The following is a 55,019-nucleotide window of genomic DNA, read 5'->3' on the forward strand; positions in this document are numbered from 1 at the left end:
AGCAACAGCAGCAACAGCAGCAACAGCAGCAACAGCAGTCCGGCTCCGCCGGGGGAGGGCAGTGACATGAGCGCACTCGTGATTGGCGCCTGGTTCGGCGGCGTCCTGGTGGGCGCAGCGTTTGGGGCCCTGGTGATGGGGCTGTGTGTGGCCGCGGGCAGGGCCGATGAGGCGCTGGACCTCGACGACAACCCGGGCGCTCGCCTGCGCAGCCATGAAGTCTGAGATCCCACAACCGGATCGTCTTTGCCTCTTTAGCTATTTCTCGACAGAAGAATGAAAACGACAGCCAGCGTCATTGCCCTCGCGCCATTGAGCAGGAATGAGCCAAGCAGCTCAACGGTGTATGACAAGCTCGTCGCCTCGTTGCGCTGGCTACTGCCGTTGTGGGTAGCAGTGTTGTGCGTCTCCACGCCTGCCTCTGTATGGGCTGCATCCGCGTGCGCGCCCAACGGCGGATACAACGCTTGCGTGATCCTCGACTACACCGGCGCGGACCAGAGCTTCACGGTTCCGTCGGGAGTCACATCGATCAACGTCAAGGCGTGGGGCGCTGGTGGTGGGGGGCCCAACCTCAGTTATTTCGCAAACGGATATGGGGGCGGCGGTGGCGGCTATGTGACCGGCAACGTGGCGGTAACACCGGGCTCAACAATCACGGTCACTGTTGGGCAGGGTGGTGCGGCAACGCAGACCGCCCGTTCCATTAACGCCAATGGGACTAACCCAACCTTTGGCGGGGGCGGTCCTGGTGGAACAGTCTCGGGCGGCCCTCCAGGCCCAACCGGTGCCAGCGGTGGTGGTTTCTCTGCGGTATGGACCGGAACGGGTCGAGGTACGCTTCAGTTGCTGGCTGGAGGTGGAGGTGGTTCGTCAGCGGGAGCTGACTGGGCGTCTGGCGGCGGTGGAGGAAGTTCCGGCGGCGGTGGTGATACAGCCAACACGGGTCAGGGCGGGACACAAACCGCGGGCGGCGCAGCCGCTACGAAGGGAACCGCAGCGGTCTGCGGGGTGGCCGCAACCGCAGGGAGCTACCTTGCAGGCGGAACAGGCGCAGGTAACGCTTCACTCATCAACTCCAGTTCCAGCTACGGAGAGGGGGGCGGTGGCGGTGGCGGCGGATACTACGGCGGCGGTGGTGGGAGTTGTCAGAGCAACAGTTCCTCGCAAACCAACGGTGGCGGCGGCGGTGGTTCCAGTTATATCTCTGGGCCATCTGTCTCCAGTGCAGGTACTACTGCTGGCGCGACCTCGACAGCTGCAGGCGGCGGCGGCGCGGCAGGTAACAGCAGCGATACCCTCAATGGCGGTGCCGGCAAGGGCGGAAATTCTGGCGATGGCGCCAACGGCCGCGTGGTCATCCAATTCAACACGACACCTGCCAGCGCCTATACCTATTGGGACAACTCCACCACCATCGACGGCACCGTGGGCGGGGGATCAGGTACATGGGATTCAAACACGCTCAACTGGACTATCAACAGCGGCTTGCTTAATGGTGCATGGTCGGGTGGCACCAATACCGCTAATTTCGGCGGTTCCAATGGCGGCACTGTGACAGTGAGTGGAACTCAGAGCATTGGAGGGTTAAATTTCAACACTACAGGCACGAGCTACACGCTCAGCGGCGGTACGCTGAACTTGGCCGCCTCGACCAATACGATTACAACAACCGGTTCTTCGACCATCACCTCCGATCTGACGGGCAGCAATGATCTGGTTATTGGCGGAACCGGAACTACGCTGTTCGACTCCTTTAAATCTTATACGGGCAAGACAACGGTCAATTCTGGTTCTACGCTGGCCATCAAGCGTACCGATCCCGGCGGGGGATCAATGATTGGCTCTGGACCATTGGAGGTGAATGGAACATTCCGGGTCATCGCAAATTTGGATAATCCAATTGCGGCAAATATGGCTACTAAACGGATCAACAGCAACGGCGTTTTTCTGCAAGATGCCAACATGTCGCAACAGATTTACGGGTTGGTTCTCAACGGCGGAACGTTGGCCACGACAGGCGCGGTTTCTGGAAACGCAATTACTTACGGCACAATCAATCCAGGGCCAGTCTCGGTGACTGCGAACAGCTTCATTACCGCTAAAAACGTGGTGCCCTCGGTATCAAACGGCACTGTTTTTACGATCAGCCCTGGCACTGCATTGACTGTAGACGGATATTTTGGAACAGGCACTTTGAACGGTGACCAAGGAATTCAGTTATCCGGCGGCGGAACGATGGTGTTGAATGGTGCAAATACCTATGTCGGCGCCACCAAAATCAATGCAGGAACGCTGCAGATTGGAGGATCTGGCACTCTGGGATGGAATGGCACAAATGGCGCGTACGCGGCCAGCATCACCAACGGCGGCACGCTGCAGTATTCGAGCAGCGCCGACCAGACGCTGTCTGGAGTAATCAGCGGTACCGGCTCGCTGGTCAAAGACACGAGCAGCAGTTCGACGCTCACGGTGTCTTCGTTCAATACCTTTTCCGGCGGTACAACCGTCAACGCCGGTACGTTGAGTTTGGCGTACGGAAACGGATGCGCTGGTATACCCGTGCAATCTGACCTGGGGACTGGGCCATTGACCGTGGCGGCGAATGCCACGCTGGCCATCAATGCCGCTTCGCCACTGGGTTGTCCCATGAACGACCCCACGCTTGCGAACTCGGTGCCGCAAATCAATCTTTCCGGGACTATCACGCTCGACGCCAGTAGCCCCGCCGTGAGCCATTTGCCGCTGGTCATCATGAACACAGGCAGCAACATCACGTCCACGGGGGCACCGGGGAGCACGGCGCTGCTGTACGGTGCTTACAACTTCGACGCGGGAGTCCAGGTCACAGGTGACAGTACGCTGAGCGCCTCCTACGTCGCAAACCGTGCGAGCAATGGCGTGCCATTCACCATTTCGGCGGGAAAGACGCTGACTGTCTCGGGCTACTTTGGCAAAGCAACCTCAGCCGGTGTTACGAACACGGGCTTCTCTGTCGCAGGCGGGGGAACGATGCTCTTCTCTGGCAGCGCCAGCTCGGCTCCTGGTCCTATCACCGTGAGCAACGGCAAGATCCAGATTGGCGACGGCGGTGCCAATGGCGACATCTCGTCGTTCGACAGCGTGAACCTTTCGACGACCAGCGGTAACCTGAGCTTCAAGCGCAATGACACGTACACGTTCGGCAAGGCCATCAGCGGCTCTGGCAACGTGAGCCAGGACGGCAGCGGCACCACCACGCTGACGGCTGTCAACACCTACAGCGGCACGACCAGCGTGAATGCGGGTGTCCTCACCATCGGGGTGACCAACGCGCTGAACAAGAACAGTGCGGTGACGGTCGGCTCCGGCGCCAAGCTCAGCCTGGGCACTAGCTTCAGCCAGGAACTGTCCAACGGTCTGACTGCCGATGCCGGCACCCTGGATCTCAACGGTGGCACCCTCACGCTCTCGGGCGGCACCAGCAACATCGGCACGGTCACTGGATCCGGCACCATCGTCGTGGGGGCGGGCGCCACGCTCAACCTGAAGAAGGCACTCAGCAACACCAACATCAGTATCCAGATGGCGGGCGGCGTGCTGAGCCTGACCGGCCTGACCCACAGCCTGGGCACACTGACGCAGACCGTCAGCAGCAGCATCGACTTCGCGGGCGGCGGCAAGCTCACTGTGGCCAACATCGGCGCGACCTTCACCGGCACCCTCACCGCGACCAACTGGACGAGCACGACGGGCAACTTCTACGCCTCGGCCGTCAACGGCGGCCCGGCACGCAACACCGCGGCCTTGGCGCCGTTGAACCAGATCCAGCTGGGCACCAGTGGCAACGCCGCGCTGACGTACTGGGCGACCGGCACGCCCGGCGAGTTGCGCGCATCCAGCGGCAGCTTCACCTATTGGGACAAGATCGCCGGCAACAACCAGATCGACGGCGGTGCCGGCACCTGGGACGGCACCCTCCCCAATTGGGCCAACAGCGCCGGCTCGTTCAACGGCACCTGGGCCGGGGGAACCAGCGTGGCGACCTTCGGCGGCACCGCAGGCGACATCGTGACCCTTGGGGACAACTACAGCCCCAGCATCGGAGGCCTGACGTTCAGCACGGGGGGCTACACCATCGCCCGCAACGTCAGCACCACAGGAACCCTGTCCCTGGCGAGCAACGCCACCGTGACGCTGCCCGGCAGCGGCACGACGACGATCAACGTGCCGATCAGTGGTGCTTTCGGTATCACCATGGCAGGTGCGGGAACGCTGTCTCTGGGGGCCTCCAATACCTTCTCAGGCGGGCTCACCATTCCCAATGGCGTTTCCGTCATCAGCACCGCTGTCCTTATGGACCCTGCGAGCCCCTTGACGCTGAGCGCTGGCGGGAAGCTGTCGTTCAACAACAGCGGATACAACGTGTACAGCGCGCCGTGGAACGTTGCTGGGACGCTGGAGTACAACGGTGCGTCGACTTCGACCATTGCCACGTACATCTCGAACATCACCTTCAACCAGGCGACGGTCAACGTGACCGGCAGTTCGATGATGCCGAGCGGCGCGCTGCCAGGCAGTGGCAACTACAACGACCGTCTGGTTCTGAAGGGGACGGTTGCAGGCACGGGGAAGGCCAATGTGCGCGACTACGGAACGCTGTGGATCGAGAACGGTACGACCAACAACAAGCTGGCCGTTGCCGTTGACGGCACCAGCCGCCTGTCCTTCTACGGCAACGGCAACATGTACATGGGCAGCCTGTCCGGCTCTGGCACGATGGGCGTGGGGGACACCGGCGCAGGGACGCCGAATATCTCGGTCGGCAACGACAACGACAGCACCACCTTCTCGGGCGTGTTGACCAATGCCGCATGGCTCAGCAACAACACCAGCAACTGGGGCCTGACAAAGGCTGGGACCGGAACGTTCACGCTGACGGGCAGCAACACCTACACAGGCTCCAGCACGATCAGTGGCGGGACGTTGCAGATCGGCGGCGCTGGCTCGCTGGGTTGGAATGGCGCCAGCGGCGCCTATGCCGGTGCGATCACCAACAACGCCACCCTGCAGTACTCCAGCACCGCCAACCAGACCCTGTCCGGCGCCATCACTGGCACTGGTTCGCTGGTCAAGGACACGGGCGGCAGCGCGACCCTGACGTTGAGCAGCACGGGCAACACCTACAGCGGCGGCACCACCGTCAACGCCGGCACCCTGGCCCTGGGCGCGGACAACGCCCTGCCCGGCGCGGGTGCCGTCACGGTCGGCAACAACGCCACGCTGGCAATGGCTGGTTTCAATCAGACCCTCACCGGCAACCTGACCGTCAACGGCACGCTGGACATGGGCAGCACGGGCACCAACACCCTCACGCTCAACGGCGGCACCCATAGCATCGCCGCCATCGCCGGCAAAGGCACCATCAAGCTCACCGGCGGCGCCACCCTGACGCTGGGCGGCACGCCCGGCATCAGCAACAGCAATGTCAACATCCAGCTCGACGGCGGCACCCTGGCGCTGGGCGGCAAGACCCACAGCCTGGGCACCCTGACGCAGACGGCCACCAGCACGGTGGACTTCGCAGGTGGCAACAGCAGCCTGACGGTGGCCACGCTCGGCAGCCTGGGCACGGGCCTGACGCTCACGGCCAGCAACTGGACGCAGGGCACCACCCACTTCTACGCCACGGCCGTCACCGGCAGTCCGGCCAAGAACCAGATCGGCCTGGCACCGCTGAACCAGGTCAAGCTGGGCAACAACGCCGCGACCGCCACCTACTGGTCGGGCACCGGCAACGAACTGCTGCCCATGGCCACGGGTACCTACACGTACTGGGACACCAACGCGACCAACACCACCGTCGACGGCGGCAGCGGCAACTGGGATGGCAGCACCCTCAACTGGACCACCAGCAGCGGTACGCCCCGCGGCACCTGGGCCGGCGGCACCGAGACGGCCTACTTCAATGGCTCGGCGGGCTCCGTCACGCTTGCCAACAGCTACGCGGCCAACATCGGCGGCCTGAACTTCGGCACCTACGGCTACACCATCAATGCGAATGCCGGGGGTCTGTTGATGCTGACCAAGGACGCCACGATCACCGTCAACTCGTCAAGAGGCCAGGCCGTGGCGATCAATGCGCCCATCCAAGGCAACTTCGGCGTCACGGTGACCGGCGGTGGGACCTTGCAGTTGTCCTCGCCGAACAACAGCTACACCGGAGGAACCACGCTCAGCAATGCAGGCATCGACCTCGTGGGTCCGGCGATCGCCTGTTCGAGCAGTAGCACGAGCACGCCCCTGGGCAAGGGCACGCTCTCAATCGGCTCGAATTCCGGCATCTGGCTCGGCACCGACAACCAGCTCGGCTGCCCTGCCTCCGCGGGCACGGGGGTCACGGGTGTTGTCATCCAATCCGGTGGGGGCGTCAACACGACGGCTGCGGCTTCGACCGAAATGCCTGCCTTGACGTTGAACGGCGGATCGCTCATGTCGCTGAATTCCGTTTCCGGCACGGGCGTCACGAACGGCGTCTACCGGATGTCGGGCGACGTGCAGGTGACAGCTGACAGCGCGATCAGCGCCGCCAACGTCAACAACGTCAAGGTCGGCGGCACGACCTACAACGTGCTCTCGGGCACCAAGCTGACCATCGGCAGCACGGGCTACTTCGGATACGGCACCGGCCCTGGCCAGGGCGACACCGGCTTCATCCTGACTGGCGGCGGCACGATGGTGTTCTCCGGCGCGAGCAACACGGCCACGGGCCCCATCCAGGTGACCAACGGCACGCTGCAGGTCGGCGACAGCGGCAGCACCGGCGACATCGCCTCGCATGCCAGCGTGAGCTTGGGCAACAGCGGCACCCTAAGCTTCAAGCGCAGCAACGCCTACACCTTTGCTACGGCGATCGGCGGTAGCGGCAAGGTGAGCCAGGACGGGGGCGGCACCACCACCCTGAGCGGTGCCAACACCTACACCGGCACCACCAGCGTCAACAGCGGCACGCTGCTGGTGACGGGCAGCACGGCCAGCGCCAGCGCCCTCACCGTGGCGGCCGGCGCTACCCTGGGCGGAAGCGCCAGCGCCGCGGCGGGCTCCGGCACCGTGGCCGGTACCGTGAATGTGCTGGGCTTCCTCAGCCCCGGCATTGGCGCGGGCACTGTGGGCACCCTGAACACGGGTGCCCTCACGCTGGGCAATACGGGCACGCTGACCCTGGATCTGGGCACGCCGGGCACCACCGGCGGCACAGCCAACGACTACGTGAACGTGGCCGGCAACGTCACCCTGGGCGGCAACCTCGTCATCAACAAGCTCAGCGGCTTCAGTACCACTGGCAGCTACACCCTGCTCAGCTACAGCGGCACGCGCACCGGCACCTTCTCGGCCAACAACCTGGCGGCCATCGGCTACCAGGGCGTGATCCAGTACGACGATGTCAACAAGAAGGTGGTGCTGGTGGCGATTCCGCGCGTGAAGATCACCGAGGTCAGCAACGGCGCCACCGGCACCTTCAGCTTCGTCATGACGGGCCTGGACACCGCCAGCGCCAGCCTCACGACCACCGCTGCCGGCACGGGCGTGAGCAGCAGCACCTTCAACGGCAGCGTCGGCACCCAGGTGGTCATCAACCAGACCATCCCCAGCGGCTGGCCCGCCACGCCCAGCAGCATCAGCTGCGTGGACGCCAACGGCGCCAGCACCGGCAACGGCACGGGCGCCCTGGGCACCGTCTCGGGCGTGCAGGTCACCCTCGGGGCGGCGCAGATGGTCGCCGGTGCGGACATCACCTGTACCTTCACCAACACCCGCAACGGCATCGCCGGGGTGGTATTCAACGACGGCGGTGCCCCAAGCAGCGGCACCAACACCGGCACGCCCAACGACGGGCTGCAGAACGGCGCGGAATCGGGCGTCGGTGGCCTCACAGTGAACCTGACCAACTGCAGCGGCACCACCTATGCGAGCACGACGACCGACGGTAACGGCGCCTTCGGCCTGAGCATCCCGACGGCGCAGATCGGCCAGACGGTGTGCGTGCAGCCGGTGCTGGCGGCCAACACCCTGGCCACCGGCGCCAACGCGGCCGGCACGGTGCTGCCCGACGGCAGCGCCACCAGCGTGGGCGGGGTGGGCTACACCTACACCCGGGCCAGCCAGCAGGCGAGCTTCACCGCCCCTGCCTCGGGCACGGTGACGCTGAGCTTCGGGCAGGTGCCGGCCAGCACGCTGAGCCCGACGACCAGCGCGCGGCAGACGCTGCCCGGCGTGAAGGCGGTGCACACGCACAGCTTCACCGCTGGCACGGGCGGCAGCCTGCAGGTGCAACTGGGCACCGCCACGGCCAACCCGGCCACCGTCACGGGCTGGAGCGAGATCGCCTACCTGGACACGGGCTGCACCGGCACCGTTCAGGCCAACGCCACGCGGCTGTACCCCTCGGGCACGCCGCTGACGGTGACGCAGGGCCAGGTGGTGTGCTTCGTGGTGCAGGAGCAGGTGCCGGTGCAGGCGGGCACGGGCAACAGCAACGCCGTGCCGGTGACGGCGGCGCTGACCTTCACCAACGCCGCGCCGACCCTGAGCGCGAGCTACACGGCGACGGACTCGACGACGGTGAGCAACTCGGCGCTGCAGCTGACCAAGGAAGTGCGCAACGTGACGCAGGGCGTGACGACCTTCGGCACGAACAACCAGGCGAAGTCGGGTGAAGTGCTGGAGTACCGGATCACGTACACCAACACGGCCCCGTCGCCGCTCAGCAGCCTGGTGATCAACGATTCGACGCCGACGTACACGAGCTTCGTGAGCGCGAAGACGGACACGACCCCGGCTAGCCTGACGGCGTGCACGAAGGTGACGCCGGCGAACGTGGCGCCGGCCCCGGTGGTGGGCTGCGACGTGGCCCAGACCGCGGGCGGCACGGGGGCACTGAGCTGGACCTTCACGGGCACGCTCAATGGCGGCGGCACGGGGGCTGTGCTGTTCCAGGTGAAGGTGGACTGAGGGCGCGGCGTCCGCCGCCGACTGGCTTGGAGCCGGTCGGCGGCTTCTTGCCGGCTCGCCAGCGCCTTGGCGGCATGTCCGGCAGAACTTTGATGGATCCGCATGGGAGCCTCCAAGGATGCGTCAGGGACCTCGGCCAACGAATGCGCCGCCCCGGATCGCCTGCATGGCGGGCGAAATCACAACCTTGATCCATGCAGTCACGAACTTGATCCGGGAAGTGAGGAACTTCACACGAAACGCCGGTTTAGGCAGCCACAGCTCCCCGAGTCGGGCGAAGGGCTCGGATACCGTACCGCGATCACGAGTGCGGGGGCTCACAGGCGAGCAACGTGGCGATCAAGGACGCCACCTTGTCCCTTTCCGCGTCGCATCGGGCCGGCGCGACGCCACGCGGGCCGCCCGGGCGAGCCGCAACCTGCGGCCCCCTGCCGATGCCCTGCCACGGCCGCCGGAGTGCGACCTCCCGCAGCCGACTGGCGAGAGGGCAGTCCAGCGAAGCGGATCGATCACGGAACGATGAAGAAGACAAACCACCAGTCGGCATTGCAGGATAAGCCGAAGCCGGTGCTGCACAGGGATGGTCGAGGAGAAGGCGGCAAGGTGCCCTGGCGTGCCGTGCTGGCCCATGTCGTGCTGGTGGCGGTGCTGCTGCTTCTGGCGCTGGTGCAGCCGGCCGGTGCGACCACCATTCCGGTCATCAGCTGCAACTCGACCGGGTACCTCTTCAACACGGCCTACAGCGGCAACCCTGCCGGTCCGCCCAAGGCCTCGGGCACGCGCGACACCTACTGGCAGGTGAATGCATCCGCCCGCGATGCGGCGTCGCCCTACACCGTCGACAGTTCCCAATGGGTGGATGCCTATGTGGTGAGCCAGCGGGCCGGTTGGGCGACCTCGCCGTTCAACAACGCGGACTGGATCGCGCACAACACCGATGGCTCCAGCCCCGCGACCTACCGGCGCTACACCTATTGGTACCGGTATCTCTTCGACCTGGACTCCCAGCTGGACCCGTCGGCGTTCTACATGAAGCTCAGCTTCTTCGCGGACGATTCGCTGGGCTCGGTGTATGTCAACGGTGTGGCGCAGGCGAGCCCCAACATCCCGGACAACATCGACGGCAACAACTACTCGCCCGGGCAGGGCGCCACCCTGGTGCTGGACAACAGCTGGAAGGTGGGCCGCAACGAGATCCTGGTGCGCATCGCCGATCGCGGCGGCTGGTCGGGCTTCCTGGTGCAGTACGACAGCCAGTCGTCGACCATCTGTTCGACGCGCACCACGGTCAATGCCGTCAGCAATGGCGGCACGAGCACCTTTGGCTACACGGGCACCAACGGCATCGCGAGCCAGTCCGTGTCCACGACGGCGCCGGGCACGAGTGCCGCCGGCCCGATGCAGACGCTGACCGCCGTCAACGACAAGACCACGCTCACCCAGGCCACGACGCCACCGGGCTTCCGGCTCAGCGCCATCGCTTGCACCGGCCAGGCGGCGGGCGCGACGATGGCCTACAACACAGGCGCGACCACCGACGCCGCGGGCACGCCGGCCCGATCGGCGCAGTTCTCGTTCGCGGGCAATGGCCGGGCCGTTTCCTGCACCTTCACCAACCAGGCCGTGGGCGACGGCGGCGCGTACTGGGACGGCAATGGGGCGGCCAACAACAGCAACGTGGCCGGCGGCGCCGGAACCTGGAACGCGACCAACACCAACTGGACGGACGCCAACGGCGCCCAGAACGGCGCATGGGCCGCCAACGGGCTGGCCGTCTTCACGGGCACGGGCGGGGCGGTCAATGTCACGGCGGCGCAGACCATCGGCGGGCTGGCGTTCCGCGGCAGCAGCTACAGCCTGGGCGGCTCGGCGCTGACGGGTGGGCTCGCCACCAACACGCTGACCGCCGATGCCGGCGTGAGTGCCACGGTGGGCAACGAACTGGCCGGTGGCAACGCTTTCGACAAGACCGGCACGGGCACGATCCGCCTTACGGGCCGCAGCAGCTTCACGGGCCCGCTCACGGTGAAGGCGGGCACGCTGGTGCTGGCAAATGGCAGCCAGGCCGTGACGCCCGCCAGCGGTTCCATCGCGGTGAACAGCGGCGGCACGCTGGCCTTCGGGACCAGTGACAACTGGGGTGTGCACACCACGACCTCCTCCGCTGCGATCAAGGTCAACGCGGGCGGCACGCTCGACTCCGGCGGCTACTACAACACCCTGTGGAACCTGGCGCTGAACGGCGGCACCGTGGCCGCCAATGGCGGCATCAGCGCGTCCTATGGCGCCTTCGGCCTGGCGGGCACGGTCAGCGCGACGGGCGGCGCCTCCAGCATCACGGCGAGCGGCGCCAATGCCAGCATCGCGCTGGGCTCCAGCGCGGGCGCATCCACCACCTTCAGCGTGGTCGACAGCACCGACAGCCTGTCGATCGCAGCGCCGCTGCAGAACTTCGCGGGCACCACGGCGACGGCCATGGTCAAGGCCGGCGCGGGCACGCTGACCCTGAGTGGTGCCAGCACCTACACCGGCAGCACCACGGTCAATGCCGGCAAGCTCTCGCTGGGCGCGAACGGTGCGCTGCCGTCGGCGAGCGCCGTGACGGTGAATGGCGGCACGCTGGACCTGGGCGCCTACAGCCAGACGCTTTCGGCGGGGCTGACCGTGGGCAGTGCCGGCACGCTGTCGATGGCGGGCGGCACGTTGACGCTTTCCGGGGGGAGCAGCAGCATCGGCAGCATCAGCGGCAGCGGTACGCTCAAGGTGGGCGCGGGCGCCACCCTCACCTTGACCAAGGCGCTGGTCAACAGCGGCATCAACATCGTGATGGATGGCGGCAAGCTCACGCTGGGTACGTTCTCGCACAGCCTCGGTGTGCTGTCGCTGACCTCGGCCGACAGCATCATCGACTTCACCGGGGCCAGCCTCAGCGTCGCCACGCTCGGGCCGATCGCAGCGGGAAAGACGCTGACGGCCAGCAACTGGACCGCCGGCACCACGCCCTTCGTGGCTGCAGGCGTGAACGGCAATCCCGCGCGGAACCAGACCGGGCTGGCCACGCTGAGCCAGGTGAAGCTGGGCAGCAATCCGGCCGGCGCGACCTACTGGGCCGGCACGGCCGGCGCTGCCGGCGCTGCCGGCGCACTGATGGCGGCCGGGACCTTGAACAACTGGGACATCACCCCTGGCAACAACCAGATCGACGCCGGCGCCGGAACCTGGGACGGCATCAGCGTCAACTGGGCCAACAGCGATGGCACCGCCAATGGCACCTGGGTTGGGGGAACGGGCACCGCCGTCTTCGGCGGCACGCTGGCGGCGCCGGCCACGGTCGCGGTGTCCGGCACGCAGAGCATCGGCGGGCTCACGTTCAATGCCTCCGGTTATACGCTGGGCGGCGGCATCCTGAATCTGGCCGACACCACCAACACCGTGGGCACTTCAGGCGCGGCGGTCACGGCCACCATCGGCGCCGTCATCGCCGGCGGCACGGGCAACGCCCTGGTGTTTGCCGGCCCGGGCACCACCACGCTCACGGCCAAGAACACCTTCACCGGGCCCACCACGGTGAACGGCGGCACCCTGGTGCTGGCCAACACCGCCAATGCGGTCACGCCGACGGGCAACACGATCACGGTCAACAGCGGCGGTACGCTGGCATTCGGCGCCACGGGCAGCTGGGGCATCGATGCCGCCACCACGGCTTCCGTCGTGCTCAACGGTGGCCGGATGAGCGCCAATGGCTACTACACGACGCTCAAGGACCTCGTGCTCAAGGATGCGACGGTCGACGCCAATGGCGGCGCCAATGCCACCTATGGCGCGTTCGGACTGCCGGGCACGGTCACGGCCACCGGCCAGTCGGTCATCAACGCCAGCGGTCCCTTCGCCACGATCAACCTGGGCTCGGGCCTGGTCCAGACGACGACCTTCAGCCTGCCTGGGGCGGCCGACAGCCTGGTGATCGCGGCGCCTCTGCGCAACTACCAGAACGCCCTGAGCGTCACGCTCAGCAAGACCGGCGCCGGCACGCTCACCCTGACCGGCGCGAACACCTTCACCGGCCCCATCGGGCTGTCCGCGGGGGTCCTCCGGATCGGCGGCGCCGGCACCCTGGGCGCTGGTGCGGTCTACAACGGCAGCATCACCAACGACGGGACGCTGCAGTATTCGAGCAGTGCCAACCAGACCCTCTCGGGCAACCTTCTGGGTGCGGGCGCGCTCGTCAAGGACACGGGCAGCGGCACGCTGATGCTGTCGGGCGTGGGCAAGACCTACACGGGCACCACCACGGTCACGGCGGGCACGCTCGCGGTGGGCGTCGACAACGCATTGCCTGGCGCAACGGCACTGACCATCGGAGGCGGCGGGACCGTCAGCCTGGGGGGCTTCAGCCAAGCCCTGTCGAAGGTCGTGACCGTCGACAGCGGCGGCACGCTCGAGCTGGGCACCGGCACGCTGACGTTGTCGGGCGGACTGACGGTCAACGCGGGAGGCTGGCTCGACCTGGGCAGCAGCGGCAAGCTGGTGCTCGGCGGTGGCACGAGCAACGTGACGGCCATCAGGGGCGCCGGCACCATCACGCTGAACCCGGGCGCGACGCTCAACCTGAGCGCCGCCGTCGCGGCACCCGGTGTCGATGTCGTGATGGCGGGCGGCACGCTCAACGTGGGCGTCAATGCCCACAGCCTGGGCACGCTCACGCAGACAGCCAGCAGCAGCATCGGCTTCGGCAGCGGCGGCAAGCTGACGGTGTCCCTGCTGGGCGACCTGGGACCAGGCCTGACGCTCACGGCGAGCAACTGGGTGGCGGGCAGCACCGGCTTCTACGTCACCAGTGTGAGCGGCTCGCCAGCGCCCGCGCGCAACACGCTGGGCCTGCCGACGCTGAACCAGGTCAAGCTGGGCAGCAACGATGCCTCCCTGACGTACTGGTCGAGTGGCGCCAATGAACTGCTGGCCGGCCTGCCACCCGGCGCCTACACCTACTGGGACACCAACCCCACCCTCGCCAGCATCGATGGTGGCGATGGAAACTGGGACGGCACTTCGGCCAACTGGACCACCAGCAGTGGCTCACCCAACGGCAACTGGACGGGCGGCAACGTGGCCACGTTCGGGGGCACGGCCGGCACGGTCGCCGTCACGGCGGCCCAGAGCATCGGTGGCATGACCTTCGCCACCGGCGGCTACATCCTCGGCGGCAGCCAGGCGCTGACCCTCGCGGGTGCCAGCAACACCCTGACCAGCAGCAACGGCGTGGCCACCATCAATGCCGTGATCGCCGGCACGAGTACCCAGGCGCTGGTCATCGAGGGCCCCGGCATCGTCACGCTGGGCGGCGCCAACACCTATGCGGGCAGCACCAGCGTCAACAGCGGCACCTTGCGGGTGACCGGCAGCACGGCCAGCGCCAGCGCGGTGAGCGTCGCCAGCAGCGCCACACTCGGCGGCACCGGCACGGTGGCTGGCACCGTGAACGTCGCAGGCACCCTCAGCCCCGGCGCCGCATCGGGCGCGGCGGGCACGCTGAACACGGGCGTCCTCACGCTGGGCAGCACCGCCACGCTGATCCTGGATCTGGGCGCGTCGGGCACCATCGGCGGCGGCGTCAGCGACCTGGTGAACGTGACGGGCGATGTCTCCCTGGGCGGCAAGCTCGTCATCAACAAGCTCAGCGGTTTCAGCACCACGGGCACCTACACGCTGCTCAGCTACAGCGGCACGCGCAGCGGCGCCTTCGCGTCCACCAACCTGGGCGCCATCGGCTACCAGGGCATGATCCAGTACGACGACGCCAACAAGAAGGTGCTGCTGGTGGCGATGCCGAGGGTGAAGATCGCCCAGGTCAGCAATGGCGGCACCGACAGCTTCAACTTCGTCATGTCCGGCCTGGACACCGCCAGCGCCGCACTGAGCACGGCCATCGCCGGCACAGCGGTGACGAGCGCCACCTTCAACGGCACCGCTGGCACCGCCGTGAGGATCACCCAGGGCATACCCGGCGGCTGGCCCAGCACACCCACGAGCATCAGCTGCGTGGACGCCAACGGCACCAGCAGCGGCAACGGCACCGGGGCCCTGGGCACCGTCGTCGCCTCGGGCATCGCGATCGACCTGTCGACGACGCAGATGCGCGCGGGTGCGGACATCACCTGTACCTTCACCAACACCCGCAACGGCATCGCCGGTGTGGTGTTCAACGACGGCGGCGCGCCCAGCGGCAGCACCAACACCGGCACGCCCAACGACGGCTTGCGCAACGGCTCGGAAGCCGGTGTCGGCGGCATCACCGTCCACCTGACCGACTGCGCCAGCACCACCTACACCAGCGCCACGACGGACGGCAACGGCAGCTACAGCCTGAGCATCCCGACGGCGCAGATCGGCCAGCCTGTCTGCGTGCAGGCGGTGCTGCCGGCCAGCACGGTGGCCACGGGTGCCAATGCGGCAGGGACGCTGCTGCCCGACGGCAGCATCACCACCGTGGGCGGCGTGGGCTACACGTACATGCGGGCCAGCCAGCAGGCGGCTTTCACGGCGCCGTCCTCGGGCACGGTGACGCTGAACTTCGGCCAGGTGCCGGCCAGCACGCTGACGCCCACGGCGAGCCGCCAGCAGGGGCGTGCCGGCGGCCGCGTCGTCCATCCGCACATCTTTGCGGCCGGCACCGGTGGCGTGCTGAAGGTGCAGTTGGGGACGCCGACGGCCACGCCGGGCAGCGTCACGGGCTGGACGGAGATGGCGTACCTGGACGCGAACTGCACGGGCAAGCTGGATCTGACGGCGCAGCAACTGGCACCGACGCCGACGACGCTGACCCTGGTGCAGGGGCAGCAGGTGTGCTTCCTGGTCCATGAACTCGCGCCGGCCACGGCGCCCGAGGGCAGCAGCAACGCCGTGCCGGTGACGGCGACCTTGGCTTTTTCGAACGCGGCGCCAGGCCTGAGCGCAAGCTACACCGCCACCGACACCACGACGTTGAGCAACGCGGCGCTGCAGCTGACCAAGGAGGTGCGCAACGTGACGCAGGGCGTGACGACCTTTGGCACCAACAACAGGGCGAAGTCGGGCGAGGTGCTGGAGTACCGCATCACCTACACCAACAACTCGCTGTCGCCCATCACGCGCCTGGTGATCAGCGATGCGACACCCACGTACACGAGCTTCGTGCAGGCCAGGACCGAGACGACGCCATCGAGCCTGACCGCCTGCACCAAGGTGACGCCGATGAACGCGGGCACGTCCTCGGCACCGGCCACGCCGGTGGGTTGCGATGAGGTTCAGTCCGTGGGAGGCACGGGGCCGGTCGTCTGGTCCTTCATGGGCGCCCTCAACGGCGGTGGCGAGGGCAGCGTGCTGTATCAGGTGAAGGTGGATTGAAGAGGGGCGGCCCGATGCGGAAATGGCGATGTGCCAAAAGCCGCTGGATTCCAATGCCGGAATTTTCGTCACCGCCCTTTGCGGCCAGTTGCAACGAATTGTCTGAGAGGTGCAGCACGCCAATGGATGGGGCTCTCCGGCCGCCGGTCCGCCTCTTCGCAGAGGACGGACCGCGTGCCATTCAAGCTCTTGCGGTGATCGCGCGCACGAGGTGGCGCTTGAGCGTGCGCGGGTGCACCTTGTATTGGTCTGCCGCCTTTTCGATGTCGATCAAGCCCGATCCGGCCATCTCGATCAGGGACGCGAGCTCGCCCTCGGGAATTGATGGCGGCCTGCCGATGCGTCGCCCTCGCTTTCTGGCGGCGGCAAGACCGGCGCGCGTGCGTTCGCTGATCAAGGAGCGCTCGAATTCCGCAAGTGCCGCCATCAGGTGGAAAAGGAATGTGCCCCCCGGCGTGGCGGTATCGATCGCTTCCGACAGCGACGCGATCTCCACCTGCTTGCTGCGCAGCACCCCGACCACCTGAACCAGTTTTCCCAGGGAGCGTCCCAGCCGGTCCAGTTTCCAGACGACCAGGGTGTCGCCCCTGCGTACCCGGCGCAGGGCCCGCGTGAGCCCTGGCCGCTCGAAGATCGCCCCTGACACACCCTGGTCGCTGAACACCACATCGCATCCAGCGCCCTCCAGCGCTTGAAGCTGCAAGTCGAGATGTTGCTCGTCCGTAGACACGCGCGCATATCCAACCTTCATGTTCTTGCTCTGCTCGCCACTAGATGCTTGCGATCTCGAAAGCCAGCGTCGCGGCGGACGCGCTGTAAATAGGCGGCCGAGCGGCCGTTGAATTTCTCTCGCGATGCAGTCCTGTGCGCCAAAGAAGTTGCAGGCCCGGAACCGCCGGCACGCAAGCTATTGCCGGTATCGGCGCGCGCGGATTCCAGGGACCGTGCGCGCAGCAAGCCGCGTGAGTCGGCTTTGAAGAAAGGGGTGTTTGAACGTCCACGGATACGCTCCTCTTACAGGGTTGCTTTGATGTATGTCATGGATCTTGCGAGGTATCCGGAGCGTTGTTTGCTTCCCTCCGATGGCCGCATCATTTGCAAGGTTCCCGACGTTTATTTGCAGTTCGCATGGTTCCGTTGGACCCCGGCAAAGTCAAATGCATCAGAATCATCGGTCGGATAAATCTGAGAGCATCAATGCTCGTACCCAACCGCTATCTCCGACACGCCCTGGCTCTGGACGAGCACCGTCATTACGCCCGTGCCGCCGATGCGCTGCACATCACGCAGCCCGCACTCAGCCGCAGTATTCAAGGGCTGGAGCAATTGCTGGGCGCCCGCCTGTTCGACCGCGGGCGTGGCGAGGTCGAGGCGACACCCATCGGTCTGATCCTGCTGGATTACGCACGCAAGGCCGTGCTCAATGCCCACGACCTGCAGCGTGCCGTGGCGCTGGCCAAGGGGGCCGAGCTCGGCACGTTGCGCGTGGGTGCCGGCCCGGTGGCCGGCGCGGCGCTGATCGGTCCCGTGCTGGGGCGTCTATGCCATCTGCACCCCCAACTGCGGGTGGAGGTAGTGTTCTCCGCCTGGCAGGAGTTGCCGCAGCGGCTGCGCGCCCGTGAGATCGACCTGATGCTGTCGAACGTGGGCGACACCGAGGGGCTGGACGATCTGGAGATCCTGCCCTTGCGGCCTCATGCGGCCGTGCTCGTCGCGCGCACCGGCCATCCGCTGGACAGGGCAGAGTCACCGGAGACGCCGGAGGAGTGGCTGGCCTATCCCTGGGTGGGCCCGCACTTTCCGCTGCGCTCCGCGCGGCAGTTCCTGGGGCGCGTGCTCGGTGCGGAGGCTTTGCAACAACGTGCGGGACGGCTGCTCAGTGTGGTGTGCGACAGCCAGGGCGTGCTGGAAGATGTGTTGCTGCGCAGCGATGCGATCGCGCCGATGTGCATGTTCATGGTGGCCGACGCCCTGCGTGCCGGCCGGCTCGTGGTGCTGCCGACCCCGCCGCTGGGCGACTATGGCAATTTCAGCGTTGCGCGGCTGGGCTCGCGCAGTCCCAGTGCCCCGGAAGCTGCCTTCATTCAACTGCTCCAGGAATGGGACGAGGAAGCGGTGGCCGAAGAGCGACGTCTGCTCAGCCTGACCCAGCGGCGGCGCAGATCGCGCCGCAAGGCGCCGACGGACGCCCAACCCGCCTGAGCCGCGCAGCGCTGCTGGCATGGCAGCGCTGCGCTTCAGAAGGACTTCTTGAGCTGTCGATCGACCGACCAGATCCCGCCACCGAAGGCCGCGAAGAACAGGCAGCCGAAGGCCCAGATGCTGGACAGCTGCACGGCCTTGCCTTGTAGCAGGTCCGTGAACGCGACACCGGCGTCCATGAGCCGCTTCGTGCCATTGGGCGTCAGGAACTCCGGATGGGCCTCGATCGCTTCAAGGCCGGCGCTGGTCAGCAGCGGCTGGGCGTTGTACGGGAAGTGGAAGTGGAACCACACCGTCACGAACAGCATGACCGCGTTGGCCAGGGCGAAGGGCCGGGTGAGAAAACCCAGCAGGATGGCCGCACCGCCGACGACCTGCATGACGGCCAGCAGTGGCGAGAACAGCCAACCCGGATGGAAGCCGATCATCTCGACGAACTGCACCTGGCCCATCGGATCGAGGATCTTCGGCCAGCCCTCGTGGAGCAGCCAGCCGCCCAGGGCCAGCCGGAGCAACAGCCATCCCAGAGGCTGCGCGAAGTTTTGGTACAGCGGGGCCAGCGCCGGGATGAAAAGACTTTCTCTGGAAACGTTGAAGTCGAAGGAGCGACGCATAGGAGCCTTGCAGAATTTTCGGGGGTGCCGCACTGGTCGGAGCACGTGTGTCCGGGTGCACGACGATCTTCCCAGGCACTCATCCAAGGCTTTTGATGCATGTCATGGTTGGGTCCAGTGGAACGGCCGGACATGCATCGAGACGGCGTCGTCCGCGTCCAGGGTCGCGCCATGGGACTGAACGCAGACCTTGCCAATCATTCGCCCTTGGCCGCGCGCAGGTTGGCCTTGAAGTGTTCCGGCACGCGCTCGTCGAAGCCGAGCGCCACGCGGCGCACTTCGGGGCTGTCGGTGGGCGCATGGCCCACGCCCAGGGCCGCCGCGCGCGGCGCGTCGATGGCCACCACCGTGCCTTCCACGCGGCCGATGCCGGTGATCTCGCAGGCCACGACGTTGCCCGGGTTCACGCTGCGCGAATGGCAGGGCGTGCCCATCAGGATCACGTCGCCGGGCATCAGGGTGATGTGGCGCGCGATGTCGGCGATCACGTAGTGCGGGCCCCAGATGGTCTCTTCGCCGATCTGCGCTTCCTGCACCACCAGGCCGTCCACCGTGGTGCGCAGCGTCTGCGCGAACAGGTCGACGCCGCGCACGATGCCGGGCCCGATGGGCAGCAGCGTGTCCGCACCCTTGACGCGCAGCATGCTGCCCTGGTCGGTGTCGCGGAAGTCCTGCAGGCCCATGTCCAGCGCCGGGCAGAAGCCTTCGATGCAGTCCCAGGCTTCGTCGGGCGTCACGTTGCGGCAGGTGCGGCCGATGACGACGGCGTACTCGCCCTCGTAGTTGAGGTACTTGCAGTCCGCCGGCTTGAGGATCTGGCCCTTGTGGCCGTTGAGCGAGGTCGGCGGCTTGGTGAAGTAGGTGGGCGTCTCGGTGGGCTTGGGCTTGTTGCGCGTCTCCATGCTGCGCGAGCTGTAGGAGATGTGCACCGCGATGATCTTGCTCGGGTTGACCGGCGGCAGGTAGGTCTGCGCGTCGGCGTCCAGCAGGCGGCCGTCGTCCAGGCGCAGGCGGCCGGCGTCGGAGCCTTCTTCCACCATCGTGCCCCAGAAGGCGCTGCCGCCGATGAGGACGCGGCGTCGCTCGACGCGGGGGCCCTGCATCACGGCGGGCAGGCTCTGGAGGGGGAATTCGAAGTTCATGGCGATTCTTGTGTGGGGCTCAGGCAGGGAACCAGATGTGGATGTTTCCGGTGCCGCGCGCGTTCTCGTAGGCGGACAGGGCCTCGCCCTTGGCGCGGCAGTCGGCGCCGCCCATGGCGCCCAGCATCTGCAGGTAGTGCGCGCCGAAGGCCTCCCAGGGCTTGCGTCGGTATTCACCGTCCCAGCGCTCCAGGATCAGGTCGTGCCGGCCTTCGGCCATCAGTGCGATGGCGCCCTTGTCGCTCTCGATGTTCTCGGGCGAGGAGACGTTGCTCTCGTGGAAGATGCGCGGATGGTTCGGCATCCAGTCGATGCCGTTGAACTTGTGGCTAAGCGCGCCCGAGGCCAGCAACACCACGCGCAGGCCGCTGGCGCGGATGCCCTCGCCGATGTCCTCGCCGGACTGGACGAACTGCTCCCAGCGGCAGTTCTGGCACGAGCTCACGGTCACCACCGGCGTGTCGTCCAGCTCCAGCCGCAAGTGCTTGACCAGGTTGACGGTGGCGTAGTGCCGGCCCAGATCGGGGTGGTCGATGACGCGGACGTAGCCCTGGCGTGCGCGCGAGGCGGTCTCCAGCGCCCGGGCCAGCCGCGGATGGCCGCGGTAGGCGAAGGGCACGCCGTGCAGGTACCAGGGCATCTCGTCGGAGATGTAGGTGCCGCTGTAGCGCGCGCCGCCGTCCACCAGGTGGTAGCCGGTGGTGAACCAGTGGCTGTCGAAGATCATGACCACGTCCGGCTTCGCTGCCGCGATGCGCTCGCGCAGCCGGGCATAGCCGGCGATCAGGTCCGAGTCCTCGCCGGCGCCCTGCAGGCGGCGGAATTCCTCGCACTGCATGAGGCCGGGGTGATGCGACACGATGGCCGATCCAACAATCTGTCCCATGGGAATGTCTCCTGATGGCGTTCAGCGGTGGCTGAAGCTCGCCTTGAACGGCTTTTTGGGGACCACGACATCCTTGACGTCGCAGAAGAATTCGAAGCTCCAGTCGCCGCCTTCGCGGCCCACGCCGGAGCGCTTGATGCCGCCGAAAGGCGCGGCCAGGTCACGGATGCCGAAGCTGTTGACCCAGATGAAGCCGGTGCGCACCTGCTTGGCGATCTCGGTGGCGTGCTCGGTCTCGCCGTAGCAGACGCCGCCCAGGCCGTAGTCGGTGCCGTTGGCCAGGGCAATGGCCTCTTCGTCGCTGGCGAAGGTCTGCAGCGTGAGCACGGGGCCGAAGACCTCGTTCTGCACGATCTCGCTGTCCTGCGCCACCTTCGTGAGCATGGTCGGCTTGAAGTACTGGGCGCCGAAGCCGTGGCGCTCGCCGCCCCACAGCAGCTCGGCACCGGCAGCCACCGCGCGCTGCACGAAGCCTTCGACGCGGGCCACCTGGCGCGGATGGATGATGGGGCCGACTTCGGTGGCCTCGTCGCGCGGATCGCCCACGGTGAGCTTCTCGACGTGGCTGCGCATGGTGGCGACGAAGCGCTCGGCCACCTTCTCGTGCACCAGGAAGCGCGTGCCCGCCAGGCAGACCTGGCCGGCGTTGCGGTACATCAGCGCGCCGGTGGCGGCGGCGCCATCCAGGTCGGCATGTTCCAGCACGATGAAGGGGCTCTTGCCGCCCAGCTCCAGGCTGCAGGGCACCAGGTTGGCGCCGGCCGCTTGTGCGATGAGTCTGGCCGTCGGCACGCTGCCGGTGAAGGAGACGCGCGCGATGCGCGCATCGCCCACCAGCCGTGCACCGGTGTTGGCGCCCGTGCCCTGCACCACGTTGAAGACACCCGGCGGCAGGCCCGCCGCGTCTGCACAGTCGGCCAGCAGCGAGCAGGTGAGCGGCGCCCACTCCGGCGGCTTTAGCACGCAGGTGTTGCCTGCGGCCAGGGCCGGGCCCAGCTTCCAGGTGGACAGCATCAGCGGCGCGTTCCACGGCGTGATGATCACCACCACGCCGGCCGGGTCGTGGCGCACGATGTGGTGGGCCTGCTCGGTGTCGATGGGGCGGTTCTGCAGGTCCAGCGCATGCTGGGCGAACCAGCGGATGTTGAGCATGGCGCGCGGCACCACGCCGTGGCGCATGCGCGAGAGCAGCACGCCGGCGTCGGTGCTCTCCAGCCGGCAGAAGTCGTCGGCACGCTTGCCGATCTCCTCGGCGAAACGCTCCAGGTAGGGCAGGCGCTCGGCCGCGCTCAGGGCACTCCAGGCCGGGAAGGCGCGCTGCGCGGCCGCGATGGCGGCCTCGGTGTGGTCCTCCAGGCCTTCGGCGATGCGGCCCAGCGGCTGCTGGTCGATGGGGCTGAAAAGCTCGAAGGTGGTGGCCGAGGGCACGCGGCGGCCGTCGATGTAATGGTCGGGCGAGACCTTGACGCCCGCCACGTCCAGCAGGGAAGTGGTCATTCGGAATGCTCCTGGTTGGGTGGCAGCAACTTGCCGGGATTCATGAGGCCGTGCGGGTCGAGTGCGGCCTTGACGGCCTGCATCAGGCGCAGTTCGACCGCCGACTTGTGGCGCGCGGATTCGTCGCGGCGCAGCACGCCGAGGCCGTGCTCGGCCGAGATCGAGCCGCCATGGGCCGCCACCGCGTCGTGCACGCACTGGTTGATGGGCCTTTCGAGTGCCTCGAAGGCGGCGCGGTGCTCCGGGCCCAGCCGGTCGGCGGCGGGCGAGAGGTTGTAGTGCAGGTTGCCGTCGCCGAGGTGGCCGAAGACGACCAGCCGTTCGCCCGGCCACCGCCGTTCGATCTGCGCGCCCATGGTGGCGATGAAGTCGGCGATGCGGGAAATGGGTAGCGCGATGTCGTGCTTGATGGTGCGGCCCTCGGCACCCTGCGATTCGGAGATGTCCTCGCGCAGCGCCCACAGGGACTGGAACTGCGCCAGCGTGGCCGAGAGGGCGGCATCGGTGGCCAGTTCCTGCTCCAGCGCGGCCTCCAGCAGGCCCTCGATCGCGGCGCTGGCATGGGCCTCGTCCACGTTGTCGCTGACTTCCAGCAGCACGTACCAGGGCGAGCGCTCGGCCAGCGGCAGGCGCGCGCTGTCCACATGCTTTTCCACCAGCGCGATGCAGGTGTCGCTCATCAGCTCGAAGGCGGTGAGACCGGCGCCCAGGCGCGACTGGGCCAGCTGGAGCAGTTGCAATGCGGCGGCCGGGTCGGGCACGGCGACGAAGGCAGCCACCTGCGCCGCGGGCAGCGGGTGCAGCTTGAGCACCGCGGCCGTGATGACGCCCAGCGTGCCTTCGCTGCCGATGAACAGGTCGCGCAGGTCGTAGCCGGTGTTGTCCTTGCGCAGGCCGCGCAGGCCGTCCCACAGCTCGCCCTGTGCCGTCACGGCTTCGAGGCCCAGGCACAGCTCGCGCGCATTGCCGTAGCGCAGCACCTGCACGCCGCCGGCATTGCTGGCCAGGTTGCCGCCGATGGTGCAGGTGCCTTCGGCGGCCAGACTCAGCGGGAACAGCCGGCCGGCTTCGCGTGCGGCGTCCTGCACCTGCTGCAGCGTGACGCCGGCTTCCACCGTCAGCGTGTTGTTGATGGTGTCGATGGCGCGCACCTTGTTCAGGCGCGTGAGCGACAGCACCAGTGTGCGGCCGGATGTGTCGGGCGTGGCGCCGCCCGACAGGCCCGTGTTGCCGCCCTGCGGCACCACGGCGACGCGGTGCCGGGCGCACCAGCGCACGACGGCCGCCACGTCGGCGGCCATGTCGGGCTGGGCCACGGCCAGGGCCTGGCCGGTCCACTTGCGGCGCCAGTCGGTCAGGAAGGGCGCCTTGTCCGCCTCGTCCACCAGCAGGCGGCCGGCGAAGGCTTGGCGCAGTTCGTCCAGTGCGGCCTGCATGCTCAGTAGCCCGAGGCGTTGCCGGCGGCGGGCGCCGGGGCTTCCTTGAAGCGGCGGGCGAGGGCGCGGCTGGCCTGGGCCAGCAGCGTCGCTTCCACGCCCACGGCGATGAAGCGTGCGCCCTTGCCGATCCAGTGGCGTGCGACCGTCTCGTCCGTGGCGAGGATGCCGGGCGCCTTGCCGGCGGCCTGGATGCGTGCGAATGCATGCTCGATGGCTGCGCGCACGTCCGGGTGGCCGGGCTGGCCGAGCAGGCCCATCGAGGCCGACAGGTCCGCAGGGCCGATGAACACGCCATCGACGCCCTCGACGGCCGCGATCTCGTCGATGCGGGACAGGGCGGACGCCGTTTCCACCTGCACCAGCAGGCACATGCGGTCGTTGGCGGTCTGCAGGTAGTGCGCATCGGCGCCCCAGCGCGAGGAGCGCGCCAGGCCGCTTCCCACGCCGCGGATGCCCTGGGGCGGATAGCGCATGGCCCGTACCAGGCCGCGGGCCTGTTCGGCGTCTTCCACCATCGGCACCAGCAGCGTGGTGGCACCGATCTCCAGCACCTGCTTGACCAGGGCCGTGTCGCCGTGCGGAATGCGCACCACGGGGTGGGCGGGGTAGGGCGCCACGGCCTGCAGCGTGCCCAGCATGGAGCGCAGGTCGTTGGGCCCGTGCTCGCCGTCGACCAGCAGCCAGTCGAAGCCGGCGGTGGCGCACAGCTCGGCGGTGTAGGGCTCGGCCAGGCCGAGCCAGAGGCCGATCTGCGCGCCGGGGGCGGCCAATGCGGCCTTGAAGGTGTTCACGGTAGAGGTCATCAGACGAACTTCAGGGAGATGGAACCGAGCGGACCGTAGTCCGCGTGGAAGGTGTCGCCGGCGGCGCAGTGCACCGGTCGCGTGAAGGAGCCGCCCAGCACGATCTGGCCCGCTTCCAGCCCCTCGCCGTGCGGAGCCAGCTTGTTGGCCAGCCAGGCCACGCCGTTGCCCGGGTGGTTGAGCACCGCGGCGCCCAGCCCCGATTCCTCGATCACGCCGTTCTTGAAGAGCAGCGCGCCGGCCCAGCGCCAGTCCACCTGGTCCGGCCGCATGGGCCGGCCGCCCATCACGATGCCGGCGCTGGCGGCGTTGTCGGCGATGGTGTCCAGCACCTTGCGCGGTGCCTTGCTCACGCGGTCGAACTGCTCGATGCGGGCATCGATCAGCTCCAGCGCGGGGATCACGTAGTCGGTGGCGTTGAGCACGTCGAACAGCGTGACGTTGGGCCCACGCAGCGGCTTGGCGAGGATGAAGGCGAATTCGACTTCGAGCCGCGGCACCAGGAAGCGGGCGGCCTCCACCTCGGTGCCGTTGTCGATCACCATGCTCTGCAGCAAGACGCCGTAGTCGGGCTCGGTGATCTGCGAGGCGATCTGCATGGCCCGCGAGGTCAGGCCGATCTTGCGGCCGACGATGGTGTCGCCGCCGGCCAGCTTGAGCGCCGTCCATTCGCGCTGGATGGCGTAGCTGTCGGCGATGGTCATGCCGGACAGGCGCTTGCTGAAGTGCTCGACGGGCTGGCGGCTGCGCTCGGCCTCGATGAGCTCTTGGGCGAGCGCGCGGTTGCGCTCCTGGGGGTCTGTCATGGATGTGTCTCCTGCATCGCCCTGCCATGCGCAGCAAGACGTTTTGATGAAGGCGAAGTCTCGGCAGCCTGGCTGTCCACCACAAGCAATGAATTTGGAACAGTGATCAAGCAGCGCTTGATAATCGACCGATGGCCCTGACGCGCTACACCCTTCGCCAGCTCGAGGCTTTCGTCGCCGTGGCGGAGCAGCGCAGCTTTACTGCCGCGGCGCAGCGCATGGGGCTCACGGCGCAGGCCGTGAGCCAGCTGATCGCCGAGCTGGAGGCCATCGTCGATTTCCGCCTCTTCGAGCGCACCACGCGGCGCGTGGCGCTGTCCAGCGCGGGCCAGCACTTTCTGGGGCCCGCCGAGACGGTCCTGCGTCATGTGCAGGCCGCGGAGATCGCGGCCTCCGACGTGCGCAATCAGGCGGCCGGCATCGTGCGGGTCGGTGCGCCCCAGGTGTTGGCCGGCACCGCCATCCCTGCGGCCATCGGCGCCTTCCAGGCGCTGCGGCCTCGTGTTGTCGTGCGGGTAAAGGATCTGCCGGTCGACCAGCTGGTGGATGCGGTGACGGCCGGCGACGTCGATCTGGCGGTCGGGCCGGATCGGCCCACCGGCGAAGGTGTGCAAGGTACCGCCGTCTTCGACAGCCGGTGGGTGCTGTGGTGCGCCCCGGACCATCCGCTGGCACGCCGCAGGCAGCTGCGGTGGACCGACCTGCACGGCCATGCCCTGGTGGCGGCGGGGCGCGACCATGAGCGCAGCGTTTCGCAGATGCATGTGAATGCGCCAGCGGATGCACGGGTGGAGCCGGTCGACGTGGTGGACAACGTCTCCACCGCCCTGGGCATCGCCGCCCAGGGGCTGGCGGCCACGCTCGCGCCGGCCTACGTGGGCGTGGTGGCGCGGCCCCTCGGCCTTGTGATGCGCCGCGTGGTCGAGCCCGAGACGGTGCGCACGGTCTGCCTCTACCGCTCGACGGTGCGCACCCTGCCGCCCGCGGCCGAGGCTTTCGCCGAGCACCTGCTGCAGTGGTTGCCCGGCTGGCAGAAGCAGGACGACTGAGTCCTCAGCCGCGCGCGGCGGCCAGCAGGCGGATCTCCGCCAGCAGGTCGGCCAGACCCGCCTGGAGCATCTCCAGCGTCGTAGCGTCGCTCAGCCGGCCATCCTGAAAGCGGGAGGCGATCAGCGGAATGGCCACATGGGGCCGCGACAGCGGCCGGGCCAGCGTGGCGGCCAGCGCATCGCGGATCTGCGCCTGGGCCCGCACCCCGCCCAGGGCGCCGGGCGATGCTGTGATCACCAGCGCGGGCTTGCCCTTGAGAGGCGAGGCGAAGGCGGGCCGCGAGGCCCAGTCGATGGCGTTCTTCAGCACGCCGGGCATGCCGTAGTTGTATTCCGGCGAGCAGATCACCAGTCCATCGGCCTGGGCAATGGCATCCTTCAGCTCCGCGACGGCCGCGGGCGGCTGGGGGCCGTCCAGGTCGCCGTCGTAGGGCGGTATCTCCTCCAGCGTGAAGAGCCGCTGCTGGACGTCTGCGGGCAGCAGCGTCGCCATGTTGCGCAGCACCGCGGTGCTGTGCGAGGCGCGGCGCAGACTGCCGGAGATGGCCAGCAGGCGAACCGCCGCTGCAGGCCTGATGTCGGAAGAAACATTCATCGATCAATCCATTGAACTATGCACGGAAGAAAAGTTTATGCATAAAATCTCGTCCATGCAAAAAACGGATGCCGTCTTGCGCGAACCCACGTTGGTGGACCAGGCCTTCGCCCGGCTGCGGCAGGACGTGCTCAGCGGCACCTACGCCGGGGGCGTCAAGCTGAAGGTGGACGAGCTGCAGAACGCCTACGGCTTCTCCAGCAGTCCGCTGCGTGAAGCCCTCAGCCGGCTGGCGCAGGAAGGCCTCATCCGCGCCGACGAGCGCCGGGGCTTTCGCGTCGCGCCGCTGTCGGTCGAAGACATGGCCGACATCACCCGCATGCGCCTGATGCTCGATGTGCCGGCGCTGCGCGACGCCATCCAGCATGGCGACGATCGCTGGGAGAGCGAGGTGGTGGCGGCCTTCCACCGGCTGGAGCTGGTCGAGTCCCGCCTGCCCGACGGCCCGGTGATCCTGGACGACCAATGGTCCGACCTGCACCGCGCCTTCCACCTCTCTTTGCTGGCTGCCTGTCCTTCGGAGCGGCAGCGGCGCTGGGGCGAAAGCCTGTTCGACCAGGCCGAGCGCTACCGGCGCTTCAGCGGGCGCTTCCGCAAGGTGGCCAAGCGCAAGACCAACGAGCACCGCCGGCTCATGGACGCCACCCTGCGGCGCGACGCCGACACCGCTTGCGCCTTGCTGGAGGAACACATGCTCAGCACGCAGCGCAACGTCGAGAACATCCTGAAAGACCTGCCGCCGCCCTGAAGCGGCTTGGCCGGCGATCTATTCGAGACAACAACGGAGACAAGACCCCAAATGCTCAAAGTCCTGCGGCCCACGCCTTCCCACTTCGGCATCTTCGTGACCGACCTGGAGAAGATGGTGGCCTTCTACACCGAGACCTTCGACCTCACGATCACCGATCGCGGCGCGGGCAGCACCTTCAAGAACGAGCTGGTGTTCACCAGTGCCAGCGAGGACCAGCACCACCAGCTGGTGCTGGCTTCGGGGCGGCCCGCCGACGCCACGTTCAGCACGGTGATGCAGATCTCCTTCGTCGTGCCGAGCATCCAGCACCTGCGCGAAGTCACGCAGCGCGCCCGGGAGCGGGGCGCCACCGAGGTGCGCGGCCTCAACCATGGCAACGCGCTGTCGATGTACATGCGCGACCCCGAAGGCAACACCGTCGAGGTGTACGTGGACATGCCCTTCTACGTGGCCCAGCCGCACGGCGATCCGCTCGACCTCGACAAGGACGACGAGACGCTGATGCGCGAGACCGAGGCCATCTGCCGCGCCGATCCCACCTTCATGCCGCTGGACCAGTGGCAGGCCCGGTTCCAGGCCAAGGCCCCCGCTGCTGCGGCATCGGCTGCCCGCGCGTGATCCACGCGGTGCCGGTTCTGGCACCGCACCCTCGACTCACCTCTTTCCCACTCGAATGGAGCACCCATGAAACTGCTGTCCTTCCTCCACCAAGGCCGTGAAACCTGGGGCGCCGTCGTCGGCGACGGCGTCGTCGACCTCGGCCAGGCCCGCCCGCAGCAGCCGACGCTGGCCGACTACATCGCCTCCGGCGACTACCTGCAGGCGGCCCAGCATGTCGAAGGCCTGCCCGTGGTGGCCAAGCTGGCCGACATCACCTACCTGCCGGTGATCACGCGGCCCGAGAAGATCGTCTGCGCCGTGCGCAACTACATGGACCACCACCAGGAAGTGCTGGCCGCCGGCATGCAGCGCGAGCTGTCGGAGATGCCGCCGATCTTCCTGCGCGTGTGGCGCTCGCAGACGGCGCACAACGCGCCCATCGTCAATCCGAAGGTGTCGGATTCGCTGGACTGGGAAGGCGAGCTGGCCGTCATCATCGGCAAGGGCGGCCGTGACATCCCCAAGGACAAGGCCTACGAGCACGTCGCCGGCTACTCTTGCTACAACGACGGCAGCGTGCGCGAGTGGCAGTTCCATGCGAAGCAGATCGCCTCGGGCAAGAACTTCGAATCGACCGGCGGCTTCGGCCCCTGGATGGTCACCGCCGACGAGATCGCGCCCGGTCGCCAGCTCAAGCTGGAGACCCGCCTGAACGGCCAGGTGGTGCAGTCCAGCCACACCGGCCACATGATCTTCGACATCCCGACGCTCATCAATTACGCGTCGACCATCTTCACCCTGAGCCCCGGCGACGTGATCGCCACCGGAACGCCGGCCGGCGTGGGCTGGAGCAAGAAGCCGCCCCAGTTCATGAAGCCGGGCGATGTCTGCGAGGTCGAGATCGAGGGCATCGGCATCCTGCGCAACCCCATCGTCCAGCAGGCCTGAAGCCCTGCATCGGCAGGCGCTGACGGCGCCTGTCGATGCCCCTGAGTGCGGCGCATCCCGGCCGGGATGCGCGACACATCGCCCACCGGCAGCCCGGTGGTGCGAGCCATAAGAAATTCAATGGAGACAACCATCATGCGGCGTAGAGATGCTCTCGCTGCAGGCCTCGGCTTTGCCTGCAGCTTTCCCTTCACAGCCCGGGCGCAGGGCTATCCCGACAAGCCCATCCGCGTGCTGCAGGGCTTTGCGGCCGGCGGCAATGCCGACACCATCGCCCGCGTGGTCGGCGCCGAAATGGGCAAGACCCTGGGCCAGCCCTTCGTGGTCGAGGCGCAGACAGGCGCAGGTGGCACCCTCGCCTCGGCGGCGGTGGCCCGGGCCAAGCCCGACGGCTACACGCTGCTGCTGGCCACCGGCGGCCATGCGGTGGCGGGGGCGCTCTACAACAAGCTCAGCTACCAGACGGTGGCCGACTTCGAGTGCATCTCCACGATCACCTTCTTTCCCTTCCTGATCGTGGTGAAGGCCGATTCGCCCTATGCCTCGCTGGCCGACCTGCTCAAGGCGGCGCGTGCGCCGGGCAGCCAGGTGTCGTACGGCACGGCCGGCATCGGCTCCACGCACCACCTGGCCGGCGAACTGCTGGTGAAGATGTCCGGCGCTCGCATGCTGCACGTGCCCTACCGCGGCGATGCGGCTTCGGTCACGGCGCTGCTGTCGGGCGAGGTGCCCTTCATCATCGCGCCGCCCACGGCCGCGATGGGCAACATCAAGGCGGGCAAGATGCGCGCCATCGCCACCACCGGCGCGCGCCGCTGGGGCCAGATGCCCGAGCTGCCGACGGTGGCGGAGCAGGGCGTGCCAGGCTACGAGGTCACATCCTGGGCTGGCCTGATGGCGCCGGCAGGTACGCCCCGGGCCATCGTCGAGCCACTGAACGTCGCGGTGCAAAAGGCGCTGCAGCAGCCGCAGGTGCGTACGCGCCTCGAAGACATCGGTGGCGAGGCGCGCGGCAGCACGCCCGAAGAGATGACGGCCATGGTCCAGAGCGAACTCAAGAAGTGGACCGTGGTGGTCAACGAGGCCCAGATTCCCAAACAATGAACGAGCGAGGTGCTCCCATGTCCCTGATCCAGATCCGCAAGCGCAGCCTGACCGTCGAGACCATCTACCACGAGGGCGGCCCGCCGGTCGACCGGCCGCTCAAGCTGGCGGCGGCATGCGCGGTCATCCGCAACCCCTATGCCGGCCGCTACGAGCCCGACCTGATGCCGTTCATGGCCGAGCTGCGCTCGCTGGGCACATTGCTCGCGACGGAGCTGGTGGAGACGCTGGGCCGCGACCAGGTGGAGGTCTACAGCAAGGCCGCCATCGTGGGCGTGAACGGCGAGATGGAGCACGGTGCCGTCTGGCATGAGGCCGGCGGCTGGGCCATGCGTGCGGTGCTGGGCGAGCCCAAGGCCATCGTGCCGGCGGCCAAGGCCGTGGCCGCCACCGGCTACCGCCTGATGGTGCCGCTGCACTACATCCACGCCGCCTACGTGCGCAGCCACTTCAACAGCATGGAGGTCGGCATCCAGGACGCACCGCGCCCGGACGAGATCCTGTTCGCCCTGGTCATGGGCACCGGCGGCCGGGTGCATGCCCGGCTCGGCGGCCTGACCAAGGAACAGGTCTCGGTCCACGACGGCCAGCGTTGAGTGCGGTGCCAGCAGCAGGAGCAAGACCCACGATGGCGACGACGATGAAAGCGATCCAGCTGCGGGTGCCTGGCGGCCCCGAGGTGCTGGAGCAGGTGGAACTGCCCGTGCCCGCCTGCGGGCCGGGCCAGGTGCTGGTGCGCGCGCGCGCCATCGGCGCGGGCGGGCCGGACGTGCTCATCCGCAAGGGCATCTACAAGTGGATGCCGCCCATGCCGGCCATTCCCGGCAACGAGATGGCCGGCGTGATCGAGGCGGTGGGCGAGGGCGTGCCGGCCGACCGGGTCGGCCAGCGCGTGTTCGTCAGCGCGCGCGAGCTGCCGCAGCGCGGTGGCTGCTATGCCGAATACATCGCCGTGCCGGCCGATGCGCCCTTCGTGCTGCCCGATGCGATCTCGGACAGCGAGGCCGTGAGCCTGGGCAATGTGCAGCTCGCGCAGGCCATGCTGCTGGGCACGCAGGGCGGTCTGCCCGTGCGTTCGATCCTCGTGCCCGGCGCCGCTGGCGGCGTGGCCACGGCGTTGACGCAACTGGCGGCGCACCATGGCATGACGGTGATCGGCACCGCCTCCACACCCGCCAAGCAGGCCCATGCACTGGCCCACGGCGTGACCACGCTGGTGGACGGCGATCCGGCGGGCCTGCCCGAGCGGGTGATGGCCGCCACCGGCGGGCGCGGTGTGGACCTGGCCTTCGACCACGTCGGCGACCGGCTGCTCATCGCCTGTATCCGCGCGCTGGCGCCCATGGGCACGGCCATCTCGTACAACATCGCGGGCGGCCCGCCGGCCGAGGATGTGTTCCAGACCCTGCGCTCGCTGCTCAGCCGCAGCCTGGCGGTGCGCACCTTCTCCATCCACACCTTCGACGCCGACCGCACGCAGCGACGCGCACTGATGGAGACCGCCATCGGCCTGATGCGCGACGGCGCCGTCAAGGCTTCGCCGACGACGAGCTATCCGCTCGCACAGGCGTGCGAGGTGCACGCGCTGCTCGACGCGGGGTCGGTGCAGGGCAAGCTCGTGCTCGTGCCCTGAGAACCTGCGTGGCCATCTCCGCACGGCTGCGGCTGCGCGAATGAAGGGATCTTGGCGCTCGTGTCCTGGCTGCCATCAAGCGTTCGCCGGCACCCCTGGAGGTGGCGCACCGCTTGTTCTAATCCGTCGCAGGGATCACCCGCAATGCGGCGCACATGGATGGTGGAGACGACGTTTGGAGAGAACGGCCGACCTGTTTCTGTTTCGACTGGCCAAACTGGCCTCGGTGAGCGGGCAGCCCCTGGTGCGGCTGTGCGAAGGCAAGTACGGCATCACCCGGCGCGAGTGGCGGCTGATCGTGGTCCTGAGCCAGGAGGGGCCACTGCTGTCCACGACGCTGGCGCGGCGTGCCAGCGTCGAGCCCGCGCGCACGTCGCGCACCGTCACGCAGTTGGTGGCGCGCGGCCTGGCCGAACGGATTCCGCGTCCGAACGACCGGCGCTGCATCGAGATCCACCTCACGCAGCGGGCGCGGGACATCTATGAGGACCTTTATCCGGTGGTGCAGGAGATCGAAGGCGCGCTGCTGGCAGGCCTTTCGGCGCAGGACCGCGCCGAGCTGGGGCGCCTGATGTCCATGCTGGAGTCCACCGCCGGCGCGCTGGTGCCGCCCGGGCAACTGCCGAAGGCGGATCGCCGCAAGTTCCATCGGAAGTAGGCAAGGGCGCGCAAACCCTAGGAATGGTTCATTTTTGCAATCATCTTGTCGTGACCTAGATTCGCCCGGCGCACACGGTGTGCCTGGGCCAGGGCTGCATCGAGAGCGTTGAAAACTTTGCCTGTCGGTGAGACGGGTGTGGAGACGACGATGAAACGACAGACGACGAGCCGGGCATTGGGTGCCCTGTTGGCAGGGCTGTGCATGGCGGGCGGCGCTGCGATGGCGCAGACATGGCCCACCAGGCCGGTGACGATCATGGTCGGCGTGCCGGCGGGGGGCGCGCTCGACCCCTTCGCCCGGGCCCTGGCCGATCAGCTCAACAAGACCACCGGTGGCACCTTCATCGTCGACAACCGGCCCGGCGCCAACGGCAATCTCAGTGCCGAGATGGCCCTGAAGGCCACCGACGGCAACACGCTGTGGATCGGCACGCAGTCCATGATGACCATCAACCCGGCGGCCTTTGCGCAGCTGCGGTGGAAGCCGTCCGATTTCGTCCCGGTCCTGAAGGCCGTCGAGGCTCCGCTGGTGCTGGTGACGAATCCCTCGGTCAAGGCGAAGAACTTCGCGGAGCTGGCGCAGTGGATCAAGGACCCGGCCAACAAGGCGTCCTATGCCTCGTTCAGCCCCGGCACGCCGTCGCACTTCCTCGGCTACCAACTCAACGAGAAGCTGAAGGCGAAGATGGTCCACATTCCATACAAGGGTTCGGCGCCGCAGATCACCGACATCCTGGGCGGCCAGGTTCCGTTCGGTTTCACCCAACTGGCATCGGCGACACCGCAGATCAAGGAAGGCAAGCTGCGGGCCATTGCGGTGACCGGGCCGAAGCGCTCGCGCTACCTGCCCGACGTGCCGACGCTGCAGGAGGTCGGCCAGGGCGACCTGACGACAACGATCTGGTTCGGCGTGTTCGTGCCGCGCAGCACCGATCCGAAGCTCGTGGAGCAGATCCGCAGCGCCGTGATGAAGGCGCACAAGGATCCGGCCTACCGCGCTCGCCTGGAAATGCTGAACTTCGACGTGCCCGACGTCTCGATCCCCGAATTCGAGAGCGAGATCGCCAGCGACACCGCCCGTTGGGCCGCGCTGGTCAAGGCGACCGGCTTCAAGGCAGCCGACTAGGACGGACGAGGTTCTTCCGTGGTTTGGCGCCCGGCGGGGCGCCATTTTTTTGCAGGGCCTGCGGCACCGCATTTGCCGGAAATCCGATACGTCGGATTTTCTTTGGACGCCGCAGAGATTGAACGAGATGCGTGCCAATGCGCTGCTTGCGCCGGGCATCGGGCGCAAAGGGGCACTCCGGTTCGATGCGTGCAGACTTGATCATGCGCCCCCACTTCTGCGCATCCGCTGCCTGGAAGCGCGCCAGGACTTGCGGGGTCGTTGTCCGCGGTTCGATCCTTCATTTCCATCACCGCACCATGCGTTTGCAGTCCGACCCAGCTCCTGCTTCCCGCGCGCCCGCAACGTTCCCGCGGCCTGACGCCAGGGAGATCCTCGCCACCGGCTCCGGCTCCGGCTCCGGCTCCGCTGGCGCGGACTTCTGCCTCGCTCCGCTGCTGTTCGGGAACTGGCGTGGGCATGGTGGCCGGTCCGGGACTGGCGGGCGCGTTGGTCGGCCACAGTCTCACGTTGCCGCTGCTCGTCATGACGGCGCTGCCGGTGGTGGCGATGGTGGTGCTTTGGCGCTGATCCTCGCTCAACTGCTGGTGCGCCGACTGCGTTGGCCTCCGCCGCGGTGTCGAGCTGCCAAACCAGTTGTGGGTCAGCGACTTCACCTATGTCCCGACCTGGCAAGGCTGGTTGTACGTGGCCTTCGACATCCCGCCGGCCGAGGCCGAAGCAAACCACTACCGGCAACTCGCCTGTCAGGCCACCACCGTGGCGGGGTGACAGAAGCCAAACAGCCGCCACGGAAACCGGGCCGATTCAATTTCTTTGGATGGCCTGCCCAGAGGGACTCGAACCCCCGACCTGCTGCTTAGAAGGCAGCTGCTCTATCCAGTTGAGCTATGGGCAGTGAAGAAGGGCTGCGTACAGGCCGGCACAAGGTCTGGACGAGTGGCCGTAGGCGGCACGGTTTCGCAGGTGAGCGCGAAGCCGCGCATTCTAGTGGCAGGGGCCTCGTTCCACGATGACCGCTCGCGGCGCTGCTCGCGCTCTCCGGAGGACCGCATGGCGTCGCTTATGCCATCCGCAGGGCGATCAGCACCACCAGACAGACGGCAAGCACGGCCAGGATGGTCTTGCCGATGCGGTCTGCCCTACGCCGAGCCGCGTACTGCTTGTGGTCCATGACGCAAATGTCCTCTCGCGATGTGACAGGGGTCTGACGCCGCATGGGGCGCAGCGGGCGGGTTGACCGTCCAAGCCGCAAGGCAGGCGGCTGAAGCGATCTTTGTGCCAGCCGCCGCCGGGCTCGTCCGCCCCCCTGCGGGATTGGCCGCAAAGACAAGCGCCCCAGCAAACCACGCGGATTTTAGTGACACAATTTGTCACGATCTCTAAGTTCTTCGTACTTCGAGGGTTTTGCGCGCATCCAGCCGCTGCGGCCGTGGCGGCCTTGCCACGCGGCGCAGTGCTTCCGCAAAAGCAAGGACGACAGGCGGGCGCTGCAGGTCCTCTTGCCGCATGAACAGCCCGAAGGAGGGCAGCGGTACGCGGGGCGTGACCTCCACGCGGTGCACGCCGCCACGCGCCAGTTCGTCGGTGGCGTGCTCGCGGCGAACAGCGCACAGCAGGGTGGGATCGGCTCGCAGCAGCGCCCCGATGGTCACGGAGGACATGACCTCGATCACGGGTGTCGGCGGCGCCGCGGCCTCATTGAGAAAGGCGGTCATGAAGGCCTGACGCACCAGCGTGTCGCGCGGAGGCACCATCCATGGCGCATCCCGCAGGTCGGTCCAGCGCAGGCGTCCCTTATCGGGGCGAGGCAGGGCCCCCGCCGTCAGCACGTGCAGTTCGTCCTCCAGCATGAGCACGGGCTCCAGCCTCGGCATGATGTCGGCGGCCAACAGCTCGGGCGTGACTGCGCCGAACACACAGTCGAGTTCACCCGCCAGCAGCCGCTGGATCAGCTCGTGCACGCGTCCTTCGCGAATCTGCACGACAGTGCCGGGCACCTGGCGGCGCAGCTCGGCCACCGCGGCGGGCACGGCAGCCGTCACCGACGGCGCGCCGACGCGCAGCAGAGCCACAGCGCCGCTTTTCAGTGCGGCCACCTCCTCGGTCGCGCGTTCCAGTTCATGGAGCACCGCCCGCGCGCGGTAGGCGGCGCTCGCGCCCAGCGCATTGGGCTGCATGCCCTGGTGGCTTCGCTCGAAGAGGCGGGCGTCGAAGCAGGCTTCGATCTCGCCCAGCATCTTGCTCAGCGCCGGCTGGCTCAGGTGCAGGCGGGCGGCCGCCCCGCGCATGGTGGCGGTCTCGCTCAGCGCGACCAGCAGTTCGAGGTGGCGCAGACGCAGCTTGCGCACGAGGTGGTCGGTCCGGCTGTCCATGGGGGTGGTCGGCGATAGCGCCTGGTGATCACGACCTCACGATTATTGAATTTTCAAGAATGGCCGCCGCCGGTAACTTCGCGGTCCATGAGCTTCCAAGAGACCGAGACAGTCCGCGCCGCCACGCCGCTCGATGGCGTGCGTGTGATCGACATGGGCCAGTACATCGCCGGACCCGGTGCCGCCATGGTGCTGGCGGAACTGGGCGCCCAGGTCATCAAGATCGAGCCGCTGGCCGGCGACCAGGCGCGCCACATCGGGCGCTACGGCGAATCGATGCTGCGCGCCTATAGCCGCGGCAAGCAGTCCATCGCGCTGGACCTCAAGCGCGAGGAGGGCCGCGCCGTGGCCTGGCGGCTGATCGGCGCCAGCGACGTGCTGGTGCAGAACCTGCGCCCAGGCGCCGTGGAGGCGCTGGGTTTCGGCCCCGACGCGGTGCGTGCCCGCCATCCGCGTCTGGTCTACCTGTCGATCTCCGGCTTCGGCATGCAGGGGCCGTCGCGCGGACGGCCCGGCTACGACATCGCGGCCCAGGCCGAAAGCGGCCTGATGTCCGTCACCGGCGAGCCCGACCGGCTGCCGCAGAAGGTGGGCGTGCCCATCGTCGATGCGGCGGCGGCGCATCTGGGCGCGCAGGCCGTGCTGGCCGCGCTCTATGGGCGGGAGCGCAGCGGGCAGGGCGCCACGGTGCGCACCTCGCTGCTGGAAGTGGCGCTGCACCTGCAGGCCACCACCTGGAGCGACTACCTGGGCGGCGCGCCCGAGCCCACGCGCATCGGCGACGGCCAGCCCCACAACGCGCCGGCCGCCGAGGTGGTGCCCACGCGCGACGGCCACATCGTGCTCTCGGCCTATGCCGACGAGCACTGGGCGCGCTTCTGCCGCGTGGTGGGTCGCGAGGCGCTCGTCGACGACCCGCGCTTCTGCAGCAATGCGCAGCGGGTGCGCCATCGCGCCGAACTGCGCACCGTGCTGCGCGAGTGCCTGTCCGCCTTCAGCAGCGAGGAATGCGTGGCCCTGCTCAGCCGCAACCAGATCGTGGTGGGCGCCGTGCGCAGCTACGGCCAGGTGCTGCAGAGCGCCGACGTGCAGGCCAGCGGCATGCTGGTCGAGGCGGTGGCCGCCGATGGCAGCCGCTACACCACGCTGGCCTTGCCCTACACGCTGGACGACGCCCCGCGCGCCGCCCCGCCCGCGGCGCCGGCCGTGGGCGCCGACACCGAGGCCGTGCTGGCCGACCTCGGCTTCTCGCCCGAGCAGATCGACGCCCTGCGCCGCGACGGCGTCGTCGGTGGGTGCCGCAAGAACAACGAGACGGAGACGACCCGATGAGCCCTGACACCCACCTTGTCCATCCGGATGCCGCCGAGCAGGCGGTGATCCAGACCCTGCCGCTGTTCGAGATGATGCGCATGCGTGCCGCCACCACCGCCCGGCGTCATCCGCAGAATGGATTCGCGGCGCCCGAGCGCGACTCGCACTGGCGCTGGGTCAACCAGTTCACCCACACCCACCGCCGGCTCGGTCCGCAGGACAAGGAGGTGGTCAGCCCCAACAACGACACCGTCTACAGCAATGCCTGGCTGGACCTGTCCGAGGGGCCGGTGCTGATCGAATCGCCGGACATGGGCGATCGCTACTGGACGCTGGGCCTGCTCGATGCCTGGACCAATCCCTTCGCCTACGTGGGCCGCCGCACCACCGGCAACCGGCCGCAGCGTACGCTGGTGCACGGCCCGGGCTGGCAGGGCACGGTGCCGCCGGAGGTGACGCAGGTCATTGCCGCCCCGGGCCACGACGTCTGGCTCATCGGCCGCATCCTGGTGGAGGACGACGGACCGGATGCGCAGCAGGTGCAGCGCCTGCAGGCCGCGCTGCGCATGCAGCGGCTGGACGGCAGCGACGCCGCGATGCGTGTCGACACGGGCATCGACGGCCGCGACATCCGCGTACCCGACGCCACCACTTACCGGCGCGTGGTGGATGCCGCGCTGGCCGGCAACCCGCCGCCGGAGGGCGAGACATTGGCCTGGCCACCCGCGTGCGAGGCCCTGGCCGCCGCGCTGCCGGCGGTGTACGAGCACCTGCGCACCGCCGGCCAGCCGCACGACCTGGGCGGCGGCTGGGCCATCCCGGTGATGGTGCGCACGCACTGGGGCGACGACTGGCTCACCCGCGCCCGCATCGCGCGCAACTTCATCGGCGCGCTGGGCATGGACGAGGCGATGTACCCCACTGCCGAGGTGGACGCCGACGGCTCCGTGCTCGATGGCGCCCACCGCTACGAGCTGCGCTTCGCCCCTGGCTGCGGGCCGCAGGTCGGCGCGTTCTGGTCGCTCACCATGTACCGCCGCAGCGACTGCCTCTTCGTGGCCAACCCCATCGACCGCTATTCCATCGGCGACCGCACGCCGGGCTTGGTGCATGGCCCCGACGGCAGCCTGGCGATCCGCCTTCAGGCCGAGGACCCCGGCCCGGGGTTCAATTGGCTGCCGGCGCCGGCCGGCGAGCCCTTCTACGTGGTGCTGCGCCTCTACCAGCCGCAGGAGGCGCACCTGGCACTGCGCTTCGACTACCCGCCGATCCGGCGGCTCTGAGCGACCCGACGACAAAGCAAGAACGGAGACAACGACATGAGCCAGAACCTTCCCCGCCGCCTTTTCCTGGCCACCGCCGCTGCCGGCCTGGCGCTGCCGTGGTCGCTTGATGCCGCTGCGGCCGATGCCTGGCCCGCGCGGGCCATCCGGCTCGTCTCGCCCTACGGCGCGGGCGGTTCCAACGACATCCTCACGCGGGTGCTGGCCGACTTTCTCGGCCGCCGCCTCGGACAGAGCGTGGTGGTCGAGAACAAGGCGGGCGCCGGCACGCGCATCGCCAACGACTACGTGGCCAAGGCCGCGCCCGACGGCTACACGCTGCTGCATGCCGCCGCGCCCATCGCCATCGGCGAGGCGCTCTACAAGGACCTGCCCTACGACGTGCACAAAAGCTTCGCCGCCATCGGCAGCACGGCCATCGCGCCGCTCTTCCTGGTGGTGAATGCGCAGGCGCCGTACAAGACGCTGGCGGAGTTTGTGCAGTACGCCAAGTCCAATCCCAAGGGCGCGACCTTCGGCTCACCGGGGGCGGGCTCGGCGCCGCACCTCACGGCCGAACTGCTGCTGCGCGCGGCCGGCGCCAAGGGCATCGTGGTGCAGTACCGCGGCGATGCGCCGGCCTACACCGAGCTGCTGGCCGGGCGCATCGATGCCACGCTCACCGCCATCTCTACCGCGGTGCCGCACATCCAGGCCGGCAAGCTGCGCGTGCTGGGCGTGGCCAACGAGACGCGCACGCCGCTCTACCCCGACGCGCCCACGCTGCGCGAGCAGGGCCTGGCGCAGGTGGTGGGCTATGGCTGGTACGGCCTACTGGCGCCGGCCGGAGCGCCGGCGCCGGTGGTCGAGCGGCTCAATGCCGAGATCAATGCGGCCATCGCCGACGCCGATGTGCGGCGCAAAGCCGAGGCTGCCGGGCTGGAACTGCGCGGCGGCACGGCCGAGGCCTTCAGCGCTTTCATCGGCACCGAGACGCGCAAGTGGGCGCAGATCATCAAGGCCGCCAACATCACGGCCGAATCATGAGCCGCGTCATTCTTGGGGCCGGGCCGCTGGCCCGCGTGCTGCGCCTGGCGAGCGTCGTGGCGACCATCATCGGCGTGGCCGCCTGTGCCGGCCCGGGCGCGGGCTCGGGCGCGAACGCCCTACGGCGCGACACCACCTTCGGCCCAGTCGCCGGGCGCGATGACGCCACGCAGAACGGCACGTGGCGCTGGACGGGCGTGCCCTATGCGCAGCCGCCCATCGGCCCGCTGCGCTGGCGCGCGCCGCAGGCGCCGCAGCCGTGGACCGCGGTGCGCGACGCCACCCACTTCGCCCCGGCCTGCGTCCAGACGCAACGGCTGTACGGTCCCGGTCTGAACAACCGCTACGACGAGACCGTGGGCACCGCCCTCGGCCGCACCGTGGGGTCGGAGGACTGCCTCTACCTCAACATCTGGACGCCTGCCTCCCGTCCGGTAGCGCCGCGGCCGGTGATCGTCTTCGTCTACGGCGGCAGCAACATCAGCGGCTACACCGCCGACCCGGTCTATGACGGGGCGGCGCTGGCGCGCTCGCAGGACGCCGTGGTCGTTAGCGTCAACTACCGGCTCGGCATCTTCGGCTTCCTCGATGCGGCGTCGCTAAAGACCGGCCAGCGCGAGGAGGACTCGGGCAACTTCGCCCTGCTGGACATCACCCGTGCGCTGGAGTTCGTGGCCGGCAACATCGCGGCCTTCGGCGGCGATCCCGACCGCGTGACGCTCATGGGCCAATCCGCGGGCGCGGTCAACGTCGATGCGCTGCTGGTCTCGCCGATGCTGGTGGCGCGCGAGCGGCCGCTGTTCCACCGCGTGGCCGCGCTGAGTGGCGGGCTGTCCACGGCGGCGACGCTGCCGCGCGGTGCCATCGCCGGCGTGCTGCCCCGGACCGTCTGGGCAGCGCGCGCAGAGGCCTTGATGCTCGAAGGTCTGGTGGCGGGCGGCCATGCGGCGAACGAAGCGCAGGCCCGTCAGCTCGCACGCGATGCTGCTCCGGCCCAGCTGGCAGCCTGGCTGCGCGCCATGCCGGCCGACACGCTGCTCGATCTGGTCCGCACGCGACTCGCCGCCCGCGGCATGGCTGCCTCCAATCCCATTCCCGACGGCTGGGTGCTGCCCCCGGACCCGATCGCCGCGGTGCGCGCCGGCCGCTATGTGAAGGTGCCGGTGCTGGCAGGGCATGCGCGCGACGAGACCAAGCTCTTTCCCCAGCTCTTCGCGCTGCGGCCGGACCTGGGCGGCACCAGCGGCCGGCTGCTGGACGATGCGGCCGTCTTTGCGCTGGCCTACCGCTACGACCCCGACGGGCCGCCGCAGACCCGCATCGAGCAATGGATTCCACCCGCGTACCTGCCCACCGATGCACCGCGCACCGGCTTCGATGCGCGCGCGGCCGAGCTCGACCGCCTGTGGTTCGCGGCCATTCGCGACGACATGATGGATGCGCTGCACAGCCGGCAGCGCGAACTCTGGGCCTACGAGTTCGAATGGGACGAGTTGCCCGCGCCCTTCGACCGCATCTTCGGCGCGGCCCATGCCTTCGACCTGCCCTTCGTCTTCGGCAACTTCGGCCCTTCGCTGTTCGCCAACATCTCGTTCAGCCGGGCCAATGCGCCGGGGCGGCTGGCGCTGTCGCAGGCCATGATGGCCAGCCTGGGCGCCTTCGCGCGCAGCGGCGATCCCAACGACCCGTCGTTGGGCAAAGCCTGGCCGCAGTGGCCGCGGCGGCTGGTCTTCGACGCCACGGCAACGGCCAAGGCCATCGACGTGCGTTGAGCGTCCGCCATCCGCGCAACACACCGCGGCGCGTGCGCCTCAGCGCAGCGGCCGGTAGACCTGGAAACCCAGCCCCGTCGAGCGCACCGTGGTCTCGCCCTCGGTCAGCGCCACGGTGCCGATGCAGCCGTTGTCGGCCGCCTCGCGGCTGAATTCGGCGATGGTGCGCAGTCGAGCGGCCGGGGCACCAGCCGTGCTGATCGCGGCTTCGAGTTCGGCGGCACCGCGCGACGCGATGGCACGGGCCAGTGCCGTCTTGAGCGCGGCAGGGTCGAGCGCCCGCACGAAGCTCACGGGGCCGCCCGCATCCAGCGGCTGCGCGAACACGGCGGGATCACTGGCCAGGTGGCCCAGGCCCAGCACCTGCAGCACGGCCTGCAACTGGCGCGGCGTGTTCGCGCCGATGGCGAGCCATCCGTCCTCGGCCTGGAAGAAGTCGGCCGCGGGGCTGCCCGAGTAGCCCTGGTTGCCCACGCGCGGCGGCACGCTGCCGGTGGTGAGCGCGTCACAGGCCAGCGGGTACATGAGCTGCAGCGCCGCGCCGGCCATGGAGACGTCGACCAGCGCGCCGCGGCCGTTGCGCTCGCGCTCCCGCAGCGCACTCAGGATGGCCAGTGCGGCCAGCAGGCCGGTCGCCGAGTCGACGACGGGAAAGCCGGTCTTGACGGGCGGATCGCCCTCGGCGCCGGCCATCCAGGCCATGCCGCTCGCTGCCTGGATGACGTGGTCGTAGGCCGGGCGGGCGCGCCATTCCTCCGCACCCCGGCCATAGCCGGAGATGGTGCAGTACAGCAGGCCCGGATGCTGCGCCTGCAGGGCCGCATAGCCCAGGCCGAAGCCTTCGAGCACGCCGGGCCGCAGGTTGTCGACCACCACGTCGCTGGCCAGCGCCAGCGCCTCGGCCTGGTGCCGGCCTTCCTCGCTGCGCAGGTCCAGCCGAAGGTGGTGCTTGCCGGCGTTGAGGGCCAGGAACTTGTCGCCGCCCTGGCCGGCCCGGCGCATCACGTCGCCGTCCAGGCTCTCGACCTTGGTGACCTGCGCGCCCAACTGCGCCAGAAGGAATGTGGCAAAGGGGCCGGCGATGACATGCGAGAAGTCCAGGATGCGCACCCCGGCGAGCGGGGCGAAGTCGGTCACGGGCGCGAGCGGGGCGGGCGAGGGCATGGTGGCGGTGCTCATGGAAGGCTGATGCGGTTGCGGGCGATGAGCGTGCGGTAGCGCACGGTCTCGCGCTCGACGAAGCGGCTGAATTCGGCGGGCGACTCGGACACGCTGGGCACCGTGCCGTCGCGTGCGTAGGCGGCGCGCAGGCCTGCGTCCTGCATGGCCGCGCGCACGGCGCCGAACAGGCGCTGCACCAGAGGATCCGGAAGGCCGGGCGGTCCCCAGATGCCGGACCACGACACCAAATTCAGGTCCTGACGCCGCAGGGCCTCGTTGAGCGTGGGCACCTGTGGCAGGGCCGGGTCGGGCTCGCCGGCCGTGACGGCCAGGGCGCGCAGCTTGCCGTCACGCACCTGGGGCAGGGCGGTGGAGATCACAGGAAAGGCGAACTGCGCATCGCCGCGGATCAGCGCCAGCCCGATCTCCACCGAGCCGCGATAGGGCACATGGGTGGCCTGCACGTCGGCCGCCGACAGGAAGGCCGCCGCGAAGAGATGGGCTGCGCTGCCGATGCCGCCCGAGGCGTAGTTCAGCCGGCCGGGATCGCGCCGTGCGGCCTCCAGCAGGTCGTCCACGCTGCGCAGCGGCGAATCGGCGCCCACCACCAGCAGGCAGGCGCTGGTGCCGGTGCGGCAGATGTGGCTGAAGGCCTGGGGGTCGAACTTGACCGAGGGCTGAAGCAGCTTCTGCGTGACGTGGGTGGAGCTGCCCAGCAGCAGGGTGTAGCCATCGGGCGGTTGCTGGTTCACGTATTCGGCCGCCAGGATGCCGCCAGCGCCCACCTTGTTCTCCAGCACCATCGCCTGGCCGAGTTGCTTGCCCAGCACGGGGCCGAGCAGGCGGGCCTGGACGTCGGGGCCACCGCCCGCGGCGTAGGGCACGATCAGCCGCACGGGCCGTTCGGGGTAGCGCGCCGTCGCCTCGGGCGCGGCCGCCAGGGCACCGCGACCGGCGGCCAGGCCCAGGGCGCCGAGCAGCAGCCGGCGCCGACGCAGGGTCGTCTCGTTCATTGCTGTTGTCTCCGTCGTTCGATACGCCGATTCTGGAATCGCGGGCCATGCCACACAATTATTGGTTTCGAAAGAAGCCATCACCGATCGATATGGCTCAAACAGGATCCCAGCCCGCTTCCACCGCCCGCGATGAGGAGCGCCGTGCCCGGCGCATGGACCGCCTGCGCGTGCGGCACCTGCGGCTGCTGCACTGGGTGGCCGAGACCGGCTCGCTCAGTGCTGCCGCCGAGCGCCTGCAGGTGAGCCAGCCGGGCGCCACCAAGATGCTGCAGGAGATCGAGGCCGCGCTGGGCGTCGGCCTGATCGAGCGCAGCGCCCGTGGCGCCCGGCTGAGCCCCGCCGGCCGCGTGGCGCTGGACCGGCTGCGTGTGGCGCTCGGCGCGCTCGATGCCGCGGCAGGCGCGGACGCGGCGCTGGCGACGCCGGTGCTGCGCATGGGCATCCTGCCGCTGGTCGCCGTGGCCGTGCTGCCCGCGGTCACGGCCCACGTCGATGCAGCCGGGCAACTGCCCCGGCTGGTGCTGCGCGAGGCCAACGTGGACCAGCTCATGCGCCTGCTGCGCGACGGTGAGGTCGACTGCGTGATCGGCCGCCTCGAAGCCGGCGAGGACGCCCCGGGCGACCTGCAGATCGAGCGGCTGTGGGAAGAGCGCATGGCCATCGCGGCCGCGCCCGGCCATCCGCTGGTCGGCCGCCGGCGGCACACCCTGGCGACGCTGCAGGCCGAGCGCTGGATCCTGCCGCCGCCGGCCACCAACACGCGGCGCAACGTCGAGCGCTGGTTCCTGGAGAGTGGCCTGCAGCCGCCGGCGGCGGCGGTGGAGTCGACCTCCTTCCACACCAGCCTGACGCTGGCCGGCGCCGGCCGGTTGCTGGCCGTGGCGCCGCAGACGGCCGTCGAGCACTACCAGGCACGCGGCGTGGTGAAGGCTCTGCTGCTGCAGCGGCCCCTGCCGTCGGGCCCCATGTTCTTCATCACGCGCGCCGAGCTGGCGTCACTGCCACAGGTCGTCCAATGGCGCGCCGCGTTGGTCGGCCATGTCCGGCAGGCGGCGGCGGGCGCATAAGCGACGATCCGCACTCCGTTTTTTGACCTTCCCTGGGGCGACATCGCTTGGACTCCCTCACCCAGATCGTTCTCGGCGCCTCGGTCGCCGCCGTGGCCGTGCCGGCCCGCGACCGGCGCGTGGCCCTCGTCGCCGGTGCCGTGCTCGGCACCTTGCCCGACCTCGATGGCCTGGTCCTGTCCGGGATGGGCGTCGATGCCGTGACCAACGTCACCTGGCATCGCGGCCCTTCGCACTCGCTGCCGGTGCTGCTCGTCGCCGGCTGGCTGATCTGGCTGCTGGCGCGGCGCTGGAGCGCACGGGTACGCGAGGCGCCGCGTGGCTGGCTCGTCGGCATCTGGCTGGCCTTGATCACGCATCCGCTGCTCGATGCCTTCACCGTCTACGGCACGCAGCTGTGGTGGCCTTCGCCGACGCCGCCTGTGATGGGCGGCAGCGTGTTCATCATCGATCCGCTCTACACCCTGCCCTTGCTCATTGCCGTGATCGTGGCCGCGGTGGCGGGGCCGCGTCCACGCGGCCGGCGATGGCTGTCTGGCGCGCTGGTGCTCAGCAGCCTGTACCTGGGCTGGAGCCTCGTCGCGCAGCAGTGGGTGGACCGCATCGCGGCACGCGCGCTGGCGGCCCAGGGTTTGCGGGACGCGCCACGGCTGGTCGTGGCGTCGCCGCTCAACACGCTGCTGTGGCGCGTGGTGGTCATGACGCCCGATGGCTTCCTGGAGGGCGAGCGTTCGCTGGTGGCCGACAGCGGGGCCATGCACTTCACGCCCCACGCCAGCGAGGTGCAGGCGCTGGAGGCCTTGTCGCAGGAGCGCGCCGTGGCGCGGCTGCGCTGGTTCACCCATGGCTTCATGAAGGCGGCACGGGACGGAGACGACCTGATCGTGTCGGACCTGCGCATGGGCGCGGAACCCGACTACAGCTTCAATTACCGCGTGGCGCGCCGGGAGGCGGGCGCCTGGCAGCCAGTGCCGGTGGTGCTGCAGAACGGCATCCGTGACGCGCGCGGGATGCTCGGGCGCACCTGGGCGCGCATCTGGGCGTCGCCAGGCTGACCCATGCGGGCGGCGCGTCTGCCCCGTTTGAAACGGGCGTCGCCCCCGTTCAGCTCAAGCGCGGGATCGGGTGGACCGGCCGCGCGTCTGTGGTGCGCCGACAGCGGAGGTCCAGGGTGACAGCACCGCCGTGATGCATTCGGCGAATGCCGTGAGCACGTCGCTTTCTTCCCGGCCTGCCTTGGTGATCTCGAAGAAGTCGACGGGCACCACCGGCTGCCGCAGTGCATGCAGCGCGACGCGATAGCGCGCCGCGGCGCCAGCCACGAAGGAGGGCAGCACGGCCGCCCCGCGGCCGGCCTCGACCATCGCCAGCAGCGTGTGCAGGTGATTGAAGCTCTGCACGAATTGGCCGGGTTCGCCGCTGTCGCGCAGAGAGGCCTCCACCTGCTGCTGGATGGGGTTGGTGGGCGGCAAGCCCAGCAGCCCGTGACGAGGAGCTTCCTTCCAGCGCAATGGGGCAGCTTCCGTCGGTGACTCGTCCGCCGGCAGGATCAGCAGCAGCTGCGCATCGAGCAGCTTGCGTCGGCGCACCGCCCGCGAGGTGGTGAGGAAGGCGCCAAAGCCGGCATCGAGCACCCCGCTCTGCACCCGTTCGTAGATCAACGCGCGGTCCAGGTCCTGTACCTCCACCTCGACGTTCGGATGGGCCTGCGCGAAGACCGCGCAGGCCTGCGGCAGCACCGACGAGGCAATGACCGGCGTGGCACCCACCGACAGCCGACGCTTCTGCGTGGCTGTGATGCGGCCCAGGGATGCAGCGGCATCGTCCAGCTCCCTCAGCACGCGCGTGGCCGTGGGCAGGAAGGCCATGCCCTGCGCCGTGAGGGCCACGCTGCGCGTGGTGCGCTCGAAGAGGCGGCAGTCCAGCTGGGCCTCCAGCTCTCGGAGCATCGCGCTCAGCCCCGGCTGGGTGACGTGCAACTGCTCGGCCGCGCGGGTGAAGCTCTGCACCCGCGCGGCGGCCACAAAGGCCCGCAACTGCCGAGCCGAAAGGTTCATGGCCCGACTTTTCTTTGATAAAGATCAGTCATCAATTGATTTTATTTCTGACTTTTACTTTGCTGGCCATGCCGCTTCCAATCGGGCATCGGACCGGCGGGATGTGCCGGTCGCCCCTTCAGGAGACAGACCCATGACTTCCCTTGTGCGCCGCGCCCTCGCGGCCTCGCTGATGGCCTTGCCCGTTGTGTCGGCGCTGGCCCAGGCTCCCTATCCCTCCCGCGCCATCACCATCGTCGTGCCTTTCCCGGCGGGCGGTCCCACCGACGCCAGTGCCCGGGTGTACGGCAAGGCGCTGGGCGAGACACTGGGCCAGCCGGTGATCATCGACAACCGTGCGGGGGCCGCCGGCACCGTCGGCAGCGCCTTCGTCGCTCGCGCGCCTGCCGACGGCTACACGCTGCTGTGGGGCGGCACCAGCACGCTTGCCGTGGCGCCGGGCCTCTACAAGAACCTGCGCTACGACGCCCAGTCCTTCGTGCCCATCGGCATGGCCCTGCGCGGCCCGATGATGCTGGCGGCTTCGCCGGCCAGCGGCATCGCCTCGCTGGCCGACCTGCCCCGCAAGGCACGTGACGGACGCCTGACCGTGGGCACGGCCGGCACGGGGTCCATCGGTCACCTCTCGACCGAGCTGTATGCCGACGTCGCCGGCATCAAGCTGACCCACGTGCCTTACCGCGGTGGCAGCCCGGCGATCACCGATGCCATCGGTGGACAGGTGGACCTGGTGTTCGACACCGCGGCTGCATTGCAGCCCTTCGTCAAGACGGGAAAGCTGCGCGCCCTTGGTGTGGGCGGCACCCAGCCTTACGCGCCGCTGCCGCAGACGCCGACGCTGCAGTCCGCCCTCGGCAAGCCGTATGAGGCCTACTCCTGGTTCGGCCTGGTGGCGCCCAAGGAAACGCCGCCTGCCGTGCTGGAGACGCTGCGCAAGGCCATGGCACTGGTATCGCGCACGGCCGAGATCCGGCAGGTATTGAGCGATCAGGGCGTGGAGCCCGGCGTGGATGGGCCCGAGGCCTTCGGTCAGGTCATCGCCACCGATGCCGCGAAGTGGGCGCGCATCATCCAGCAGGCCGGTGTCACGGGAGAGTGAGCGATGCCTGACCCGATCCTCATCGCAGGCGCCGGCCTCGGCGGCCTGACCGCTGCGCTGGCGCTTCTGCGTCGCGGCCATGCCGTGCGCGTCTTCGAGCAGGCCGCGCAGCTTGGCGAGGTGGGCGCGGGCCTGCAGCTGAGCGCCAACGCCACCCGCGCGCTGCATCTGCTGGGCCTGGCCGAGCCGCTGGCCCGCGTCGCGGCCGAGCCGATGGGCAAGGAGATCCGGCTTTGGAGCACCGGCCAGACCTGGAAGCTCTTCGACCTGGGCGATGCGTCGGTGGCGGAATACGGCCATCCCTACTACACGCTCTACCGGCCCGACCTGCATCGGGTGCTGGTGGAGGCGATCCGCGCCCTTGCGCCCGACGCGCTCTGCCTGGGCGCGCGTTGCGAGCGCTTTTCCCAGACTGCCGACGGCGTGACGCTCACGCTGGCGGATGGCTCGGAGCACCGCGGGCGTGTGTTGATCGGCGCCGATGGCGTGCACTCGGCCGTGCGCCGCCAGCTCTTCGGCGATGGGCCCGCCGTCTATTCGGGCTGCATGGCCTGGCGCGGCGTGATCCCGATCGGCCGCCTGCCGGTCGAACTGGTGCGCCCGGTCGGTACGAACTGGGTCGGGCCCGGGCGCCATGTCATCCACTACCCCCTGCGCGGCGGTCAGCTGATGAACTTCGTCGGCATCGTCGAGACCGACCGCTGGGTGGCCGAATCGTGGACGCAGCGCGGCACGCATGCCGAATGCCATGCCGACTTCGAGGGCTGGCATGACGATGTGCATGCGCTGATCCGCCACATCGACGTGCCGTACCGCTGGGCGCTGATGGCGCGGCCCGCCCTTGCGCGCTGGACGCAGGACAGGGTGACGCTGCTGGGCGATGCCGCGCATCCCACACTGCCCTTTCTGGCGCAGGGCGCTGCCATGGCCATCGAGGACGGCTTCGTGCTGGGCCGTGCGCTGGCCGAGATCGACGACGCGCCTGAGGCGCTGCGTCGCTACGAAGCCGCACGCCTCGAACGTACGACCCGCATCGTGGAGAAGTCGACCGAGAACGGACGCCGCTTCCACAACCCCGAACTGGCCAGTGCTTCGGGCGCGGCCGCCTATGTGGACCGCGAGTGGCGACCGGAGCGTGTGCACGAGCGCTACCACTGGCTGTTCGAGTACCGGGTGGACGAGGTCGTGCTCTAGCCGCGGGCGGCGCAGTTGGCGAGGCACCGCCATGCAGAATGCCCACCGTGTACCTGCTCAAGACCTTCGCACTCTTCGTGCTCACGGCCCTGGCCGAGCTCGTGGGCTGCTATCTGCCGTGGCTGTGGCTGCGTCAGGGCCGCTCGGCGTGGCTGCTGCTGCCGGCCGCCGCCAGCCTGGCGCTCTTCGCCTGGTTGCTGACCCTGCATCCCACCGGCAGCGGCCGCGTGTATGCAGCCTATGGCGGCGTGTATGTGGGCGTGGCGATCCTGTGGCTCTGGCGGGTGGATGGCGTCGCGCCCACCGCCTATGACCTGTCCGGCGTCGCGCTGTGCCTGGCCGGCATGGCGGTGATCATGCTCGGCCCGCGCGCCTGAGGGCTTCGGCCGCCACGCTCGGCGGCACGGCGATGGGCATGTCCAGCAGCATCTGGGCCATGCCCTTGCCCAGCGGGTCCATGCGCATGGACGACGGGCCGCCGCCGTCGAGGGCATCGTGGATCAGCAGGTTCATCGCATCCGTGCCCGGCAGGTGGTAGCGCGTGACGTGCCCGGCAGGCAGGTGCCTGAACCAGGCCTCCACCACCGCCGGCTGCAGCGCCTGCCACAGCAGCGGCAGCCACTGCGGCCGGCGCGCCACCACGCCGATGTTGGACAGGTTGCCCTTGTCGCCGCTGCGCGCCCAGGCCAGGTCGATCAGGCGCACCGTCTCGGTGGCGGGCTCGTCGGTGGTCCAGTCGGCTGGGGCGGGCAGGGCAGGCACGGGCGAGGCCTGCGCGCCGGCAGGAATGGCCACTGCATGTCGCACGCCGTCGAGCACGAAACCCGGCTTCACCGCGCCCTTGTCCAGCAGGAAGGCGAAGGGCTTGACCAGCGGCGACACCGCCGGCCGCCCGCCGCCGGGGCTGGTGGTGCCCGGCGACCAGGACGTGCCGGAAGGCGCGATCTCACGCGCGAACATGGTCAGGGCCGCCTTCTGAGGATGGTTGGCCACCACGCGCATCATCACCTCGCGCGCCTGGTGGGTGCGGGCGTGCGGGCCGTAAAGCGTCTCGGCGCCGATGACCTCGATGTAGGTGGACGTGAAGGGCGGCAGGCCCTGGACCTGCAGGATCTCGCCGGTGCGCTCGAGGATGGCCTCGGCCGTGCGCCGCGCCTTCTTCTCGGCGTCGAGGCCGATGATCACCATGCTGCCCGCGCAGCGGAAGCCGTCCAGCTGCGTGGCCGACACCTTGTAATGGGGCGTCGGCGCGCGTCCCTTGGCCGGGCTTACGTGCACGCGGTTCTCGCCCTGCTGGGTGACACGCACTTCGCGGAAGTCGCAGCTCACCTCGGGCAGCAGGTAGGCGCCCGGGTCGCCGATCTCGTAGAGCAACTGCTCCACCACGCCTGCGCGGATCACCTTGCCGCCGGTGCCCTCCGGCTTGGTGACGACGAAGCTGCCGTCGGCGTGGCATTCCACGATGGGGTAGCCGATGTGCGCCCAGTCCGGGATGTCCTCCCAGTCGGTGTGCAGGCCGCCGGTGGCCTGGCAGCCGCATTCGATGATGTGGCCGGCCAGGCTGCCCGACGCGAGCAGGTCGTGCTGAGTGGCCGTCCAGCCGAACTCGTGCATCAGCGGACCCAGCGTGACCGCGCTGTCGACGCAGCGGCCGGTGATGACCACCTCGGCGCCGGCTGCGAGTGCGGCGGCGATGGGCGCGGCACCCAGGTAGGCGTTGGCGCTCAGCACCTTCTCGGGCAGGGCCTCGCCGGTGAACATGTCGCGCACGCCCTCGGCGCGCAGGCCGGGCATCAGGCTGCTCACGTCGTCGCCCTCGATCACGGCGATGCGCAGTGCGATGCCCTGCGCCTCGGCCGCGGCCTTCAGCGCCGCGGCGCAGCCGTGCGGGTTGATGCCGCCCGCATTGCTGACCACCTTGATGCCCTGGCGCTTGACCTCGGCCAGCACGGGCTTCATGGCGATGTCGACGAAGTCGGTGGCGTAGCCCAGCTCGGGGTTCTTGGTCCGGGCCGCGGCCAGGATGGCCATGGTGGTCTCGGCCAGGTAGTCGAAGACCAGGTAGTCGAGCCGGCCGCCCTTCACGAGCTGCGGCGCGGCCACCATGCTGTCGCCCCAGAAGCCCGAGGCGCCGCCGATGCGGACCGTGCGGGAGGCGTTGTTCGGCGTGTCTGTCATGCGCGTTTCCTCTGAAGCGGTCAGCGTAGCGAGGTGGCCGGTGCCGGGCTTGCGCCAACTCGCTGTCTCGGCCGGGCGCTCCATCCGCTCGTGTGGCGGCATTGGCGCAGCCAGTTCGCACAAGACCGGTCGCGTTTCTGACGCTAGCCTTGCAGCGACATCGGGAGACCTGCATGGACCTGCTCGAAGCGCCGCCGCTTCCCTTCCATTTCACGCCGGAGCATGAGCAGTTCCGCGCGAGCTTGCGCGACTTCATCGCCCGCGAGGTCACGCCCCATGTGCACGAGTGGGACGAGGCGGAGACCTTTCCGCGTGCGCTCTATGCCCGCATGGCCGAGCTTGGCGTGCAGGGCCTGGGCTACCCCGAGGCCTATGGCGGCACCCCCGCTGACCTGTTCTACCAGCTGATCGTGGCCGAGGAATTCGCGCGCTGCGGCGGGGGCGGGGTGCAGGCCTCGCTCAACTCGCACAGCATTGCGCTGCCCCCCGTGCTCAAGGCCGGCAGCGAAGCGCTGCGCCAGCGGGTGATTCCACCTGTGCTGGCGGGCCAGAAGATCGCGGCCCTGGCCATCACCGAGCCCTCCGGCGGCTCGGACGTGGCCAGCCTGCGCACGACGGCCGTGCGCGACGGCGACCACTACATCGTCAACGGCGAGAAGACCTTCATCACCTCCGGCGTGAGGGCGGACTTCATCACCACGGCGGTGCGCACCGACCCGACGGCCAAGGGCGCGGGCGGCATCTCGCTGCTGGTGATCGATGGCGACACGCCCGGCCTGACGCGCACGCCGCTCAAGAAGATGGGCTGGTGGAGCTCCGACACCGCGCACCTGCGCTTCGACCAGTGCCGGGTGCCGGTGGCGCATCGGGTGGGCGAAGAGAACCAGGGCTTCAAGCTGGTGATGAACAACTTCAACAGCGAGCGCCTGTTCATGGCGGTGCTGGCCTGTGGCTACGCCGAGGTCTGCATGCAGGAGGCGCTGGACTGGACGCGCCAGCGCAGCGTGGGCGGCAGCGTGCTGTCGCAACGGCAGGTGGTGCGTCACAAGCTGATGGACATGGCCATGCGCATCGATGCCACGCGTGCGCTGCTCTACGACCTGACCTACCGCATCGAACACCAGTTGGCGCAGCCGGCCCAGCTGGTGGCCCGCGTCTGCCTGGCCAAGGTGCAGGCCACGCAGACGATGCAGTTCTGCGCCGACCAGGCGGTCCAGCTGCTGGGCGGCATGGGCTTCATGCGCGGCACGAAGAGCGAGCGCATCTACCGCGAGGTCAAGGTCATGATGATCGGCGGCGGTGCCGAGGAAGTGATGAAGGACCTGGCTGCGCGGCAACTGGGCATCTGAACGCGACGAACCGACAAGACGACGACCACGATGAACGACACCATCGACGACCTGCGCGCCGAGTACGCCGAACTGGCCGGGCTGGTGCGCGGCCTGAGCCCCGAACAGTGGCGCCTGCGCAGCGACTTCTACGGCTGGACGCCGTGGGACGAGATCGCGCACCTGCTGTACTTCGACGAGACGGCGCTCCTGGCAGCGACCGACGCCGAGGCCTTCGCACGGGATACCGCTGCGCTGACGGCTCAGTTGGCGGCTGGCCGTGAGATCAGTGCCATCGCCCGCGAGAAGTACGGCCATCTCGATGGCGCGGCCTTGCTGGCGCACTGGGAGCCGGTGTCCGCGCAACTGACCGACGCCCTGGCTGCGCTGGACCCGAAGGCCCGGCTGCCCTGGTACGGCCCCAGCATGAGCGCGCGCTCCTTCGCCACTGCGCGGCTGATGGAGACCTGGGCCCATGGCCAGGACGTGTGGGACGTGGTGCGGCGTCGCCGCCCGGCCGGTACGCGGCTTCGCCACATCGCGCACATCGGCGTGACCACCTTCGGCTGGAGCTTCGTCAACCGCGGCCTGCCCGTGCCGGCGGTGGTGCCGTACGTGGAACTGCAGACGCCACCCGGCGGCGCAGAAAGCGAGGGTGCCTGGACCTGGGGCGATCCGGCCTCGTCCGAGTGGGTGCGCGGCACGGCCGAGGACTTTTGCCTGCTGGTGACGCAGCGCCGCAATGTCGCCGACACGGCGCTGCGCTACAGCGACGGCGCCGCGCGCGAATGGCTGCAGATCGCCCAGTGCTTTGCCGGCGAGCCGGCCAGCGCGCCGCCGCCCGGCGTGCGCCGCGTGGACTACCTCGACCCCGTCGCTTGAACGGCCTGCCGATCACGCTGGACCTGCAGCCGCACATCGACGCGGCGCTGGCGGCCTTGCGTACGGGGCAGGGCGCGCAGGCGCTGTCGGACCATGCCTTCTCCAACCTGTACCTGTTCCGCGAGGCCCATGCGTACCGCTTCGTGCCCGGCGAGTGGCCGGGCGTGGTGGGTCGTACCTACGACGGTGCCGGGCACTTCATGCCGCTCTTCGACATCGGTACGGCGCCGCTGGCGGTGCTGGATGCGTTGATCGAGAGGCATGGCTGTCTCTATCCGGTGGCCGAGCATCAGACCCAGGTCTTGCCGGCCGGACGCTTCGTGTGGAGCGCCAACGAAGACGATGCGGACTACCTCTACGCGGCCGAGTCCTTCCGCGACTATGCGGGGCGGGCCCTGGCCAAGAAGCGCAACCTGGTGCGGCAGTTCCTGGCCCATCATGTGCCCGAGGCCGTGCCCTTCGGTCCAGCGGTCGAAGCGGCAGCGCGCGAGGTGCTTGCGGGCTGGATGGTCCAGAAGGGCAAGGGCGCCGGCGAGGCCGACGAGCACGCGTGCCTGGAGGCCATCGCGCATGCCGGACGCTTCGGCCTCGAAGGCTTCGTGTACTTCGTCCAATCGCAGCCGGTGGCCTTCGTGCTCGCGCAGGCGCTGGAGCCGGGCGTGTTCGCCATCCGGTTCGCCAAGGGGCTGGACAGCCATGTGGGCATCTACCCGTTCATGTTCCAGCACTTCTGCCGGTCGTTCGCGCGTCCGGTGCTTTGGTTGAACTTCGAGCAGGACATGGGCAATCCCGGGTTCCGGCGGAGCAAGCGGTCGTACGCGCCGCAGGCCTTGCTGGCGAAGTGGCGGGTGTCGCGGGTTGGGTGATTGGCGTTTGATGTCGGCCGGCCGTTCGTTTGTTCCGATGGTTCGCTTCTAGCGGTGGACTGGTCCCGGCGATGGTCCGGTTGTGGGCGGTGGTTCGGCCCTGGCGCCGGTGAGGGCGTGTCGGCGCTTCAAGTGGGGCGGTCGGCGCTGCGCGCCGACTCCCCTCCGGTGC

At 68.8% G+C, this 55,019-nt stretch carries 41 protein-coding genes, 1 tRNA gene and 2 pseudogenes; 27 read left to right on the forward strand and 17 right to left on the reverse strand.

What is annotated here, in order from left to right:
• The 4 genes and pseudogenes from ACT54X_RS27850 to ACT54X_RS27865 all read left to right on the forward strand — a co-directional run.
• Positions 1-225: hypothetical protein (locus tag ACT54X_RS27850; RefSeq protein ID WP_476349838.1), on the forward strand; the 225-nt coding region annotated here is incomplete at its 5' end.
• 2,013 nt (positions 226-2,238) lie between these two features.
• Positions 2,239-2,499: pseudogene (locus tag ACT54X_RS27855) on the forward strand (autotransporter-associated beta strand repeat-containing protein); the annotation flags it as partial.
• Positions 2,500-3,057: 558 nt separating this feature from the next.
• Complete coding sequence (locus ACT54X_RS27860) at positions 3,058-8,991, forward strand: autotransporter-associated beta strand repeat-containing protein (RefSeq protein WP_476349877.1); 5,934 nt, start codon at positions 3,058-3,060, stop codon at positions 8,989-8,991.
• A 519-nt stretch (positions 8,992-9,510) separates the two neighbouring features.
• Positions 9,511-16,374, forward strand: coding sequence for a prealbumin-like fold domain-containing protein (locus ACT54X_RS27865; protein ID WP_476349840.1), 6,864 nt, complete (start codon positions 9,511-9,513; stop codon positions 16,372-16,374).
• A gap of 181 nt (positions 16,375-16,555) precedes the next feature.
• Here ACT54X_RS27865 and ACT54X_RS27870 read toward each other — a convergent pair whose 3' ends face one another.
• Complete coding sequence (locus ACT54X_RS27870; protein WP_476349841.1) at positions 16,556-17,125, reverse strand: recombinase family protein; 570 nt, start codon at positions 17,123-17,125, stop codon at positions 16,556-16,558.
• 446 nt (positions 17,126-17,571) lie between these two features.
• On the opposite strand from ACT54X_RS27870, the gene ACT54X_RS27875 reads away from it, so the two are divergent.
• The gene (locus ACT54X_RS27875; protein WP_476349843.1) at positions 17,572-18,576 is read left to right on the forward strand and encodes a LysR family transcriptional regulator; all 1,005 of its coding nucleotides are present in this window, start codon (positions 17,572-17,574) and stop codon (positions 18,574-18,576) included.
• Between the two features lie 35 nt (positions 18,577-18,611).
• Here the strand turns inward: ACT54X_RS27875 and ACT54X_RS27880 are convergent, their stop codons facing one another.
• From ACT54X_RS27880 to hpaH, 7 genes are all read right to left on the reverse strand, one after another.
• A complete protein-coding gene (locus ACT54X_RS27880; RefSeq protein WP_476349845.1) occupies positions 18,612-19,190 on the reverse strand; it encodes a DoxX family protein in 579 nt (192 codons plus the stop codon).
• A gap of 197 nt (positions 19,191-19,387) precedes the next feature.
• Entirely contained in the window at positions 19,388-20,332 is a 945-nt protein-coding gene (locus ACT54X_RS27885) for a fumarylacetoacetate hydrolase family protein (RefSeq protein WP_294372936.1), read from the reverse strand.
• Between the two features lie 19 nt (positions 20,333-20,351).
• Positions 20,352-21,218 (reverse strand): DODA-type extradiol aromatic ring-opening family dioxygenase, encoded by an 867-nt coding sequence (locus tag ACT54X_RS27890; protein ID WP_294372937.1) that lies wholly within the window; start codon positions 21,216-21,218, stop codon positions 20,352-20,354.
• A 21-nt stretch (positions 21,219-21,239) separates the two neighbouring features.
• Entirely contained in the window at positions 21,240-22,715 is a 1,476-nt protein-coding gene (locus ACT54X_RS27895; RefSeq protein WP_476349848.1) for an aldehyde dehydrogenase family protein, read from the reverse strand.
• Complete coding sequence (locus ACT54X_RS27900; RefSeq protein WP_294372941.1) at positions 22,712-24,151, reverse strand: FAD-binding oxidoreductase; 1,440 nt, start codon at positions 24,149-24,151, stop codon at positions 22,712-22,714. The genes ACT54X_RS27895 and ACT54X_RS27900 overlap by 4 nt, the downstream gene beginning before the upstream one ends.
• 2 nt (positions 24,152-24,153) lie before the next feature.
• Positions 24,154-24,957 carry a 4-hydroxy-2-oxoheptanedioate aldolase gene (hpaI, locus tag ACT54X_RS27905; RefSeq protein ID WP_294372944.1) on the reverse strand — a complete coding sequence of 268 codons (804 nt, stop codon included), beginning with the start codon at positions 24,955-24,957 and terminating at the stop codon, positions 24,154-24,156.
• A complete protein-coding gene (hpaH, locus tag ACT54X_RS27910) occupies positions 24,957-25,763 on the reverse strand; it encodes a 2-oxo-hept-4-ene-1,7-dioate hydratase (RefSeq protein ID WP_294372946.1) in 807 nt (268 codons plus the stop codon). The genes hpaI and hpaH overlap by 1 nt, the downstream gene beginning before the upstream one ends.
• Positions 25,764-25,894: 131 nt before the next feature.
• Between hpaH and ACT54X_RS27915 the strand changes: the two genes are divergently transcribed.
• Positions 25,895-26,812 (forward strand): LysR family transcriptional regulator, encoded by a 918-nt coding sequence (locus tag ACT54X_RS27915; RefSeq protein WP_294372948.1) that lies wholly within the window; start codon positions 25,895-25,897, stop codon positions 26,810-26,812.
• Between the two features lie 4 nt (positions 26,813-26,816).
• Here ACT54X_RS27915 and ACT54X_RS27920 read toward each other — a convergent pair whose 3' ends face one another.
• The gene (locus ACT54X_RS27920; protein WP_294372950.1) at positions 26,817-27,407 is read right to left on the reverse strand and encodes an NADPH-dependent FMN reductase; all 591 of its coding nucleotides are present in this window, start codon (positions 27,405-27,407) and stop codon (positions 26,817-26,819) included.
• 37 nt (positions 27,408-27,444) lie between these two features.
• On the opposite strand from ACT54X_RS27920, the gene ACT54X_RS27925 reads away from it, so the two are divergent.
• From ACT54X_RS27925 to ACT54X_RS27955, 7 genes are all read left to right on the forward strand, one after another.
• Positions 27,445-28,155 carry a GntR family transcriptional regulator gene (locus tag ACT54X_RS27925; RefSeq protein WP_294372952.1) on the forward strand — a complete coding sequence of 237 codons (711 nt, stop codon included), beginning with the start codon at positions 27,445-27,447 and terminating at the stop codon, positions 28,153-28,155.
• 51 nt (positions 28,156-28,206) lie between these two features.
• Positions 28,207-28,776, forward strand: coding sequence for a VOC family protein (locus tag ACT54X_RS27930; protein WP_294372954.1), 570 nt, complete (start codon positions 28,207-28,209; stop codon positions 28,774-28,776).
• A 66-nt stretch (positions 28,777-28,842) separates the two neighbouring features.
• On the forward strand, positions 28,843-29,706 hold the full coding sequence (locus ACT54X_RS27935; protein WP_294372956.1) for a fumarylacetoacetate hydrolase family protein: 864 nt from the start codon (positions 28,843-28,845) through the stop codon (positions 29,704-29,706).
• A 135-nt stretch (positions 29,707-29,841) separates the two neighbouring features.
• Positions 29,842-30,810: a tripartite tricarboxylate transporter substrate binding protein gene (locus tag ACT54X_RS27940; protein ID WP_294372958.1), complete on the forward strand. Its 969-nt coding sequence runs from the start codon at positions 29,842-29,844 to the stop codon at positions 30,808-30,810.
• A gap of 17 nt (positions 30,811-30,827) precedes the next feature.
• On the forward strand, positions 30,828-31,406 hold the full coding sequence (locus tag ACT54X_RS27945) for an amino acid synthesis family protein (protein WP_294372959.1): 579 nt from the start codon (positions 30,828-30,830) through the stop codon (positions 31,404-31,406).
• Between the two features lie 44 nt (positions 31,407-31,450).
• Positions 31,451-32,443: a zinc-dependent alcohol dehydrogenase family protein gene (locus ACT54X_RS27950; RefSeq protein ID WP_294372961.1), complete on the forward strand. Its 993-nt coding sequence runs from the start codon at positions 31,451-31,453 to the stop codon at positions 32,441-32,443.
• Between the two features lie 226 nt (positions 32,444-32,669).
• Positions 32,670-33,101 (forward strand): MarR family transcriptional regulator, encoded by a 432-nt coding sequence (locus tag ACT54X_RS27955; protein ID WP_294372963.1) that lies wholly within the window; start codon positions 32,670-32,672, stop codon positions 33,099-33,101.
• 17 nt (positions 33,102-33,118) lie between these two features.
• Here ACT54X_RS27955 and ACT54X_RS27960 read toward each other — a convergent pair whose 3' ends face one another.
• Entirely contained in the window at positions 33,119-33,361 is a 243-nt protein-coding gene (locus ACT54X_RS27960) for a hypothetical protein (protein WP_476349853.1), read from the reverse strand.
• Between ACT54X_RS27960 and ACT54X_RS27965 the strand changes: the two genes are divergently transcribed.
• Positions 33,360-34,229, forward strand: coding sequence for a Bug family tripartite tricarboxylate transporter substrate binding protein (locus ACT54X_RS27965; protein ID WP_476349879.1), 870 nt, complete (start codon positions 33,360-33,362; stop codon positions 34,227-34,229). The two genes, ACT54X_RS27960 and ACT54X_RS27965, sit on opposite strands and share 2 nt — an antisense overlap.
• Positions 34,230-34,404: 175 nt before the next feature.
• Here the strand turns inward: ACT54X_RS27965 and ACT54X_RS27970 are convergent.
• Positions 34,405-34,503, reverse strand: a pseudogene (locus tag ACT54X_RS27970) (tripartite tricarboxylate transporter substrate binding protein); the annotation flags it as partial.
• A 362-nt stretch (positions 34,504-34,865) separates the two neighbouring features.
• On the opposite strand from ACT54X_RS27970, the gene ACT54X_RS27975 reads away from it, so the two are divergent.
• A complete protein-coding gene (locus ACT54X_RS27975) occupies positions 34,866-35,000 on the forward strand; it encodes a hypothetical protein (RefSeq protein ID WP_294372968.1) in 135 nt (44 codons plus the stop codon).
• 50 nt (positions 35,001-35,050) lie between these two features.
• On the opposite strand, the gene ACT54X_RS27980 is transcribed toward ACT54X_RS27975, so the two are convergent.
• Positions 35,051-35,127 (reverse strand) — tRNA-Arg (locus tag ACT54X_RS27980).
• Positions 35,128-35,611: 484 nt separating this feature from the next.
• Entirely contained in the window at positions 35,612-36,604 is a 993-nt protein-coding gene (locus tag ACT54X_RS27985; RefSeq protein ID WP_294372970.1) for a LysR family transcriptional regulator, read from the reverse strand.
• Positions 36,605-36,691: 87 nt separating this feature from the next.
• On the opposite strand from ACT54X_RS27985, the gene ACT54X_RS27990 reads away from it, so the two are divergent.
• The 4 genes from ACT54X_RS27990 to ACT54X_RS28005 are packed head-to-tail and all read left to right on the forward strand — an operon-like array spanning position 36,692 to position 41,999.
• A complete protein-coding gene (locus tag ACT54X_RS27990; protein ID WP_294372972.1) occupies positions 36,692-37,936 on the forward strand; it encodes a CaiB/BaiF CoA transferase family protein in 1,245 nt (414 codons plus the stop codon).
• Entirely contained in the window at positions 37,933-39,201 is a 1,269-nt protein-coding gene (locus ACT54X_RS27995) for a DUF1254 domain-containing protein (protein WP_294372974.1), read from the forward strand. Before ACT54X_RS27990 ends, ACT54X_RS27995 begins: the two co-directional genes overlap by 4 nt.
• 36 nt (positions 39,202-39,237) lie before the next feature.
• Positions 39,238-40,227 (forward strand): Bug family tripartite tricarboxylate transporter substrate binding protein, encoded by a 990-nt coding sequence (locus ACT54X_RS28000; RefSeq protein WP_476349856.1) that lies wholly within the window; start codon positions 39,238-39,240, stop codon positions 40,225-40,227.
• Positions 40,224-41,999, forward strand: a complete 1,776-nt coding sequence (locus ACT54X_RS28005; protein ID WP_476349858.1) for a carboxylesterase/lipase family protein — start codon at positions 40,224-40,226, stop codon at positions 41,997-41,999. The genes ACT54X_RS28000 and ACT54X_RS28005 overlap by 4 nt, the downstream gene beginning before the upstream one ends.
• 39 nt (positions 42,000-42,038) lie before the next feature.
• Here ACT54X_RS28005 and ACT54X_RS28010 read toward each other — a convergent pair whose 3' ends face one another.
• Complete coding sequence (locus tag ACT54X_RS28010) at positions 42,039-43,178, reverse strand: CoA transferase (RefSeq protein ID WP_476349860.1); 1,140 nt, start codon at positions 43,176-43,178, stop codon at positions 42,039-42,041.
• Positions 43,175-44,173: a tripartite tricarboxylate transporter substrate binding protein gene (locus ACT54X_RS28015; RefSeq protein ID WP_476349862.1), complete on the reverse strand. Its 999-nt coding sequence runs from the start codon at positions 44,171-44,173 to the stop codon at positions 43,175-43,177. The genes ACT54X_RS28010 and ACT54X_RS28015 overlap by 4 nt, the downstream gene beginning before the upstream one ends.
• A gap of 155 nt (positions 44,174-44,328) precedes the next feature.
• On the opposite strand from ACT54X_RS28015, the gene ACT54X_RS28020 reads away from it, so the two are divergent.
• Positions 44,329-45,243 carry a LysR substrate-binding domain-containing protein gene (locus ACT54X_RS28020; protein ID WP_476349864.1) on the forward strand — a complete coding sequence of 305 codons (915 nt, stop codon included), beginning with the start codon at positions 44,329-44,331 and terminating at the stop codon, positions 45,241-45,243.
• Positions 45,244-45,290: 47 nt separating this feature from the next.
• The gene (locus ACT54X_RS28025) at positions 45,291-46,298 is read left to right on the forward strand and encodes a metal-dependent hydrolase (RefSeq protein ID WP_476349866.1); all 1,008 of its coding nucleotides are present in this window, start codon (positions 45,291-45,293) and stop codon (positions 46,296-46,298) included.
• A gap of 54 nt (positions 46,299-46,352) precedes the next feature.
• On the opposite strand, the gene ACT54X_RS28030 is transcribed toward ACT54X_RS28025, so the two are convergent.
• Positions 46,353-47,300: a LysR family transcriptional regulator gene (locus tag ACT54X_RS28030; protein WP_294372989.1), complete on the reverse strand. Its 948-nt coding sequence runs from the start codon at positions 47,298-47,300 to the stop codon at positions 46,353-46,355.
• Between the two features lie 133 nt (positions 47,301-47,433).
• Between ACT54X_RS28030 and ACT54X_RS28035 the strand changes: the two genes are divergently transcribed.
• Genes ACT54X_RS28035 through ACT54X_RS28045 form a run of 3 tightly spaced genes read left to right on the forward strand, consistent with a single transcriptional unit; the run spans position 47,434 to position 49,970 of the window.
• A complete protein-coding gene (locus tag ACT54X_RS28035; RefSeq protein ID WP_476349868.1) occupies positions 47,434-48,399 on the forward strand; it encodes a Bug family tripartite tricarboxylate transporter substrate binding protein in 966 nt (321 codons plus the stop codon).
• Positions 48,400-48,402: 3 nt separating this feature from the next.
• Positions 48,403-49,593 carry an FAD-dependent monooxygenase gene (locus ACT54X_RS28040; RefSeq protein ID WP_476349870.1) on the forward strand — a complete coding sequence of 397 codons (1,191 nt, stop codon included), beginning with the start codon at positions 48,403-48,405 and terminating at the stop codon, positions 49,591-49,593.
• Between the two features lie 47 nt (positions 49,594-49,640).
• Complete coding sequence (locus ACT54X_RS28045) at positions 49,641-49,970, forward strand: YnfA family protein (RefSeq protein ID WP_476349872.1); 330 nt, start codon at positions 49,641-49,643, stop codon at positions 49,968-49,970.
• On the opposite strand, the gene ACT54X_RS28050 is transcribed toward ACT54X_RS28045, so the two are convergent.
• The gene (locus ACT54X_RS28050; RefSeq protein ID WP_476349874.1) at positions 49,948-51,771 is read right to left on the reverse strand and encodes an acyclic terpene utilization AtuA family protein; all 1,824 of its coding nucleotides are present in this window, start codon (positions 51,769-51,771) and stop codon (positions 49,948-49,950) included. The genes ACT54X_RS28045 and ACT54X_RS28050 overlap by 23 nt on opposite strands.
• A gap of 173 nt (positions 51,772-51,944) precedes the next feature.
• Between ACT54X_RS28050 and ACT54X_RS28055 the strand changes: the two genes are divergently transcribed.
• From ACT54X_RS28055 to ACT54X_RS28065, 3 genes are read left to right on the forward strand one after another with little or no spacing between them, the layout of a single operon-like run.
• On the forward strand, positions 51,945-53,120 hold the full coding sequence (locus ACT54X_RS28055; RefSeq protein ID WP_294372997.1) for an acyl-CoA dehydrogenase family protein: 1,176 nt from the start codon (positions 51,945-51,947) through the stop codon (positions 53,118-53,120).
• Between the two features lie 30 nt (positions 53,121-53,150).
• Entirely contained in the window at positions 53,151-53,981 is an 831-nt protein-coding gene (locus ACT54X_RS28060) for a TIGR03084 family metal-binding protein (protein WP_294372999.1), read from the forward strand.
• A complete protein-coding gene (locus tag ACT54X_RS28065; RefSeq protein WP_294373002.1) occupies positions 53,978-54,847 on the forward strand; it encodes a phosphatidylglycerol lysyltransferase domain-containing protein in 870 nt (289 codons plus the stop codon). Before ACT54X_RS28060 ends, ACT54X_RS28065 begins: the two co-directional genes overlap by 4 nt.
• The last annotated feature ends 172 nt before the right edge of the window (positions 54,848-55,019 follow it).

This window comes from Pseudacidovorax sp. DMC4 (assembly GCF_056314265.1).

Excerpts from the sequence above, each read along its gene's own strand:
- ACT54X_RS27865 (WP_476349840.1), top strand. The coding sequence starts at position 9,511 with ATGAAGAAGACAAACCACCAGTCGGCATTGCAGGATAAGCCGAAGCCG.
- ACT54X_RS27870 (WP_476349841.1), bottom strand. The coding sequence starts at position 17,125 with ATGAAGGTTGGATATGCGCGCGTGTCTACGGACGAGCAACATCTCGAC.
- ACT54X_RS27875 (WP_476349843.1), top strand. The coding sequence starts at position 17,572 with ATGCTCGTACCCAACCGCTATCTCCGACACGCCCTGGCTCTGGACGAG.
- ACT54X_RS27880 (WP_476349845.1), bottom strand. The coding sequence starts at position 19,190 with ATGCGTCGCTCCTTCGACTTCAACGTTTCCAGAGAAAGTCTTTTCATC.
- ACT54X_RS27885 (WP_294372936.1), bottom strand. The coding sequence starts at position 20,332 with ATGAACTTCGAATTCCCCCTCCAGAGCCTGCCCGCCGTGATGCAGGGC.
- ACT54X_RS27890 (WP_294372937.1), bottom strand. The coding sequence starts at position 21,218 with ATGGGACAGATTGTTGGATCGGCCATCGTGTCGCATCACCCCGGCCTC.
- ACT54X_RS27895 (WP_476349848.1), bottom strand. The coding sequence starts at position 22,715 with ATGACCACTTCCCTGCTGGACGTGGCGGGCGTCAAGGTCTCGCCCGAC.
- ACT54X_RS27900 (WP_294372941.1), bottom strand. The coding sequence starts at position 24,151 with ATGCAGGCCGCACTGGACGAACTGCGCCAAGCCTTCGCCGGCCGCCTG.
- hpaI (WP_294372944.1), bottom strand. The coding sequence starts at position 24,957 with ATGACCTCTACCGTGAACACCTTCAAGGCCGCATTGGCCGCCCCCGGC.
- hpaH (WP_294372946.1), bottom strand. The coding sequence starts at position 25,763 with ATGACAGACCCCCAGGAGCGCAACCGCGCGCTCGCCCAAGAGCTCATC.
- ACT54X_RS27915 (WP_294372948.1), top strand. The coding sequence starts at position 25,895 with ATGGCCCTGACGCGCTACACCCTTCGCCAGCTCGAGGCTTTCGTCGCC.
- ACT54X_RS27920 (WP_294372950.1), bottom strand. The coding sequence starts at position 27,407 with ATGAATGTTTCTTCCGACATCAGGCCTGCAGCGGCGGTTCGCCTGCTG.
- ACT54X_RS27925 (WP_294372952.1), top strand. The coding sequence starts at position 27,445 with ATGCATAAAATCTCGTCCATGCAAAAAACGGATGCCGTCTTGCGCGAA.
- ACT54X_RS27930 (WP_294372954.1), top strand. The coding sequence starts at position 28,207 with ATGCTCAAAGTCCTGCGGCCCACGCCTTCCCACTTCGGCATCTTCGTG.
- ACT54X_RS27935 (WP_294372956.1), top strand. The coding sequence starts at position 28,843 with ATGAAACTGCTGTCCTTCCTCCACCAAGGCCGTGAAACCTGGGGCGCC.
- ACT54X_RS27940 (WP_294372958.1), top strand. The coding sequence starts at position 29,842 with ATGCGGCGTAGAGATGCTCTCGCTGCAGGCCTCGGCTTTGCCTGCAGC.
- ACT54X_RS27945 (WP_294372959.1), top strand. The coding sequence starts at position 30,828 with ATGTCCCTGATCCAGATCCGCAAGCGCAGCCTGACCGTCGAGACCATC.
- ACT54X_RS27950 (WP_294372961.1), top strand. The coding sequence starts at position 31,451 with ATGAAAGCGATCCAGCTGCGGGTGCCTGGCGGCCCCGAGGTGCTGGAG.
- ACT54X_RS27965 (WP_476349879.1), top strand. The coding sequence starts at position 33,360 with ATGGTCGGCGTGCCGGCGGGGGGCGCGCTCGACCCCTTCGCCCGGGCC.
- ACT54X_RS27960 (WP_476349853.1), bottom strand. The coding sequence starts at position 33,361 with ATGATCGTCACCGGCCTGGTGGGCCATGTCTGCGCCATCGCAGCGCCG.
- ACT54X_RS27985 (WP_294372970.1), bottom strand. The coding sequence starts at position 36,604 with ATGGACAGCCGGACCGACCACCTCGTGCGCAAGCTGCGTCTGCGCCAC.
- ACT54X_RS27990 (WP_294372972.1), top strand. The coding sequence starts at position 36,692 with ATGAGCTTCCAAGAGACCGAGACAGTCCGCGCCGCCACGCCGCTCGAT.
- ACT54X_RS27995 (WP_294372974.1), top strand. The coding sequence starts at position 37,933 with ATGAGCCCTGACACCCACCTTGTCCATCCGGATGCCGCCGAGCAGGCG.
- ACT54X_RS28000 (WP_476349856.1), top strand. The coding sequence starts at position 39,238 with ATGAGCCAGAACCTTCCCCGCCGCCTTTTCCTGGCCACCGCCGCTGCC.
- ACT54X_RS28005 (WP_476349858.1), top strand. The coding sequence starts at position 40,224 with ATGAGCCGCGTCATTCTTGGGGCCGGGCCGCTGGCCCGCGTGCTGCGC.
- ACT54X_RS28010 (WP_476349860.1), bottom strand. The coding sequence starts at position 43,178 with ATGAGCACCGCCACCATGCCCTCGCCCGCCCCGCTCGCGCCCGTGACC.
- ACT54X_RS28015 (WP_476349862.1), bottom strand. The coding sequence starts at position 44,173 with ATGAACGAGACGACCCTGCGTCGGCGCCGGCTGCTGCTCGGCGCCCTG.
- ACT54X_RS28020 (WP_476349864.1), top strand. The coding sequence starts at position 44,329 with ATGGACCGCCTGCGCGTGCGGCACCTGCGGCTGCTGCACTGGGTGGCC.
- ACT54X_RS28030 (WP_294372989.1), bottom strand. The coding sequence starts at position 47,300 with ATGAACCTTTCGGCTCGGCAGTTGCGGGCCTTTGTGGCCGCCGCGCGG.
- ACT54X_RS28035 (WP_476349868.1), top strand. The coding sequence starts at position 47,434 with ATGACTTCCCTTGTGCGCCGCGCCCTCGCGGCCTCGCTGATGGCCTTG.
- ACT54X_RS28040 (WP_476349870.1), top strand. The coding sequence starts at position 48,403 with ATGCCTGACCCGATCCTCATCGCAGGCGCCGGCCTCGGCGGCCTGACC.
- ACT54X_RS28050 (WP_476349874.1), bottom strand. The coding sequence starts at position 51,771 with ATGACAGACACGCCGAACAACGCCTCCCGCACGGTCCGCATCGGCGGC.
- ACT54X_RS28055 (WP_294372997.1), top strand. The coding sequence starts at position 51,945 with ATGGACCTGCTCGAAGCGCCGCCGCTTCCCTTCCATTTCACGCCGGAG.
- ACT54X_RS28060 (WP_294372999.1), top strand. The coding sequence starts at position 53,151 with ATGAACGACACCATCGACGACCTGCGCGCCGAGTACGCCGAACTGGCC.